This is a genomic window from Thermoanaerobaculia bacterium (genome assembly GCA_035260525.1).
In the GTDB taxonomy this organism is placed as follows: Bacteria; Acidobacteriota; Thermoanaerobaculia; order UBA5066; family DATFVB01; genus DATFVB01.
The window spans coordinates 1-54,800 of sequence record DATFVB010000042.1 but is presented as its reverse complement, the minus strand read 5'-3'; the positions used below and the strand labels follow the sequence as shown (position 1 = coordinate 54,800).

The 54,800-nt window shown below is 69.8% G+C and carries 49 protein-coding genes, 1 tRNA gene and 1 riboswitch; of the genes, 23 read left to right on the top strand and 27 right to left on the bottom strand.

What is annotated here, in order from left to right:
* From VKH46_02060 to VKH46_02040, 5 genes are all read left to right on the top strand, one after another.
* On the top strand, window positions 1–679 hold a 679-nt coding region (locus VKH46_02060), incomplete at its 5' end, for an aminotransferase class I/II-fold pyridoxal phosphate-dependent enzyme (protein ID HKB69597.1).
* A gap of 479 nt (window positions 680–1,158) precedes the next feature.
* Window positions 1,159–1,371, top strand: a riboswitch (cobalamin riboswitch).
* Window positions 1,372–1,391: 20 nt separating this feature from the next.
* Complete coding sequence (locus VKH46_02055) at window positions 1,392–3,260, top strand: TonB-dependent receptor (protein ID HKB69596.1); 1,869 nt, start codon at window positions 1,392–1,394, stop codon at window positions 3,258–3,260.
* A 29-nt stretch (window positions 3,261–3,289) separates the two neighbouring features.
* Window positions 3,290–3,853: a cob(I)yrinic acid a,c-diamide adenosyltransferase gene (locus VKH46_02050; GenBank protein ID HKB69595.1), complete on the top strand. Its 564-nt coding sequence runs from the start codon at window positions 3,290–3,292 to the stop codon at window positions 3,851–3,853.
* Window positions 3,854–3,917: 64 nt separating this feature from the next.
* Window positions 3,918–4,805, top strand: coding sequence for a hypothetical protein (locus tag VKH46_02045; GenBank protein HKB69594.1), 888 nt, complete (start codon window positions 3,918–3,920; stop codon window positions 4,803–4,805).
* Entirely contained in the window at window positions 4,805–4,993 is a 189-nt protein-coding gene (locus tag VKH46_02040) for a hypothetical protein (protein ID HKB69593.1), read from the top strand. Before VKH46_02045 ends, VKH46_02040 begins: the two co-directional genes overlap by 1 nt.
* Before the next feature lie 319 nt (window positions 4,994–5,312).
* Here VKH46_02040 and VKH46_02035 read toward each other — a convergent pair whose 3' ends face one another.
* From VKH46_02035 to rpsU, 12 genes are all read right to left on the bottom strand, one after another.
* Window positions 5,313–5,945, bottom strand: a complete 633-nt coding sequence (locus tag VKH46_02035) for a cyclodeaminase/cyclohydrolase family protein (GenBank protein ID HKB69592.1) — start codon at window positions 5,943–5,945, stop codon at window positions 5,313–5,315.
* Window positions 5,935–7,206: an imidazolonepropionase gene (gene hutI / locus VKH46_02030; protein ID HKB69591.1), complete on the bottom strand. Its 1,272-nt coding sequence runs from the start codon at window positions 7,204–7,206 to the stop codon at window positions 5,935–5,937. The genes VKH46_02035 and hutI overlap by 11 nt, the downstream gene beginning before the upstream one ends.
* Window positions 7,207–7,212: 6 nt before the next feature.
* Window positions 7,213–7,725, bottom strand: coding sequence for a DivIVA domain-containing protein (locus tag VKH46_02025; GenBank protein HKB69590.1), 513 nt, complete (start codon window positions 7,723–7,725; stop codon window positions 7,213–7,215).
* Window positions 7,726–7,735: 10 nt separating this feature from the next.
* Complete coding sequence (locus tag VKH46_02020) at window positions 7,736–8,041, bottom strand: YggT family protein (protein HKB69589.1); 306 nt, start codon at window positions 8,039–8,041, stop codon at window positions 7,736–7,738.
* Window positions 8,038–8,760 carry a YggS family pyridoxal phosphate-dependent enzyme gene (locus tag VKH46_02015; GenBank protein HKB69588.1) on the bottom strand — a complete coding sequence of 241 codons (723 nt, stop codon included), beginning with the start codon at window positions 8,758–8,760 and terminating at the stop codon, window positions 8,038–8,040. The genes VKH46_02020 and VKH46_02015 overlap by 4 nt, the downstream gene beginning before the upstream one ends.
* Window positions 8,757–9,167 carry a ribonuclease HI family protein gene (locus tag VKH46_02010; GenBank protein ID HKB69587.1) on the bottom strand — a complete coding sequence of 137 codons (411 nt, stop codon included), beginning with the start codon at window positions 9,165–9,167 and terminating at the stop codon, window positions 8,757–8,759. Before VKH46_02010 ends, VKH46_02015 begins: the two co-directional genes overlap by 4 nt.
* Window positions 9,168–9,284: 117 nt before the next feature.
* The gene (locus tag VKH46_02005; GenBank protein HKB69586.1) at window positions 9,285–10,007 is read right to left on the bottom strand and encodes a C4-type zinc ribbon domain-containing protein; all 723 of its coding nucleotides are present in this window, start codon (window positions 10,005–10,007) and stop codon (window positions 9,285–9,287) included.
* A 129-nt stretch (window positions 10,008–10,136) separates the two neighbouring features.
* A tRNA-Ile gene (locus tag VKH46_02000) sits at window positions 10,137–10,210 on the bottom strand.
* A gap of 322 nt (window positions 10,211–10,532) precedes the next feature.
* Complete coding sequence (gene rpoD / locus VKH46_01995) at window positions 10,533–12,191, bottom strand: RNA polymerase sigma factor RpoD (GenBank protein HKB69585.1); 1,659 nt, start codon at window positions 12,189–12,191, stop codon at window positions 10,533–10,535.
* The gene (dnaG, locus tag VKH46_01990) at window positions 12,191–13,966 is read right to left on the bottom strand and encodes a DNA primase (GenBank protein ID HKB69584.1); all 1,776 of its coding nucleotides are present in this window, start codon (window positions 13,964–13,966) and stop codon (window positions 12,191–12,193) included. The genes rpoD and dnaG overlap by 1 nt, the downstream gene beginning before the upstream one ends.
* 77 nt (window positions 13,967–14,043) lie before the next feature.
* Window positions 14,044–16,362, bottom strand: coding sequence for a Smr/MutS family protein (locus tag VKH46_01985; GenBank protein ID HKB69583.1), 2,319 nt, complete (start codon window positions 16,360–16,362; stop codon window positions 14,044–14,046).
* A 19-nt stretch (window positions 16,363–16,381) separates the two neighbouring features.
* Complete coding sequence (gene rpsU / locus VKH46_01980; protein ID HKB69582.1) at window positions 16,382–16,588, bottom strand: 30S ribosomal protein S21; 207 nt, start codon at window positions 16,586–16,588, stop codon at window positions 16,382–16,384.
* Window positions 16,589–16,737: 149 nt separating this feature from the next.
* On the opposite strand from rpsU, the gene VKH46_01975 reads away from it, so the two are divergent.
* Together VKH46_01975 and VKH46_01970 are read left to right on the top strand one after the other, a co-directional pair.
* Window positions 16,738–17,937, top strand: coding sequence for a hypothetical protein (locus tag VKH46_01975; GenBank protein HKB69581.1), 1,200 nt, complete (start codon window positions 16,738–16,740; stop codon window positions 17,935–17,937).
* Entirely contained in the window at window positions 17,934–20,090 is a 2,157-nt protein-coding gene (locus VKH46_01970; protein HKB69580.1) for a lytic transglycosylase domain-containing protein, read from the top strand. Before VKH46_01975 ends, VKH46_01970 begins: the two co-directional genes overlap by 4 nt.
* Before the next feature lie 222 nt (window positions 20,091–20,312).
* Here the strand turns inward: VKH46_01970 and VKH46_01965 are convergent, their stop codons facing one another.
* Window positions 20,313–21,485 carry a metallophosphoesterase family protein gene (locus tag VKH46_01965; GenBank protein ID HKB69579.1) on the bottom strand — a complete coding sequence of 391 codons (1,173 nt, stop codon included), beginning with the start codon at window positions 21,483–21,485 and terminating at the stop codon, window positions 20,313–20,315.
* Window positions 21,486–21,564: 79 nt separating this feature from the next.
* On the opposite strand from VKH46_01965, the gene VKH46_01960 reads away from it, so the two are divergent.
* From VKH46_01960 to VKH46_01950, 3 genes are all read left to right on the top strand, one after another.
* Window positions 21,565–22,701, top strand: coding sequence for a hypothetical protein (locus VKH46_01960; protein ID HKB69578.1), 1,137 nt, complete (start codon window positions 21,565–21,567; stop codon window positions 22,699–22,701).
* A 106-nt stretch (window positions 22,702–22,807) separates the two neighbouring features.
* Window positions 22,808–24,115 carry an MFS transporter gene (locus VKH46_01955; protein HKB69577.1) on the top strand — a complete coding sequence of 436 codons (1,308 nt, stop codon included), beginning with the start codon at window positions 22,808–22,810 and terminating at the stop codon, window positions 24,113–24,115.
* 104 nt (window positions 24,116–24,219) lie between these two features.
* Window positions 24,220–24,507, top strand: coding sequence for a hypothetical protein (locus VKH46_01950; GenBank protein HKB69576.1), 288 nt, complete (start codon window positions 24,220–24,222; stop codon window positions 24,505–24,507).
* 355 nt (window positions 24,508–24,862) lie between these two features.
* Here the strand turns inward: VKH46_01950 and VKH46_01945 are convergent, their stop codons facing one another.
* The 3 genes from VKH46_01945 to VKH46_01935 form a co-directional block, all read right to left on the bottom strand.
* On the bottom strand, window positions 24,863–25,297 hold the full coding sequence (locus VKH46_01945; GenBank protein ID HKB69575.1) for a hypothetical protein: 435 nt from the start codon (window positions 25,295–25,297) through the stop codon (window positions 24,863–24,865).
* A gap of 243 nt (window positions 25,298–25,540) precedes the next feature.
* Window positions 25,541–27,217: a right-handed parallel beta-helix repeat-containing protein gene (locus VKH46_01940; GenBank protein HKB69574.1), complete on the bottom strand. Its 1,677-nt coding sequence runs from the start codon at window positions 27,215–27,217 to the stop codon at window positions 25,541–25,543.
* A gap of 92 nt (window positions 27,218–27,309) precedes the next feature.
* Window positions 27,310–28,803 carry a right-handed parallel beta-helix repeat-containing protein gene (locus VKH46_01935; protein HKB69573.1) on the bottom strand — a complete coding sequence of 498 codons (1,494 nt, stop codon included), beginning with the start codon at window positions 28,801–28,803 and terminating at the stop codon, window positions 27,310–27,312.
* Between the two features lie 247 nt (window positions 28,804–29,050).
* Here VKH46_01935 and VKH46_01930 point away from each other — a divergent pair, with 247 nt between their 5' ends.
* The 3 genes from VKH46_01930 (at window position 29,051) to VKH46_01920 (ending at window position 33,451) form a co-directional block, all read left to right on the top strand.
* The gene (locus VKH46_01930) at window positions 29,051–29,473 is read left to right on the top strand and encodes a DUF3617 family protein (GenBank protein HKB69572.1); all 423 of its coding nucleotides are present in this window, start codon (window positions 29,051–29,053) and stop codon (window positions 29,471–29,473) included.
* Window positions 29,461–30,429 carry an ROK family protein gene (locus tag VKH46_01925; GenBank protein ID HKB69571.1) on the top strand — a complete coding sequence of 323 codons (969 nt, stop codon included), beginning with the start codon at window positions 29,461–29,463 and terminating at the stop codon, window positions 30,427–30,429. The genes VKH46_01930 and VKH46_01925 overlap by 13 nt, the downstream gene beginning before the upstream one ends.
* A 160-nt stretch (window positions 30,430–30,589) precedes the next feature.
* Window positions 30,590–33,451, top strand: a complete 2,862-nt coding sequence (locus tag VKH46_01920) for a TonB-dependent receptor (GenBank protein ID HKB69570.1) — start codon at window positions 30,590–30,592, stop codon at window positions 33,449–33,451.
* Window positions 33,452–34,824: 1,373 nt separating this feature from the next.
* Here VKH46_01920 and VKH46_01915 read toward each other — a convergent pair.
* The 7 genes from VKH46_01915 to VKH46_01885 are packed head-to-tail and all read right to left on the bottom strand — an operon-like array spanning window position 34,825 to window position 42,035.
* Window positions 34,825–35,763, bottom strand: a complete 939-nt coding sequence (locus VKH46_01915) for a ribose-phosphate pyrophosphokinase (GenBank protein ID HKB69569.1) — start codon at window positions 35,761–35,763, stop codon at window positions 34,825–34,827.
* A 15-nt stretch (window positions 35,764–35,778) separates the two neighbouring features.
* The gene (locus tag VKH46_01910; protein ID HKB69568.1) at window positions 35,779–36,450 is read right to left on the bottom strand and encodes a phosphoribosyltransferase family protein; all 672 of its coding nucleotides are present in this window, start codon (window positions 36,448–36,450) and stop codon (window positions 35,779–35,781) included.
* A 39-nt stretch (window positions 36,451–36,489) separates the two neighbouring features.
* The gene (locus VKH46_01905; protein HKB69567.1) at window positions 36,490–37,047 is read right to left on the bottom strand and encodes a hydrogenase maturation protease; all 558 of its coding nucleotides are present in this window, start codon (window positions 37,045–37,047) and stop codon (window positions 36,490–36,492) included.
* The gene (locus VKH46_01900) at window positions 37,044–38,744 is read right to left on the bottom strand and encodes a nickel-dependent hydrogenase large subunit (protein ID HKB69566.1); all 1,701 of its coding nucleotides are present in this window, start codon (window positions 38,742–38,744) and stop codon (window positions 37,044–37,046) included. Before VKH46_01900 ends, VKH46_01905 begins: the two co-directional genes overlap by 4 nt.
* Before the next feature lie 9 nt (window positions 38,745–38,753).
* Window positions 38,754–39,950 carry a Ni/Fe-hydrogenase cytochrome b subunit gene (gene hybB, locus VKH46_01895; GenBank protein HKB69565.1) on the bottom strand — a complete coding sequence of 399 codons (1,197 nt, stop codon included), beginning with the start codon at window positions 39,948–39,950 and terminating at the stop codon, window positions 38,754–38,756.
* Entirely contained in the window at window positions 39,947–40,906 is a 960-nt protein-coding gene (gene hybA, locus VKH46_01890) for a hydrogenase 2 operon protein HybA (GenBank protein ID HKB69564.1), read from the bottom strand. The genes hybB and hybA overlap by 4 nt, the downstream gene beginning before the upstream one ends.
* A 1-nt stretch (window position 40,907) precedes the next feature.
* On the bottom strand, window positions 40,908–42,035 hold the full coding sequence (locus tag VKH46_01885; GenBank protein HKB69563.1) for a hydrogenase small subunit: 1,128 nt from the start codon (window positions 42,033–42,035) through the stop codon (window positions 40,908–40,910).
* 229 nt (window positions 42,036–42,264) lie between these two features.
* Between VKH46_01885 and VKH46_01880 the strand changes: the two genes are divergently transcribed.
* The 10 genes from VKH46_01880 to VKH46_01835 all read left to right on the top strand — a co-directional run bounded on the left by VKH46_01880 (window position 42,265) and on the right by VKH46_01835 (window position 51,216).
* Window positions 42,265–42,624 carry a hydrogenase maturation nickel metallochaperone HypA gene (locus tag VKH46_01880; protein ID HKB69562.1) on the top strand — a complete coding sequence of 120 codons (360 nt, stop codon included), beginning with the start codon at window positions 42,265–42,267 and terminating at the stop codon, window positions 42,622–42,624.
* Entirely contained in the window at window positions 42,621–43,307 is a 687-nt protein-coding gene (hypB, locus tag VKH46_01875; GenBank protein ID HKB69561.1) for a hydrogenase nickel incorporation protein HypB, read from the top strand. Before VKH46_01880 ends, hypB begins: the two co-directional genes overlap by 4 nt.
* Window positions 43,304–43,747 carry a Rieske (2Fe-2S) protein gene (locus tag VKH46_01870; protein ID HKB69560.1) on the top strand — a complete coding sequence of 148 codons (444 nt, stop codon included), beginning with the start codon at window positions 43,304–43,306 and terminating at the stop codon, window positions 43,745–43,747. Before hypB ends, VKH46_01870 begins: the two co-directional genes overlap by 4 nt.
* Window positions 43,748–44,038: 291 nt before the next feature.
* Entirely contained in the window at window positions 44,039–46,483 is a 2,445-nt protein-coding gene (gene hypF / locus VKH46_01865; GenBank protein HKB69559.1) for a carbamoyltransferase HypF, read from the top strand.
* Window positions 46,483–46,770 (top strand): HypC/HybG/HupF family hydrogenase formation chaperone, encoded by a 288-nt coding sequence (locus VKH46_01860; protein ID HKB69558.1) that lies wholly within the window; start codon window positions 46,483–46,485, stop codon window positions 46,768–46,770. The genes hypF and VKH46_01860 overlap by 1 nt, the downstream gene beginning before the upstream one ends.
* A complete protein-coding gene (gene hypD / locus VKH46_01855) occupies window positions 46,763–47,950 on the top strand; it encodes a hydrogenase formation protein HypD (protein HKB69557.1) in 1,188 nt (395 codons plus the stop codon). Before VKH46_01860 ends, hypD begins: the two co-directional genes overlap by 8 nt.
* Window positions 47,947–49,014 (top strand): hydrogenase expression/formation protein HypE, encoded by a 1,068-nt coding sequence (gene hypE / locus VKH46_01850; GenBank protein HKB69556.1) that lies wholly within the window; start codon window positions 47,947–47,949, stop codon window positions 49,012–49,014. The genes hypD and hypE overlap by 4 nt, the downstream gene beginning before the upstream one ends.
* Window positions 49,008–49,748 carry a formyltransferase family protein gene (locus tag VKH46_01845; GenBank protein ID HKB69555.1) on the top strand — a complete coding sequence of 247 codons (741 nt, stop codon included), beginning with the start codon at window positions 49,008–49,010 and terminating at the stop codon, window positions 49,746–49,748. The genes hypE and VKH46_01845 overlap by 7 nt, the downstream gene beginning before the upstream one ends.
* Window positions 49,745–50,575, top strand: a complete 831-nt coding sequence (locus VKH46_01840) for an enoyl-CoA hydratase-related protein (GenBank protein ID HKB69554.1) — start codon at window positions 49,745–49,747, stop codon at window positions 50,573–50,575. Before VKH46_01845 ends, VKH46_01840 begins: the two co-directional genes overlap by 4 nt.
* Window positions 50,572–51,216 carry a hypothetical protein gene (locus tag VKH46_01835; protein ID HKB69553.1) on the top strand — a complete coding sequence of 215 codons (645 nt, stop codon included), beginning with the start codon at window positions 50,572–50,574 and terminating at the stop codon, window positions 51,214–51,216. Before VKH46_01840 ends, VKH46_01835 begins: the two co-directional genes overlap by 4 nt.
* 184 nt (window positions 51,217–51,400) lie before the next feature.
* Here the strand turns inward: VKH46_01835 and VKH46_01830 are convergent, their stop codons facing one another.
* The 4 genes from VKH46_01830 to VKH46_01815 all read right to left on the bottom strand — a co-directional run.
* Window positions 51,401–52,102, bottom strand: coding sequence for a LuxR C-terminal-related transcriptional regulator (locus VKH46_01830; GenBank protein ID HKB69552.1), 702 nt, complete (start codon window positions 52,100–52,102; stop codon window positions 51,401–51,403).
* Between the two features lie 188 nt (window positions 52,103–52,290).
* Complete coding sequence (locus VKH46_01825) at window positions 52,291–53,574, bottom strand: pyridoxal-dependent decarboxylase, exosortase A system-associated (GenBank protein ID HKB69551.1); 1,284 nt, start codon at window positions 53,572–53,574, stop codon at window positions 52,291–52,293.
* A complete protein-coding gene (locus VKH46_01820) occupies window positions 53,571–54,395 on the bottom strand; it encodes a 2,3,4,5-tetrahydropyridine-2,6-dicarboxylate N-succinyltransferase (GenBank protein ID HKB69550.1) in 825 nt (274 codons plus the stop codon). Before VKH46_01820 ends, VKH46_01825 begins: the two co-directional genes overlap by 4 nt.
* On the bottom strand, window positions 54,392–54,800 hold a 409-nt coding region (locus VKH46_01815), incomplete at its 5' end, for a hypothetical protein (GenBank protein ID HKB69549.1). The genes VKH46_01820 and VKH46_01815, both read right to left, overlap by 4 nt.

The window sequence follows — 54,800 nt, the reverse complement described above, 5'->3', positions numbered from 1 at the left end:
CGCCGTGATCCCCGCGGAAGGGCGGCGCGAGATCGCCGCCATCGCGGAGAGGCACGGCGCGGTGGTCGTCGAGGACGGCACGCTCGACGAGCTCGATTTCGGAACGCGTCCTCCCCCGCCGATCGCGGCGTTTTCCCGCGGAGGAAGGGTCCTGACGATCGGCTCGCTGTCGAAGCTCATCTGGGGAGGGCTGCGCGTGGGATGGCTCCGCGCTCCCGCGCCGCTCCTCGACGCCGCCGCGGAGATCAAGGTCATGAGCGACCTCGGCAACTCTCCCCTCTCGCAGACGCTCGGGGCGCGCCTGATGCGGCGGCTCCCGCAGATCCGCGAGCGCCGGCGCGCCGAGGTCGTCGAGCGGTTCGAGGTCCTCGCCGGAGAGCTCTCGCGAAGGCTTCCCGACTGGGAGTGGGAGCGCCCGCTCGGAGGTCTGTCGGTCTGGGTGCGCCTCCCGCGAGGCGATGCGGAGGAGTTCGGCGCGGTCGCCCGCCGCCACGGCGTGGCGATACTCCCCGGGTCGGTTTTTTCCCCGTCCAACGCGCACGCGGATCATCTCCGGATGCCGTTCTGTCTGGAACCGGCCGAGATCCGCGACGGCGTGAGGCGCCTTGCCCGCGCGTGGAGCGAGTACGTGCCCGCGGCGGCCCGGCGACAGGAGCGTCCCCTGCACGTCGTGGTCTGACATCGCGGGAGCTTGCTCCGGCCGGACGCGGGATTCGGCCCGTGCTCGAAGCACTCGAAGGAAACGGGCGTCCTCGTCGTGTTCGGCTGATCGGCGTCGCTTCCCCTCTCCCCGTTCGACGGGCGAGGTAAGGCGACTTTGTCATTCTGAGGAGCGAAGCGACGAAGAATCTACCCCACCAAGAGTAGATCCTTCGCGGAGTCTATCCTCGAGCGACCCGAGAGTAGATCCTTCCCGCCTTCGCCAAGGCTTCCTCCTTCGCTGAAGCTTCGGCGCGACGAGTCGGCGCGGCAGGCCGCTGCGCCCAGGATGACAGCCGCGAGCGAAGGACTCAAGATGACGAAGGGACAACTTTCGAAACAATGCCGGATTGCCGCTCCTGTTCGTGAACCCGATTCGCCGCCTCGCGAATCGCGGCGGGCGACTTGCCCCGGACGATTTGCTCTCCGCGCGACCGTGGCGTATGTTTCCTTCCCTCGCGATCTTTGAACGTTTTCGGTGCCTCCTCCCGGATTGCCGGGAAGGGGTGAAAAGGGAAGCGGGTGAAATACCCGCACGGCTCCCGCCACTGTGACCGGGGACGCCCGCGCAAGAAACCACTGAGCGCTGCCGATGCAAGTCGCGCGCTCGGGAAGGAGCGCCGGGCGGACGATCCGGAAGTCAGGAGACCTGCCGAAGCGCCACTTTCGTCGCGTCGAAACGGGAGGTTTCGATGAGCACGGGTTCTCCTTTCCTCGCCCGGTTCCTCTTTCCCATCGCGGCCGCCGCCGCGCTCGCCGCGCCGGCCGGCGCGCAGACCGTCCCGCCGGTTTCCGAGAACGTGGTCGTCTCCGCGTCGCTGGCCCCGGAGACCGAGCCGGCCGTGTCGTCGTCGGTCACCGTCATCACCCGGCAGCAGATCGAGCACAGCGGAAAGACCGACGTGCTCGATCTCCTCCGGCAGGTTCCCGGCGTCGACGTCGTGCAGAGCGGCGACGCCGGAAAGGTCGCGAGCGTGTTCCTCCGGGGAACGAACTCGACCCAGACGCTCGTGCTGATCGACGGCGTGCGCGTCAACAGCCCGTACTTCGCCGGATACGACTTCTCGGCCCTCTCGACGCAGGACGTCGAGAGAATCGAGATCGTCCGGGGGCCGTACTCCGCCCTCTACGGCTCGGACGCGATCGGCGGGGTGATCTCGATCCTGCGCCGAGCGCCCTCGGCCGAGCCGTCCGGCCGGGCGACCGCCGCGGCCGGGAACCGCGCGTTCCACGAGGAGACGCTCTTCGCGACGGCCGGGACCGGACCCGTGGCCCTTTCCGTCTCGGGCCGCGACGCGCACGACGGCGGCGAGCCGCAGGACGTCGCGGGAACCCGCGTCGACAACGACGGCTGGCGCGACCGGAACGGCTCGGCCGCCGTCGACTGGAACGCCGCGCCCGGGTTCCGCGCCGGGCTGCGGGTCGAGCGGATGTTCGCTCGCAGCGAGATTCCTTCCGACGCCGGGCAGCCCACGCCGCGGCGGTTCACGGATTTCGCGCAGACGACGTGGACGCTCCCGGTCCGCGCGGCGCTTTCGGAGCAGAACGCGCTGTCGGCCGCCCTCTACGACGTCGCGCTGCACCCGACTGCCGTCGATCCCGACGACACCTCGGGCTTCTTCCAGAGCGAGACGCGCGCGCGGACGCGCGGGGCGCGCGTCGTCGATTCGTGGAAGGCCTCGGACGGGAACACGCTCTCGGCCGTGGCCTCGTACGAGCGCTCGACGGTCGACTCGGGCGGCGCATTCGGCACGCTCATCGCGAACCGGAGGATTTCGACCTGGGGAGCCGGCGTCGACGACCAGATCGCCTTCTTCGGCGGCCGGCTCCACGTCGTGGCGGGGGTGCGATTCGACCGGCATTCCGCGTTCGGGTCGTCGACGAGCCCCCGCGTCTCGGCGGTCTGGAACGCCGGCCCCGCCGACGCGATCCGGGCCTCCTGGGGAACCGCGTTCCGGGCGCCTTCGATCGGCGAGCTCTATTACCCGTTCTTCGGGAACCCGGATCTTTCCCCCGAGCGCTCCCGGAGCTTCGAGATCGGATTCACGCATTCGGCCGGCCGCGCGCGATTCGACGTCGCGGCCTTCCGCAACGACATCCGCGACCTCATCCAGTACGACCCCGTCCGCCAGACGAACGGCAACGTCGGCCGGGCGCGCACGGAGGGGATCGAGGCGAGCGCGTCCGCGCCGATCGTCTCCTCGCTGCGCGGCGCCGTCTCGTACACGTTCCTCCGGGCGGTCGACGAGAACGGCGGGGCGCCGCTCGCCCGCCGCCCGCGGCACCGCGGGTCTCTCGACCTCGCGTGGAGCTCCGCACGCTGGAACGCGTCGGCGACGCTCCTCTTCACCGGGAGGCGCCCCGACGTCCAGGCGGTGTTCCCGTACGGCGCGACCGAGGACCCGTCCTATCTGCGGCTCGACCTTCACGCGGAATACCGCTTCGGCCACGTCGCTCCCTTCGTCAACGTCGAGAACGCGGCCGACCGCCGTTACGAGGAGGCGAGCGGGTTCCCGGCGCGGCGCCGGCGGCTCTCGGCGGGGCTCTCCGCGTCGTTCTGACCGGGCGAGCGAGGCGTTAGACTCCCCCCATGCCCCGGATCACGAAGGTCTACACGCGGACCGGCGACGACGGCACGACCTCGCTCGGCGGCGGCCAGCGCGTCCCGAAGGATTCGCCGCGAATCGACGCCTTCGGGACGGTCGACGAGGTCAACTCGCAGATCGGCGCGGCGATCGCCGCCGGTCTCGAGCCGGTGCTCGCACAACGTCTCTCGGCCGTTCAGAACGACCTCTTCCATCTCGGCTCCGACCTCTGCACGCTCGAACCGGACAAGGAGAAGCGGCCCGTTCCGGTGATCGGGCAGCGTCACGTCGACGCCCTCGAGCTCTGGATGGACGAGATGTCGGCGGAGCTTGCGCCGCTCGAGAACTTCGTCCTTCCCGGCGGGACTCCGGGCGCCGCGGCGCTGCACGTGGCCCGCGCGACCTGCCGGCGGGCGGAGCGGGAGACGATCCGGCTCGCGCGGCAGGAGGCGGTCGGGCCGCACGTCGTTCCGTACCTGAACCGCCTGTCCGACGCGCTCTTCGTGGCGGCGAGATTCGAGAACCGGCGCCGCGGGCGCCCGGACGTTCTCTGGAACAGCCGGGTGTAGAATCGCCCTCGAGCGTTCCCGGTTCTCGTCGGAAAAGAAGGACGCGCTCCAAGGAGCGGCAAAGATGACGCCTCGACGGATTCTCGGGATCTCCATCCTTCTCGGTGGACTGGCGGCGACGTGGGCCTGCGCCTCGAAATCGTTCACCTCGAAGAATCCGCCCCCGCCGTACGTGGCGCCGCCTCCGGCGGCCCAGCCCGCTCCGGCACCGGCTCCCGCCGCGGTGCAGCCGGCGGCGCAGGCCGTCGCTCCCGCTCCCGTCGAGCCGCCGGCGCCGGCGGGGGATTTCGGATCGGGGAGCGGCGCCTCCTCCGCCCCCAATCCGGCGGTCGCGCCCGTCGCTCCGGCGAGTCCGACGCTGTCGCCGGCCGCGAGCGAGATCCTGCGTCTCCGCGACGCGGGCTACTCCGAGGACTTCCTCCTCAACAAGGTGCGGCGGGCGAACCAGCCGTATCGGCTGACCGTCGACGATCTGATCGCGCTGCGGCGAGCCGGCTTGTCGGAGACGGTCATCGACGCGATGCTCCACGCCGGGTCGGCCGAGGCGGCCCCCGTCGCCGAAACGGTCCAGCCCGTCGCGCGGCATGCCGAGTTCGACGGCCTCGTGCGGCAGCGGCAAGGGTTCCTCGGGATCGGCAGCTCGAAGAAGAAGAAGATCGGGAAGTTCGTCGTCGACGGCGACCGGGTGAACTGGTACCAGATGGTCGACCCGGAGGACAACTTTTCGATCTCCGAACGAAACATCAAGGAGATGTGGTTGAACTGCGCGCCGCGCGCCGGTGAGAACCTCTGTCTCGAGCTCTGCTTCCGCAGCTTCTCGGGGCAGGAAGGTTGCTTCCGCGACGCCGGATGGGAAAACGGAGACAATCGCCAGATCCTGGCGATGTACGACTACTTCCAGAAGGCGTTCCCGACGACCTTCTTTACCAAACGGGAGAAAAAGACGTTCTGATGGAAAACCCCGAAGACCGCACCGAAGGGAAGATCGCCGACGAGATGCGCATGCTCGGCGATTCACTGTTCCAGCTCGGCAAGATCGCGTTCTCCAAAGGAAGGGCGTTCTCGATCGAGGCGCTGCGCCGCGCGCGCGCCGCCGTCGAGAAGGCCGCGGAAGAGCTGGAGAAGACCGGGAAAAAATAGCCCTCGGGTCTCCCTCACCCGCCCGCCTTCGCTCCTTCGGATCTCGGCGCGGCGGCCTCTCCCGCGGGGAGAGGCGAAACCCTCACCGTCGAGACAGAAGCTTCGCGAACGCGGGTGTCGGTTATGACAACGTCGAGGCGCGGTGAGCGAAAGGCCGACCCCGATACGATCCCGAATAGGCAAACGACCAGGCGCGGCCAGACGGGTTGGAAGACGCGCGCGGGCAGCCGGGCCGGCGGGCGCGGCGTACCGGGGCGTACGTTAAGCCCGCCGGCCGGCCGCCCGCGTCCCGTATAACGACGCGTATGGTCCGCGCCCGCTACTTGGAAAAGGTTTTGCGGACCAGAGCAATGACTTGCGCCCTCAGCCGCTCGACGTCGGCGGACAGCGTCGCCGTCTCTTTCTCCATCGTCTGGACGAAGGCCGGGTCCGGGATCGACCCGAGGTTGATTCCCACGTTCAGGAGCGCGCCCTCGGCCGCCGACGCCAGCAGCAGCGCCGCGACACCGGCGTCCGAAGCGGCGTTCGGGTTCCCCTTCTCGGCGACGAGCGGGACGCGGGACAGAAGTGTCGCCGCGCAGCGGGCGGTTTCCATCGGGACTTCCGCCGCGCGCTTCGCTGCGTCCTGCATCGCGCGCGCGCGCGCCGCTTTCTCGGCGTCGGTCTCCTTCGGGAGCTTTCGCGCGGCGACCATCGCGTCGAAGGACGCCGCGTCCTCGTTCATGAGCTCCTCGAGGCGCGTCCCCGCGCGCTCGGCCTCTTCCGCGATCGGGCGGAGCTCGCCGGCGACCGCGGCGAACTTCTCCTTCGCGACCGTGAGCGCGAGGACCATCGAGAGGAGCGACGCGCCCATCGCGCCGGCCGCGGCCGAGGCGGTGCCGCCGCCGGGAGTGGGAGCGTCGGAGGCGAGGGAGGACCGGAACTCGCGGAACGAGCGGCTCTCAAAATTCATGGACGCGACCTCCCACGATCGTGTGCGTGACCAGGGGCAGGCCCCAATGATAAACGAGGTGCCGGTAGTCGGGAGCGTCGATCAGGACGAGGTCGGCGCGCTTGCCCGCCTCGATCGAGCCCCGGTCCGGCGCCAGGCCGAGCGAGGCCGCGCCGTTCAACGTGATCGCGGTCAGCGTCTCCTCGATCGACATTCCGTAGTCGTGGCACGCGTGGCCGGCGACGGCCGGCAGCGATTCCGTGTTGCACGAGCCCGGATTGGCGTCCGTCGCGACGGCAACGGGAACTCCCGCGTCGACGAGCGCCCGCGCCGGCGCGCGGCGGGACTTGAGCCACCAGGCCGTGCCGGGCAGCAGCGTGGCGACGGTTCCGGCGGCGGCGAGCCCCGCGATCTCGTCTTCCCCGGCAAAGAGCAGGTGGTCCGCCGACGCCGCCCCGAGCTCCGCCGCGAGCCGCGCGCCCCCGGAGCGGGCGAGCTCGTCGGCATGCACCCGCAGCCCGAGGCCGAGGTCCCGCGCGCGCGAGAGGATCGCGCGGGACTCCGCGACGGTGAAGACGCCCTCCTCGCAGAAGACGTCGCAGAAGCGCGCGAGGCCCGCCGAGGCGGCGCGGGGAAGGATCGCTTCCGTGATCTCGCGCACCCATCCGGAGCGGTCTCGCCGGCGTTCGACCGGGATCTCGTGCGCCGCAAGCAGCGTGGGAACGATCCCGATGATGCCTTCCGCGGCCAGGTCCCGCAGGATCTCGAGCGACCGGATCTCCCCTTCGGCGTCGAGGGCGTACCCGGACTTGCATTCCGCCGTCGTCGTCCCCGACCGGCGCATCGCGACCAGACGCGAACGCGTCGCCGCGGTGAGCTCTTCTCGCGTCGCCCGGCGGGTCGCCTCGACCGTGGCGACGATCCCGCCGCCGGACGCCGCGATCGCCGCGTACGATTCCCCGGCGAGGCGACGCGCGAACTCCGCGGCCCGGTCGCCGGCCCAGACCGGATGCGTGTGCGCGTCGACGAACCCCGGAAGGAGCGTCTTCCCGGACCCGTCGATCTCGCGCTCGGGCCGGTCGAAGCGGCCGCGCAGATCCGAGTCCCGGCCCGCGAAGACGATCCGCCCCCCCTCGCAGCGGACCGCCGCGTGCTCGACGACGAGGATCTCGCGCTGCGCGCTGCCGCGGCGCGCCGAAGCGCCCGTCGCCGTCGCCAGGCAGGAGAGGTTCCGGATTTCGAGGGTGTCGCGAAGCTCCGCCGGCGGCGGGTCAGCCCGCATCATTCATCAGCCGGCAGTGGTGTCCTGCGACCGGACCAGGTAAGAGACGGTGGTCGACTTCTCCTCCTCTTCCTGGTCGAAGTCGAGGACCTGCTGGAACATGTCGAGCATCGACTTCAACTTCAGCCGGAAATTCGCCCGCTGGAGCTTCAGGTCCCGCATCGCCTTCTCGATCTTCGCGGATTGCTGCAGCGCCTCGGTCGTCAGCTGCTGGCCGGCGAGCTCCGCCTGCCGCACGACGTTCTCCGCCTCGCGCCGCGCCGTGTTCTTCATCTCCTCGGAGAGACGCTGCGCGGACAGGAGCGTCTCCTTCAGGATCTTCTCGCGGTCGCGGTGGTCGAAGTTCTCCTCCTCGAGATGCCGCACGCGCGTCTGGAGGTCGACGTTCTCACGCATCAGCTCCTGGAAATCCTCGGCAACCGACAGGAGGAAGGCTCGTACCCCTTCGGCGTCGTAGCCCCGGCGCTTGACGGTGAACTCGTGCTTCTGGATCTCGAGAGCGGTGATCTTGGGCGTCATGATGATCTCCTCAGATGGGCGAGTACGCGCCTCCGGTCATCAGGCTCAGCACGATCGCGCGGAGCAGCACCAGAAGCAGGATCGCGATGATGGGCGAGAAATCGATTCCGCCCGTCCAACGGGGCGGGAGGATCTTCCGGCACGGCTTCAACAGCCACTCGGTCGACTTGTAGAGGAACTGCACGACGGGGTTGCGCGGGTCGGGGGAGACCCAGGTCACGAGCGCCGCGGCGATCACGAGCCAGATCACGAGCTGGAAGAGCATCGACACGACCTGCACGAGGCCGATCGCCACTCCGGTCCCGAGGCCCCTCATACGATCTCCCTCGGTCCGAAGAGCGCGGTGCCGACGCGGACGACGGTGGCCCCTTCTTCGATCGCGACCTCGAAATCGTGGCTCATTCCCATCGACAGTCCGGGGAGCGGCGAGCCCGTCTCCTGCTCGAGGCGGTCCCGCATGCCGCGGAGCTCGCGAAAATACGGCCGCGACGCCTCCGGATCGTCGGAGAACGGCGGCACGGTCATCAGCCCGCGGAGCTCGATCGACGGAGCCGCGAGCGCCGCCCGGACGAGCGCGCCGCACTCGGCCGGCGGCACGCCCCCCTTGGAGACCTCGCCCCCCACGTTCACCTCCACGTAGATCGGGTAGCGGTTCGACGCCCCCGCCTCCCGCGAGAGGATCTCGAGCAGAGAAATGCGGTCAACCGATTGAATCTCCTCGAAATATCTTACCGCGGTTTTGGCCTTGTTCGTCTGAAGGCGGCCGATGAGACGCCAGGAAAGGTCCGGAAAATCGGGGCGGAGCGCCTCGATCTTCCTGACCCCCTCCTGCACCCGGTTCTCGCCGAAGACGGTCAGCCCCGCCTCGACCGCGCGCCGGACGGTCTCGAAAGGATGGGTCTTCGAGACCGCCACCAGCGTGACTTCCGACCGGTCGCGGTTGGCCGCCTCGCACGCGCGCGCGATCCGCTCCTCGACGTCGCGGACACGCCGGGAAAGCTCGGGCGAGGACGGAGGATCCGGGCCGGCGGTCACATCGCTTCCGAGGCGTCCGCGCCCATGTTCGCGAGTCGGTCGGCGTCCCGGTTCTTCTCGCGGCGTACGTGCGCGATCGAAAACTTCCGGAAGAGACGCGAGCGGCTCATGGCTTCGCGCGCCAGCGGTTTGAGGTTGTCGGCCTTGATCCGAAACCGGCCGTTGATCTGCTCGACCAGGAGAAGCGAATCGGAATAGATCGCGACCTCCGAGGCTCCCTGCCGCTCCGCCTCCCCGAGCGCGAGGAGCAGGGCGCGGTACTCGGCCTCGTTGTTCGTGGCCCGGCCGAGCGCCTCGAAGAGCTCGCGGGGCGCGCCGTTGTCCTCGCCGGGGGGAAAATACGCGCCCGCCCCCGCCGGGCCCGGGTTTCCGCGCGCGGCGCCGTCGATGTAAGCGACCAGTTTCATCGCGGGACGATGCTCCGTTGCAGCGATCGCCGGACCATCGGTCCGGCGTCGCACAACTCGCTCCCGGGAGAAACGGGATCGTCACGGTTCAAGATTCGCGACTCGTGCCGGCTTTTTTTACGACGACGCGGCCGCGGCGTCCTGATAGTAGAGGATGCGCTTGCAGGAATCGCAGGTGATCACTTCGCCCCCGAGGCGCAGCGCCTGGTAGAGCGCCGGCCGGAGCCGGACGTGGCAGGCCGAGCAGGACCCGGAGACGGCGCGGACGACCGCGTGGCCGCCCTTGCGGTCGCAGAGCCGGTAGAACTCGGCGAGTTTCTTCGGCGAGAATCGCTTCTCGATCTCGGCCGTCTGCACCCGGGCCTCCTCGAGCTCGCGATCGATCTGCCGCTGCGTCTCCCGCCACCCCGACAGCCGGTCCTCGTGCTCCGCGGTCTCCTCCGGCAGCTTCGCCTCGCGCTCGGCGAGCTCGGTGCGCGCGGCTTCGATCGTCTCCATGAAGCCGACGACCTCGTCTTCGACCTCGCGCAGCGCCCGCTTGACCTGGTCGATCTCGTTCAACATCGCGCCGTACTCGCGCGAGTTCTTCACGGCCATCAGCTGCACCTGGTACTTCTTCAGGCGGTCGGTCAGCTCCGCGAGCTTTCCTTCGGCCAAACGCCGCGACCGCTCCGCGTCCTCGATCGTGCTCTTCAGGTTCTCGATCGCCGAGAGCTTCTCCCGGTACTCCTGGTCGACGTCGGAGAGCTCGGGAGGGAGGGTGTCCCGCTGGCGGGCCTTGGATTTCTGGAGAAGGAAGAGCTCCTGCAGCTTGATCAGATTCTCGATTTCACCCGTCACGCCGACTCCGCGAGTGCATAAAAAAGGGGCGCACTCGTGGAGAGTCGCCCCGTTTTCCTGATTTCACCCTCTCGGGCGATGTCGCCGCTTCCTGCCTGATTCACGAATCCCTTTCCTCGCCGCCGGTCCTGGGTCCACCCGGATTCGAACCGGGGTCTGGCCGGTTATGAGCCGGTGGCTCTGGACCGCTGAGCTATGGACCCGTGCGGATCCTAGCCCAAGATCGTCAAATATAACACAGGGTCGCGTTGATGCGGACGGCTGCGCGCGCCGCATAACGCGACACGTCGCCGGCTTGAGGCGACGCCGTCGCCCAAGCCGGCGGCATGTTCGGCTCGATGACTCTCTACGGAGCTGTCTTGGGAACGGGAGAATCGCTTCGAAGAGGACGGCGTTGGAAGCGTCTCCGGCTTACAGCCGAGTTGAGCGGCGCGGAGCGTCCGCTCCAACTCGGCGCGAGAATTGAGCGACGGCAGTCGCTCCAATTCCCCCATTGAGAACCGGACCTCGAAGCGAGGAACCCTCTTACCGGATGGTCTCCAGAAACGGCCGCAATTTCTTGGATCGCGAGGGATGCCGGAGCTTCCGGAGCGCCTTCGACTCGATCTGCCGGATCCGCTCGCGCGTGACGTTGAACGAGCGGCCGACCTCCTCGAGCGTGTGCTCCGAGCCGTCGCCGACGCCGAACCGCATCTTGAGCACCTGCTCCTCGCGCGGCGTGAGCGACTTCAGGACCTTCCGCGTCTGGTCGCGCAGGTTCGACACGAGCACCGCCTCGATCGGGGAGATCGCCATGCGGTCCTCGATGAAATCGCCCAGGTGCGAGTCTTCCTCCTCGCCGATCGGGGTCTCGAGCGAGATCGGCTCCTGCGCGATCTTCATGATCTTCCGGACCTTGCCGACCGGCATGTCCATGCGCTTGGCGATCTCCTCGGCTTCCGGCTCGCGGCCGAGCTCCTGCACGAGCGAGCGCGACGTGCGCGTGAGCTTGTTGATCGTCTCGATCATGTGCACGGGAATGCGGATCGTGCGCGCCTGGTCCGCGATCGCGCGGGTGATCGCCTGCCGGATCCACCACGTCGCGTACGTCGAGAACTTGTAGCCGCGGCGGTACTCGAACTTCTCGACCGCCTTCATCAGGCCGATGTTCCCTTCCTGGATGAGGTCGAGGAACTGCAGGCCGCGATTCGTGTATTTCTTGGCGATCGAGACGACGAGCCGGAGGTTGGCGACGATCAGCTCGTGCTTGGCCTGGTCGGCCTCCTCCTCCCCCTCGCGGACGGCGCGGAGCGTGCGCTTGACGTCCTCGTGGGTCAGGCCGAACTTCTTCTCGATCTCCCGCAGGTTCTTCCGGTACTTCGCGATCCGCCGCTGGTAGAACTCCCGCCGCGTCGCGTTCTTCTCCTTCTTCACGGTCGTCGTGTCCTGGCGGATCATCTGCTCGGGCACGGAGAGCTGCCGGTCGATGTCGCGCAGGATGTTGAGGAGCCGGATCAGGATCATCGGCGTGAAGTCGATCGAGCGGACCCACTTGGCGATCTCCGAGACCTTCTTGTCCGAGGCCGCGAGGGTCTTCGCCTCGAGCTTCGAGGCCTTCTTGACGGTCCTCATGCGCGCGGCGAGTCGCTTCAGGTCCGAGTCGATGCCGTTGATCTTCCGGAAGGCCGCCAGGATCTCGTCGACCCGCTTGGAGAGCCGCCCTTCGGCGAGCTCGTCGCCCTCGAAGTCCTCTTCCTCCTCGACCACCGGCAGGTTGCGGTTGGCCATGCTCTCGGCGATCTTCAGGATCTCTTCGAGGATCTTCGGGTTGTTCGAGAGCGCGCGGTAGATCTTCGACTCCCCGACCTCGATGCGGCGGGCGATCTGGACCTCTCCCTCGCGGTCGAGGAGCTTGACGGTCCCCATCTCGCGCAGGTACATCCGCACCGGGTCGTTGGTCTTCTCCACACCCTCGGAGACTTCCTCTCCCTCGGCGGCGCTCGCCTTCCGGCGGCCCGCCTTGTCGGTGTCGGTGATGACTTCGATCCCGAGATCGCCCAGGCGCTGGTAGACCTCGTCGAGCTCATCCGGAGTCGTCGCCAGCTCGTCGGGAAGGGCCTGATGGATCTGCTCGTAGCTCAGATAGCCCTTCCCCTTGCCCTGCGCGAAAAGCGACCGAACTTCCGGGTATTTTTCCTCGATCATCAACAATTTTTCCTCCGTGCGCCGTCACGTCCGAGATCCGCGATTTGCTGTCTCAGGGCAGTCTTGGAACGAAATAGCCGGTCGATTTCTTCCTTGTCGCCCCTCGATTCGGCAGCCACGATCGCCTGCTGCACCACCGCGGCCTGCCGCTCGAGATACCCACGCGCCAAATAATTGACGTACTGAGAGATAGCTTCGATCCCGCCGGGCGGCTCCTCGTCGCAGGCGAGCTCGGAAAGGAGCGTCCGTTCGTCCCCGGTTTCAAGATGGGTCGCGACTCGGGGGAAATCAAGGGCCTCCCCCTCTTTTTTTTCCGACCCCACGGCGAGGAAGATCGCACGCAGCCGCGGATCCGAGAAGTACTCCGGATCGATCTCCAGAAACGCGGCGGCTTCCTCGCCGCCGTTGACGAGCAGGCTCAAGAGCCGCCTTTCCACCGCCGGAAGCGGCACTCGGGAAAACGATTCCGAGCCCGGTTTCGTTCCCTCGGAGGGCACCGGGCGCGCGGGCGCCCGCTTCCAGAGCACGTCGGCAGGTATTCCCGCCTCCTCGGAGACGCGGCGCACGTACTCGTAACGCAGGACCCGGTCGGGCACGCTTTCGAGGATGGAAAGGATCCCGTTGACGACCTCGCCGCGCGCCTCGGGCTCCGCGGGCGCCGATTCGAGGTCCGAGAGGAGCCACTCGAGGAAAGCCGGGGCCTGCTCGACGGCCTTCCGCACGGCCTCTCCTCCCGACTCGCGAAACAGGTCGAACGGATCGAGGCCCGCCGGCATCCGGGCGACCCGCACCTCGATCCCCTCCGACAACAGGATCGGAATCGCGCGGCGCGTCGCGTTCCGGCCGGCCGCATCGCCGTCGTAGCAGAGGACCGCGCGCGGCGCGAGCCGCCGCAGCTTCTCGGCCTGGGGCCTGCCGAAGGCCGTCCCCATGCTCGCGACGGTGTTCGCGCAGCCGGAGAGCCAGAGCGCGAGATGATCGAAATATCCCTCGACGAGGATGGTCCGATCCTCGCGGCGAATCGCGTCCCGCGCCGCGGGAAGGCCGTAGAGGAGCCGGTTCTTGGCGAAGATCGGCGTTTCCGGAGAGTTCAGGTACTTCGGCTCCTCGCCCGAGAGAGACCGGCCGCCGAATCCGACGACGTGGCCCCGTTCGTCGCGGATGGGAAAGACGAGGCGGTCGCGCTGGCGGTCGTACGGCCGCTTCCCTTCGGCGCCCGGCTGGAGAAGACCGGCCTCGATCAGGATGTCCGGCGTGAAGAAGGAGGAGAGCGACCGCGCCAGGAAGTCCCACCCCTCCGGCGCGAAGCCCAGGCCGAGCTCGCGCGCCGCGTCTTCCGGCACGCCCCGGCTCTCGAGATAGGCGAGCGCGCGGTTGGGCGCCTTCCCGAGGGCTTCGACGTAGGTCTTGTGCGCCTTCGCCACCGCTTCGCGGAGCTTCTCCGAGCGGTCGGATCCGTCGCGCCGCGTCCGCTTCGGGATCTCGATGCCGTACTTGCGCGCGAGGATCTCGGCCGCCTCTCGGAACTCGACCCTTTCCATCTGCCGGACGAACCCGAAGAGATCGCCCCCGGCGCCGCAGCCGAAGCAGTAGAAGAGGCCGCGGTCGCGGTTGACCGTGAAGGACGGCGTCTTCTCGCGGTGGAACGGGCACAGGCCCTTCCAGGAGTTGCCCGCTTTCTTCAGCGTCGTGTGCTCGCCGATCACGTCGACGATGTCGGCGGCGGCGCGAATGTCGGCGAGGACGCGATCGTTCAGGTCGAGCGCGTCGCTCATTTCAGTACCACCACCCTTCGGGTGCTCATTTCAGCACGTCTCTTCGGGCGCTCATTTCAGCGCGTCTCTTCGGGCGCTCATTTCAGCACCACGACCGTCGCGCCTTCGCCTCCCTCGTTGGCCTTGCCGGCGCGGTACGAGGCGACGGCGGGATGCTTGCGCAGGAAGTCGCGCAATCCCGCGCGGAGCCGGCCGGTGCCGTGTCCGTGGACGACGCGGAGCGTCTCCTCTCCCGACGAGATCGAATGGTCGATCGCGCGGTCGACTTCATCGATCGCCTCGTCGACCGTACGGCCAATCACGTGGATCTCGCGGGGCGCCGAGACCGGCTCCGGCACCGACACGGCGCTCCTGCCCGAAGGCTTGCGCGCAATCGCGGTGAGGTCGGCGAGCGGGACGGAGAGGCGCTTGCCTCCCGCCTCGATGCGCGCCTTGTCTCCCTCGATCGAAACGATCGTGCCGGTGGCGCTCCCGGCGCGGAGCCGCACGGCGTCGCCGGCGCGAAGCGTCCGGGCCGCCGACTCGACTTCTTCCTCCGCCTCGCGCACGGCCGGGTCCGCCCGCCGCTCCGACTCCACGCGCGCGAGGAGCTCGGCCGCCTTCGCCTGCGTCATCTTCTCGCTCCGAATCCTCTCGACCGCCTCCGCCGCGGCGGCGCGGAAATCCCGGCGCGCGCGGTCGAGGGAGTCGCGTCCCTCCGTCAGGATCTTGCGCCGGCGCGCCTCCACTTCGTCGCGCTCGGCCTGGAGCCGCTCCTCGCGCTCGCGGGCGCGGGCGAGCGACTCGGAAAGCTCCCGCTCGCGCTCGCGAAGCCGCGCGAGCGCCTCCTCGGCCTCCGATTCGAGCTTCTCGCGCCGCTGCCAGGCCTCGCCCAGGAGCGTCGAGGCGCGGTCGAGCGTCGCCGAAGGCAGCCCCTGGTCCCGGGCGGTCGCGAGCGCGCGGCTCCGGCCGAGGAACCCGGCGCGGAGCCGATACGTGGGCCGCCCCGTCTCTTCGTCGAACTCCATCGCCGCGATCTGCGCGTCCTCGCGCCCCGCGGCGAATTCCTTGACGCTCGTCAGATGCGTCGTCACGACCGCGCGCGTCCCCTGGGCCAGCAGGCTCTCGAGCGACGCGACGGCGATTGCGCCGCCTTCCTCCGGATCGGTCCCGCTCCCGAGCTCGTCCAAGAGCGCGAGCGAATCGGCGTCGGCGTCGCGGAGCACCTCGGCGAGCCGCCGCATCGCCGACGAAAAGGTCGACAGGTCCGAGAGAATTCCCTGCTCGTCGCCGATCAGCGTGAGGAAGGCGCGGAAGAACGGGAGCACGGCGCGGCGTGCCGGCAGGAGGAACCCGGCCTGCGCGAGCATCGAGAAGAGCCCGACCGTCTTCAGGACCACGGTCTTTCCGCCGGCGTTGGGCCCGGAGACGAGGAGCCACCGCTTTCCGGGCGCGAGCTCGACGTCGAGCGGCACGGCGTCGCGCGTCCCGGGCTCCTCGCCGAAGACCGTCCGGCGCGCGGCGGCGAGGCCCCGGTCCAGCAGCGGGTGGCGCGCTCCGGAGATCGCCCAGTCGCGCGGCGAGAACTCGGGCATCGTCGCTTCGCACGCGCGCGCGAACGCGCCGCGCGCCTCGATCGCGTCGAGCTCGGAAAGGAGCTCCGCCGCCGCGAGGAGGTCCTCGCCGCGGGAAAGCAGCGCGCGGCCGAACTCGCGGCGGATCCGCTCCTCCTCGCGCTTCAAATCCGACGAGAGGAGCGAGAGCGCGTTGTTCGCGTCGGTGATCTCGAACGGCTCGACGAACACCGTCTGGCCGGACCCGGAGCGGTCGTGCACGATCCCGCGGACCCGCCCCGCGGCGCTCGCCGAGACCGGCACGCAGTAGCGCTCCTCGCGCAGCACGACCGTCTCTCCCGCGGCGTCGGCGGCGTTTCGCGCGAGCCACTGCTTCGCGGTCTCGTACAGGCTCTGACGCTCCCGGCGCAGCCGCGTGCGGAGCGTCTGGAGCTTCGGCGAGGCGTGGTCGGAAAGCGTGCCGTCGGGCTCGAAGAGGCGGGCGGCGGTGCGCACCAGATCCCCGAAATCGGGAAGCGCGAAGATCCGCGCCGCGAGCCTCGGCAGATCCGAGAGATCGGCGTCGAGCCGGCGCGTCCGCTCGGCGGCGCGCGCCACCGAGAGGAGCGGGCGCAGCTCCGCGTCGAAACCGAGGCCTCCCGCGGCCGCGAGCGCGTCGAGGGGGGGCGCGGGGTCGTCGAGGCCGGCGAGCGGGAGGCGGCCGGCGCGCTCGCGGAGGACGACCGCCTGAGCGGTCTCCTCGAGCGCGCCGCGCGCTTCCTCCTCCTCCGGAAAAGGAAAAAGGCCGCGCACCTTCGCGCGGCCGATCTCGGTCTGGGCGAAGGAGGCGGCCAGGGTCACCACGGCCGTGAAGTCGAGGGGATCAGACGCCGGCGCGGCGCTCCTCCGAAAGCTTCCGGAGCATCTTCTTGCGGGCGGCAATCGCCTTGCGCTTGCGCTTGGCCGAAGGCTTCTCGTAGTGCTGACGTTTCTTCAGCTCGGAGAGGATGCCCGATTTCTCACACTTCCGCTTGAACCGGCGGAGAGCGTTCTCGAAGGACTCGTCTTCCTTGATGTGGATCACAGGCATTGGCCATCACCCCCTTCGCTGAAAGATGCGCCCCGCGGGCGGACTGTCAATGATACGGCAGGCCCCCGGCGCCGTCAACGAGCGGACGATAAGTCCTTTGATGCCTTGACTTTCTTGACAAATTCGCGATTCCGCGCAAATATCGCCGCATGTCCGCTGAAGAGATTCGCCAGAAGATCGAGAAGGAAGCCAAGCGCCGCCTGGAAGAGCACCTCGACCAGCTCCGGCTCGAGTTCGAGCGCATGCGCCTCGAGAGCCACCGCAAGTGGGAAGAGTTCCTGATGCGGCTCGACTTTCCCCTCCCCGAGCTCGTCCCCGCGGGAGTCATTCCCGAGCCCGCGCCTCCGGCGCCCCCCGAGGCGGCCGATCTCGGCGAGATGCGCGAGATCATGCGCGCCATCGACGCGGCCTCCAACCAGGTCGACGCGCTCAAGGCGTTCCTCGCCGGGTGCCGCCGGCGGAGCGACCGCGCCGTGCTCCTCGTGTCGCGCGGCGAGAGCCTCGCCGTGTGGAAAGCGGAAGGCTACTCCCCCGCCGAAGAGTCGGCTCTCCGAAACCTCGCCGTCTCCCCGTCCGCGAACCCGGCCCTCGCGTCGGCGATGGACGGCAATCCGGTCGTCCTGGCCGGCGGCTCGCCGATGTCGGACCTCCTCCATTCCCCCGGCGCGCGGCGCGCCCTCGTCTGCCCGATCGTCGTGCGCGAAAAGATCTCCGCGATCCTCTACGCCGACCAGAAGGACGCCTCGTCGCCGTTCGATCCCGACGCGCTCTCGCTCCTGGCGTTTCTGATCGGGGTCGCCGTCGATCGCCTCGCTTCGCGAAAGATCCGCCCCGCGCCGGCGCTCACGCCGTTCCGGAGCTTCGAGCCGGCCGAGGCCGAGCGCGCGCCGGAAGCGCGCGAAACCGAGCCCGAGCCGCCCGCCGCGATCGAGATCGAGGAAACGCCCGAGGCCGCGGAGCCGGAGCCCGAGCCGGCACCCGAGCCGCCGCCGCCGGCCCGCGGCATCGATTTCGAGTCGAGCCACGCGTACCGTCCCCCTCCGGGCGTCGCGCCGGCGGGGCCCCGCATCCTTCGCGGGCCGCTCGCGGCCGTCGAGGAGGACCCGCACGAGCACGCCCGGAAGATCGCGCGGCTCCTCGTCTCCGACATCCGGCTCTACAACGAGGCGGCGATCGAGGAAGGGAAGAGGCACAACGACATCTACGCGCGCCTCAGGGACGACATCGATCGCGCGCGGCAGACGTACAACGAGCGCGTGCCGGAGTCGGTCCGGTCCACGACGAACTATTTCCACGAGGAGCTCATCCGCTCTCTCGCCGACGGCAGTTCCGACGCTCTCGGTTCTTGATCCGAAGGGCGCTCTTCTTCGCCGCCCTCCTCGCCGCGCTCCCGCTTCGGGCTGACTTCGCGGAGCCCCCTTCACCTGACGCCGACGAGACGTTCGCCCGCGCCGCCGAAGCGCTCGAACGCGGCGACGCCGGCGCCGCCCGCACGGGTTTCGACGAGCTCCTCCGCAACTATCCCCTCCCCGCGTGGAAGGCGCGCGTCGACCTGTTCCGCGCGCATCGCGCGCTCGACACGGGCGACGCCTCGGCGGTCGCCGCGCTCTCGGCCGTCGATGCGCGCGCGATCGGAATGCAGGGGTATCGCGACGCCTTCCTCGGCGCGGCGCTCGAGCGCGCGGGGCGCACGCGCGAGGCGCGCGACGCGTACCTGCGCGCCGCCCGCGAAGAGAGCGCGAGGGCCGATCGGGTCCCCTCCGCTCTGGCGGCGGCGCGCCTCTCCCGCGGCCGCGCCGAAAAGCGCGAGACGCTCGCGGCCCTCGAAAGCGCCGCCGGAGCGGCGGCGGCGGACCAGCGCCGCGACCTCGTCGACGCGCGGGCCCGTCTCGCCGGCGAGCTCGGCGACGACGACGCCCTGGCGCGCGCCGCCTCGGATCTGATCGAGGGCGATCCCGCGCTCCTCTTCGACCGCAAGCTGCCGCGCCCGCTCCTGCGCGAAGGCCGGCGCATCGTCGCGAACCTGTCCGACGCTCGGAAGCTCGACACGGCCGAGCGGCTCGCGGCGGAGGGGCAGACGACGGGGGCTCTCGAGACGGCGGCCGAGATCGCGCCCGGCGCGCTCGACGCCTCCCGACAGCGGCGGCTCCGCCTGCTGCGTGCCCGCGCCCTGGAAAAGCTCGGAAAGCTCGACGCGTCCGACCGCGAGGCGCGGCTCGTCGGGACCGGCGGCAGGGAAGGGAGCGCGGCGGCGCTCGTGACGGCCGAGAACGGGCTTCGCCGCGCGCTCTCGCGCCGCGGCCGCTCGCGCCGGAAGCTCCAGATCCGGGACCTGCCGCCGGACGTCGCCCGCCGCCTCGCCTCGGGTTTTCACGAAGCGACCTCGGGCGACGCGGCCGCCGAGACGAAGATGCGCGGCTTCCGCTTCGAGGTCGTGCTCTGGGCGGCCGCCGGCGACGCGCCGTCGGCGCTCGACGCCGCGCGCCGGATGACGGCGATCGACGCGGGCGCGACGTGGGGATTCGAGGCGCTCTGGGCGCCGGTCTGGGAGAAGATCGAGGCGAAGGACTACTCCGGGGCGCTCGACGGAGTCCTCGCGCTCGCCTCCGTCTATCACGAGGTGTCCGCGTCGCGCCGGCTCCAGTACTGGAGCGCTCGGTGCTACGAGCGGCTCGGAAAGGCCGACGCCGCGGACGAGCTCGGGCGCGAACTCCCCTGCGCCGACCCGGCCGACCTCTATGCGAAGTTCGCGGAGGCGTGGAAGGCCGGCTGCTCAGACACCCCCGCCTCCGAGCCGCCGGAGCTCTCGGGCGAGTTCGCTTCCGTCGACGAGCTCCTGCGCCTCCGTCTCTTCCCGCAGGCCCGGCGCGAAGCGGAGCGCCTTCCCGAATCGCGCGGACGCCGGCTCCGGCTCGCGGTCGCGGCGTTCGCGCTCGGCGACTTCGCCTCGGCGAGCGCCTCCGTGAAGGCGGCGTTTCCCCGGATCGGGACCGCGCTCGAGGGCGAGGTCCCGGAGCAGTGGCGGCGGCTCTACTACCCGCTCCCGGCCGGAGGCCTGGTCGAGTCCGCCGCGAAGGAGTTCGGCGTCGACCCGAGCCTCTTCCGCGCGCTCGTGCGGCAGGAGAGCACGTTCAACGCCCGGGCTCGATCGAAGGCGGGCGCGGCGGGCCTGACGCAGCTGATGCCGGGCACCGCCCGGCTCCTCTCGCGGAAGGTGCTCAAGAAGCGGTTTCGCCGCGCGTTCCTGTACGACCCGGCGATCAACGTGCGGCTCGGCGCTTCCTACCTGCGCCAGCTCCTCCAGGACTTCGGCAACGACCGTCTGATGGCGCTCGCCGCGTACAACGCCGGGCCCGGCCGGATCCGTGGCTTCCTGCGCGACCACCCGGGCCTCTCCGCCGACGAGCGGCTGGAGTCGCTTCCGGCGGCCGAGACCCGCGACTACGTCCGCCGGGTCTTCCTCTTCTCGGAGTCGTATCGGGAGCTGTACCCGGAAAAGTAGTCGCGAGACGGAAAGACAACCGTCGCGAGTCCTTCCGTCCCGCGTTGCGCGTCGACTCAGAATCGCGAGTCGGTTCGTCGCCGGTCACCAGTTCGAAAGACAACGACCGAGGAACCGAGGGCAGATCCTTCGCTTCGCTCAGGATGACAGGAGGCACGGTGTACTCGCCGTTAGCGCTCGGACTCGTGACGCGCGACTGTACGACTGACGCGGACTCACCGCTCAGCGCGTGCGGCCGATCGTGACGCGAACGGAGGTCCCGCGCGGAGACGTGAGCGCGACGCGCGCGCGCCGCCGGCCGTTTACGACGGCGCATCCTTCGACAAAGGCGGGCACGGGGACCGCCGTCCCGTCGCTCTTCTTCAGACGGGCCGCGGCGGCGAGCCGCCGGCACGAGCCGAGGGGTCCCGGGGCGTCGATCCACGCGCCGCGCAGAGGAACGTCCGCATCGGTGCCGTTGACGATCCAGGTCGTCCGCGCGCCGGCGAGATCGCGTCCGGTCTCGACGTAGAGCCGGCCCGGCTCGACGAGGTCCCAGCGCAGGTCGTTTCCGGCCAGGCGCACGACGACGTAGTGCGAGAAGCCTCCGCGGTCCGGCGGCGCGTAGAGCGGCGCGCCCGCGCCGCCCGCGATGAAGTAGTCGATTCCGTCGTGCGCTTCATGGGAGTAGAGATGGGCATGGCCGGAGAAGACCGCGCGCACGGGATACCGGCGCAAGAGCGCGACGAGATCCGCCCTGTTGCCGATCTCCGGCTTCTCGGAGCCGGGATCGATCAGCGGGGGCGCGAAAAACACCGAGTGTGTGAAGACGAAGATGGCCCGCGCGTTCTTGTTCGCCGCGAGGTCCCGCTCGAGCCACGCTCGCTGGGCGGGGTCGAGACGATCCTCCGAGCAGACCTGCGCGGTGTCGAGGGCGATGAAATGCACGTCCCCCGCGTCGAACGATCCGTAGAGGTTCCCGAAACGGCGCGCGTACGCCTCCTCCGACGCGCGGTCTCCGCACGGGTCGCCGTGGAGATGATGGATCTCGTGGTTGCCCGGGGCGTTGAACACGGGCGCGCCGCTCTCGCGCGCCGCCGCCGCGAACCGGTCGTACTCGATCGCGAGCTCGCGCGCGGTGTCGTGATAGCCGTACACCGTATCCCCGGTCCAGAGGACGAAATTCGGGCCGATGAGACCGATCTCCGAGAAGATCGTGCGAATCACGCGCGGCAACAACGCGTCCCGGCCGGTCGACCGATTGTCGCCGCCGACGACGAAGAGGAGATCGGCGCCCGCGGAGATCGGCGCGAGCTTCCCTCCTACCGGCGCGATCGGACGATCCGTCGCCCCGCGGACGGGCGCGCCCGACAGGAAAGCGGCGGCGGCCGCCGCGAGGACCCACGCTCCGTTCATCCCGGACGCGATCTTTACACGGCGCCGCGCCCGCTTCCAGACCGCCGGACGGCGAAGCCTCGCGCCTTAGAATGGAGGCGTGAAGCGCGGGCGCGAATCGCTCTCGGGGGAAGCGCGGAAGATCGAGGGGGAGATCGCGGACCTCGCCCGCCGGATGCACCGGCGCATGTTCGGCGCGGAAGCGCCGTTTCCCGAAGCGCTCCGGGTCTCGGTCGAGGTCTCGATCCCGCCCCGCCGGTCCGACGGCTCCGAGGCCGCGCCGGCGCTGCTGGCGGGAATCGGGGCGGCGCTCCAGCGGACGGGGTCGCGCGCGGACCCGGTCGTTGCCGGACGCGTCTTCTGCTACCGCTGCGACCGCGCCGATTGCGAGCACTCCGCGCCGCCGCGTCCGCAGTCGGTCTTCTCGGGGTTCTCGCCGACCGGACAGCCGCAGTGGACCGATCTCGCGCAGGCGCTCCTCGAGGCGCGCCACGAGCGCGTGGACGAGCTCTTCTCGAGCTCCGCGCCGCTCGCGCTCGTCCAGCCGGGGCGGGATCTCAAGGCGCGGCTCCTGCATCCGTTCGGAAAGTCCTCGAAGACGTACGACGTGCTCGGACAGATCGTCGCGGGGCACTTCGGCGCGCCCGGCGGGGCGCCCCTTTCGGCGATCACCGTCCAGGCGGTCGAGAGCCGCTCGCCGGAAGGGAGGACCCGTCTGTCGCTCAACCGCATCGGCGCGGAAGCGTCCGCGTTTCTCGACGCGCACCCGGAGCACGGCTTCGCGGTCGCCCTCCAGTCGGCCCGCGGGCGGCTCGGCCAGATCGAGGACGATCTCGCGCAGGATGCCGTGTCTCCCGCGCGGCGGTCGGAGCTCATGCGCAGGATACCGGGGATCCTGCAGGATCTCCGCCGCGTCCTCGAGCGGTCCGGCCGGCAGAGCGGACGCCGGACGAAGCACGCGGTCGAACGCCGCCGCGAGAACCGCCCGACGCACGCCGCCATCCAGGACGCCTGGAGCGCGGCCGACGCGGATCTCCTCGCCGACGAGACGCGCGGGACGTTGATCGTGCTCGGCCCGCGCGGCCGCGCGCACGCGTTCACGCCGGAAGGGCGGCACGTCACGAGCCTCATCCTCGACCGCGAGGCCCTCTCGCGGCGGATCGCGCGGCGCCGGTGGAGGCCGGCGACTCCAGAGGAAATCCAGACGCTCCGCACCGCCCTGCCGGCGAGGCAATGAGGCGCGCCCGACTCTGGCTCAATTTCCCAGTACCAAGCACCGAACTCCAGCAAAACCTTAAACTCCAAACTCCAATGACCGAGATGAGCCCGATTTACCGCCGCGCATGAGCGCGGCTCGCCGCCCCTACCACTCGCTCGAGCACCGCGACTTCCGGCTGCTCGGTCTCGCCACGCTCATCTCGATCGTCGGCACCCAGATGCAGAACGTCGGGATCGACTGGCACATCTATCTCCTCACGCACTCCCCGCTCGCGCTCGGCCTCGTCGGGCTCGTCCGCGTCGTGCCGATCATCGCCCTCTCGCTCTGGGGAGGCGTCGTCGCCGACCGCCATGACCGGAAGCGGGTGATGTTCGCCGCGCAGAGCGTCATGGCGGCCGCCGCGCTCCTCCTCGCGATCGCGACGCTGATGCATCGCGAGACGCTGTGGCTGATCTACGTGCTCACCGCGGTCGCGTCGGCCGCCACCGCGTTCGACAACCCGGCGCGGCAGGCGCTGATCCCGCGGCTCGTCCCCGCCGGCGACCTGCCGGGAGCGCTCTCGCTCAACCTGACTTTCTTCCACGTCGCGATGATCGCCGGCCCCGCGGCCTCGGGAGTCGTCATCGCGGCGACGAGCCGCTGGGCGCGCGGCGGGACGCGCGGCCTTTCGCTCATCTATTTCGGCAACGCCGTGTCGTTCGGAGCGGTCCTCGTCGCCCTGCTCTTCATCCGCGCGTCGGGGCGCGTCGCCGCGACGGCCGCGGCGCCGCCCCGCATGCGGCAGGCGCTCGCCGACGGGCTCCGGTTCGTCTTCCGGACGCCGATCATGGTCTCGACGATGGCGCTCGATTTCTTCGCGACCCTCTTCTCGGGAGCGATGTCGCTCCTGCCGATCGTCTCGGATCAGATCCTCCACGTCGGCCCCGCCGGATACGGATGGCTTCGCTCCGCGCCCGCGATCGGCGCCCTCGTCGGCTCGCTGTACACGGCGCTGCACTCGCTGCCGAGCCGTCAGGGGCCGATCTTCCTGAAGGCCGTCGCCGCCTACGGCGCCGCCACGATCGTCTACGGGCTGTCTCGCAATTACGCCCTCACCTTCGCGGCGCTCGCCGCCGCCGGGCTCGCCGACCTGGTCTCGACGGTGATCCGGCAGACGCTGCGGCAGGTCATCACTCCCGACGACCTGCGGGGGCGGATGACCTCCGTCAACATGATCTTCTTCATGGGCGGGCCGCAGCTCGGGGAAGCGGAAGCGGGATTCGTGGCCTCCCTCTTCCGCTCGACCGCGTTGGGCGCCGCGTTCTCGATCGTGAGCGGCGGGATCGCGACGATCGTGGTCGCCGGCGTCGTGGCGCTCGCGGCGCCGATCGTCCGGGAATACGACCTCGAACGACATTTGCCCGCGATCGAGCCGGCCGGGGAGGGGCGCTAAGTCAGCGCTTCGCCGCGATCAGCCGTGCCGCGGCTTCTCTGGCCCGTCGCTTGCTTGAACCTCCGCTTCGACATCGACGCACTTTCCGGAAAGGAGACGAAAAGATGGAAGACCTCAACAAGTCCGCGGGCGAGAACGTTCCTTCGCCGGGTCCGATCGACGCGGGCGTCCGGCGCGCCGGCGGAGACGGGGAGATCGAAGGCTCGTCGATCTGGGAGGAGCTTCGGGCGAGAAGAGCGAAGGCCTCGCGTCGAATCGGCGAAGGATGGGAACGCGCTTCCGAGAGCGCGAAGGATTACACGGACGAGCATTCGGTCGGCGTGGCGCTCGGATCGCTCGGGGTCGGGATCGCGCTCGGAGTATTGATGGGAGTGCTGATCGGCAGGGACTGAAGCGGCCGGGAACCGCGCGGGCGGCATGCCGCCGGAAAAAGAACGAGCCGGGTTGGGCATTTCCGCTCCGCTCGGCGCACCGCCTGCCTCATCGTCCAAGGTGGACGGAAGCTCAACTCTCAAGACTCGGGGCGCGGCGAGCTCACGCGGATGCTTGTCGGCGGTCTCGGACGTCTCGGCTGCGGGCCCCTTCGCATCGCGGAGAGCTCTTGCCGAAGTAACCGAGGCAAGAGCTCTCCGCGATGCGGGGGCGGGAGCGTCGGCGAGGGGGTGACGGGTTCGCGGCCGAGTCGCTCGTTCGACGAGCCGTGAACCCGTCACGCGCTCCCGGTCCCCGAGCCAGCTCCCGCGACGGTTACCAGCCGGGAACCGGAATCGGGATCGGCACCCGCCGAATCACGAAATGGGGAAACGGGAACGCGATGAAGATGCGCCGCGTCCGATATCGCGGATACGGAGAGTAGCCGTCGTAGGCGTACGGCGGGTAATAGTCGTTGTAGGCATTCGGCGCGTAGCCGTAGCCGTACGAACGGTACGGCCGATATTCCCGGCGCCGGTAATTGTCCCGATACCGATTTCCGCCGTACCCGCGGCGACCGCCGTCGCGGTACCGGTCTCCGCGGCGATCTCCGCCCCGGTATCCGTTTCGATCGTTGCCCCGGTATCCCTCGTGCCGGGCGACGGTCGCGAAGGGATGCGAGGCTACCTGAGCCTCAGCCGGCCGGGATCCGAACGCGAGAAGCGCTCCGGTCACGACGGCGGCGAGAGCGAGTTTCCTTCTTCCTTCCATGACGAACCTCCGCGGGGGGAGATCGCAACGCGGATGCCACTCGCGACAGGTCCGAATGAGCGCGGAAGGCAATGAAAATAAGCAGCTTACGAATTCCGATTCGAAGGGACGGAATGCCGGCCTGTCCCGCCTACGAGCAACTCGACCTCGGAGGATGACATCCGCCCGACCCTCGCGCCGGCACGCGAGATGCACCCTCGGCCTCCCGTGAGAAGACTCCTCGTGCTTGCCGCCGTCGCGATTTCAATCGCGTGCGCGCGCACCGACGCGCGCCTCTCGAAGAGTGTCGAGAGGAAACTCGCCGCCGAAAGCATTCCGAAGGGAACGGTCACGGTCGGGTCGCGCGACCGGGTCGTCACGATCTCGGGCACGCTCGCGACCCCCGCGGCGAAGGACCAGGCGCTGCGAGCCGCGCGCGAGACGCCGGGAGTCCGTTCCGTGGTCGACGAGCTGCGGGTCGCGACGGGCCCGGGCGCGACGCCGGGAGCGGTGAGCACGACGGCGCCGACCTCGCTGACGGGCGACATGCCCGGCGGAGGACGGAGTCCCGCCGCCACGGCGCCGACCACCGCGGGAAGCACCGACGTCCCTCCGCCCCGCTGACGGCCCGCCCGGCTCCCCCGTTCGCATCACGACGAAGACGTTGAACGCCGGACCGGTCGGAGCGGGAGCCTTCCACCCCGCCGGTGAGGCGGCCGGAAAAGCCCGCATCGGGAGGACGACCGCACCGCCGTCGAAGACGCCGGCCGCGATCGGCGCGCCGTAGAAGTTCTGCGCGTTGCGGACCTCGTAGCGCTCGCCCTTCGCGAGGACGGAGGCGAGATTCGCGGCGACGGACGCCTTTCGCCCGGCGTTGAAGACGGTCACGATCGCGCGCCCTTTCTCGTACCGGTCGGGACGGACGAAGACGCCGTCCGTCGGCGTCTTCGTCCAGCGATTGCCCGGATACCGGCGGGGGTCGAGGTTCGCGAGATTCGCAAAGACGGTGTTGCCCGAGAAATCGACGACGCCGTTCTTCGGGTTCATCCGCACTTCGCCGTTGACGACGTGGTTGTCTTTCACGACGGCGCCGTCCACGCCCGCGCCGTACGGGTCGTATCCGAGGTTGATCTGCGTCCCGCGTCCGAAGCCCGAGAACCAGAGGAGGTTCCCGATGATCCGCGTGTTCTTCGCCACGCGTCCGCCGCCGACCAGGACGTTGTTGGCCGGGTCTCCCACCGGAGCTCCGTTCTCGAAGATCGTGTTCCCCTCGATGTCGAGGTTGTCGAGCCCCGCGGCGGCGCTCCCGTACGCCTGGATCCCGTTGTCGAAGTTCTCGAAGATGACGTTGTCCCGGATCGTCTTCGTCCCGGAGACGTTCTGGACGTAGATGCCGTGCCCGTGACCCCGGTCCGGCGCGGTCCACCCGTTGTAGTAGACGAGGCAGCCGGAGATCTCGAGATCCACGGCATCCTTTTCGAGCAGGACCGAGGCGAGGTCGTGGGCGACGAGGTCGATGAGCTTCAGCCCTTCGCCGGTCTCGCCGCTCGCGTCGGTCGCGAGAATCCCCCGCGGCACGTCGGTCGGATATGGGCCGTCCTGGCGCGAAACGCGCGCCGGCGCGGAGCTCGTCACCTCGAAGCCGCGGTACCAGGCGTTAACTCCCGACACGCGAAGCGTGCCGTCGATCGTCGCGCGGCCGCCCTCCTCTCCGCGGACGACGATCGGCGCGCCCCGGCGGCCGCGGAGCTTCGACCGGAACTCTCCGCGGTAGGTCCCGGGAACCAGGGTGATCGTGTCGCCCGGGCGCACGGCGCGCGGCTCCCCGAGCGCGGTCGCGAGATCCCACGGCCGCGCGCGGCTGCCGTCCCCGGAAGCGCTCCCGTTCGGGGCGGCGAAGAATTCGGAAGCCGGCGCCGCCGCGGCGGACGCGAGCGCCACGGCCGCGGCGAGCGCGCGAAGAGCGATGGTTTTCAGCGCCCGCCTCGGACTGCAATCGACGTGCCCCGCGGCCGGCGCCGTCCTCCGTCGCGCTAAGCGGGCCCTCGCTCGTCGGCCGGGCCCGACGGCGACAGGACCGGTCCGCTCGGCGCGGCTGTCGGCGCGGGGGGAGGAGCGGGCGACGGGTCGGGCGACGGCGTCGGGGGAGCGGGCGCGCTTCCCGGAGCGGGAGCGGACCCGACCGGAAGCAGGATGAACACGTTGAATTCCTCCGACGGAGAAGGCGCCGGCCAGCCGACGGGCGCCGCGACCGTCAGCCCGTGCATCGGGACCGCGATCGGCCTGCCGTCGTAGGTTCCGGAAGCCACGGGAGCGCCGTAGAAGTCGCGGGCGTTCCGAAGCTCCCATGCCTGCCCCGCCGCCAGGACGCCGGAGACGTCCGCGGGGACGAACGGCGCGCCGGAGCCGGCGTAGGCGACGATCGTCGCGCGCCCCGGCTCGTAGGCGTTCGGCCGGACGAAGGCGACCGTCGAGCCGGGGTGCGACCAGAGGTACTTGTTCTGCGGGAACTCAGCGGCGTCCCAGCCGAAAATCGAGGAGTAGATCGTGTTGCCGGTCATCACCGTCCCGGAGTTCGCGGCGTTCTGCTTGATGACACCGTTGACCAGGTGGTTTCCGGTGACGACGGCGCCGGACGAGCCGCGGCCGAAGTCCGCGTAGCCGAGGTCGATGTCGTTGCCGTTGCCCCACTGCGAGAAATACACGAAGTTGTCGGTCACGACCGGCCGGTGCGCGACGACGCCGCCGCCGATCGTGATGTCGTCGGCCGGGGAATTCACGATCTCGCCGTTGCCGAAGATCGTGTTGCCGTCGATCGTGATGTCGTCGAGGTAAGAGTTCTCGGTCCCGTAGACCTGGATCCCGTTGCAGAAGTTCTGGAAGATGACGTTGTCGCGGATCACCTTCGTCCCTTCGCGGTTCTGGACGTAGAGACCGTGCCCGTGCCCGCGGTCGGGCGCGTTCCACCCGTTGTCGGAAATGAGCGAGCCGTAGAACTCGACGTTCGTCGCCTCCTTCCAGAGGCCGACGTCCTGGACGTCGTGGATGACCAGGTTGATGAACTTCAGTCCGTCGCCGGTGCGGGACGACTGCTCCGTCTGGACGTTGCCGCGGCCGATGTCGGTCGGATTCGAGCCGGTCTGCGCGGAGACGCGGTTCGGATCGGAGCTCGTGATCTCGAACCCCCAGTACCAGGCGTACGAGCCGGCGATCGTGAAGATCGATTTCCAGCCGGAGTCGCCTCCGTCGATCGTCGCGCGTTCCCCGGGATACTGCCGGACGACGATCGGCGCGTCGGCGGTGCCGTTCAGATTCGCCGTGTACGTGCCGCGATAGGTTCCGCCCCGCAGCCAGATCGTGTCTCCGGGATGGACCGAAGACGGCTGCGCGAGCGCGGTCGCGAGGTCCCACGGATGATCGGCGTCGCCCGTAGCGCCGGGCGAGCCGTTCGGCGAGACGTAGAAGTCCGAGGCACCTGCCGCGACGGCGGCGGCGAGCGTCAGCAGAACGAGACCGAAAGTTTTCATGTCGGGGTTTCCTATGGGTTGATGAGGTGAGGGTTTTGCCGGCATCGGGCCGGCGGGATGACGAGGGAAAGGTTCGGAAACGGCGAATGATCTCGGACGAGTGGCTTGTCAAAGAGCTCCGATGATGTTTGGCGCGGGGTGGCTGCTGAGAGGCCGAGATGGTACTGCGCCGGCAGCGGGTCAGAAAGATGTTTTCTGCGAAATTAAATTTCACGCCAGGAAGCGCCGGATATACTGACCGCCCCGGATGACAGTTTCGGTCTTTCTCTTCGCCGCCACGCTCGCCGCCAAGGGGAATTCGCGGTTCCCCGCGGCCCCCGGACAGTGGGAGTTCACGACGACCTTCGCGATGGGGGGCCTCCCGGTCGCGCCTCCGCCGCGGATCGTCGAGCGCTGCGTGGACGGCGCGCCGGATCCCCCCGCTCTCCTCGCCGAAATCGGCGCTCCCGCGGACGACTGCAGGATCGACGGGTGGACGGCCGAGGGCCGCACCGTCCGGTGGAGCGGCGAGTGCGCGGGACGCTACCGCGGTTCCGGAGCCGGCCGGCTCGCGTTCGACGGCGATCGCGGCGAAGGAGAGTTCACGATCCAGGTCGAAGACGGGCGGGGAGCGAAGCACCCGGTCCGCTACCGGATCCAGGCGCGGCGGGATGGCGCGTGCCCGCCGTGAAGCGGTGCTGGGTCGGGGTCGACCTCGGGGGGACGAAGATCCTCGCCGGCGTCTTTTCCTCTTCCGGCCGATGGCTCGGCCGCCGCAAGCGCGCGACGCCGTTTGCGGCCGGAGGAAGAGCGCTCGTCGGCGCCATCGCGGAAGCGATCGACGGCGCCGTCGCCGACGCCGGCGTCCCGAGATCGTCGATCGCGGCGATCGGCCTCGGCAGTCCCGGCCCGCTCGACCCGGAGCGCGGCATGATCCTTCGGTCGCCTCATCTGGCGGTCCGAAGGCTCCCGATCGGGCCGGCAATCGCGAAGGCGTATTCCCGCCCCGTCGTCCTCGACAACGACGTTCACATGGCGCTGCGCGGCGAGTGGCGGATGGGCGCGGGAAAAGGGCTCCGAAACCTCGTCGGACTGTGGATCGGAACCGGCGTGGGCGGGTGCGTGATTTCCGGAGGGCGGGTGCTCACGGGAATCAACCGGAACGCCGGGGAGCTCGGCCACATGATCATCGACGCGCGACGGGCGCGGGCCGGAACCGACCGCGGGTCGCTCGAATGGGAGGCGTCCAAGAGCGGCATGACGCGGTGGCTGAAGAAGGAGATCCGCAAGGGCCGCACGACCGCGCTCGGCCGCCACGCCTTCCGGTCCGGACGCCTGCACAGCCGCGCCCTCGGCGACGCCTACCGCGAAGGAGACCGGCTCGCCGTCGAGGCGGTCGAACGATCGGCTCGGTACGTCGGGATCGCGATCGCCAATCTCTTCGACGCGCTCGCTCCCGAGGTCTTCATCCTGGGAGGGGGAGTCGTCGAGGACATCGGCGCCCCTTACGTTCGCCTCGCGCGGCAGGCCGCCCTGGCCCATGCGTTCTCGACCGAGCTCGCGAAGCCCCGCGTCGTCGCCTCGATTCTGAAGGACGCCGCCGGCGCGCTCGGCGCGGCGCTGGCGGCGAGGGAAGCCGCCCGATAAGCCGCCGAACGTGGACGCGGCGATCTGCTCGGGTCAGATGCTCGCATCTTTGATGCTCGGATTCTTCGAACAGGCTTCGGCGCGAGGGCTCGCAATGACGACCTCTCCAACAAATATGGGAGTGGTTCGACCGCCGACTTTCTAAAACAATGACGCGGAAATGAAATTCGGCCTCTCCCGCAGCGCCGGCGCAATCGCCGCCGCCGCGCTGATTCTGGCGCCGGCGGCGGTCTTCGGCCAGGGCGCGAACGCGACTCTGACCGGCCGCGTCAGCGACGAGAACGGCGCGGGGCTCCCCGGCGTCGCCGTGGCGGCGACGTCGCCCTCCACCGGCTTCTCCCGCGGCGACACGACGGGCCGGGGCGGGGCGTTCACGATCGCCTCGGTCCCCGCCGGCACGTACACCGTCACGTATGAGGTTTCCGGTTTCAAGACGATCGAACAGAAGAACGTCGAGCTGAACGTCGCCTCCACGCGGACGCTGGACGTCACGATGCAGGCCTCGCCGGGGGCCGAGATGATCATCGTTTCGACCGGGATCCCGCTCGTGCGGCCGGAGGCCGCGATCGGCGCCGTGGTTTCCCGGGAAGAGCTCCGGACCCTCCCTCTGGACGGGCGGCAATTCGCCGCCTTCGGCGCGCTGGCCCCCGGGACGCAGCTCTCGGTCAACGCCGACCCCACTCGGCCCGACCAGCTGACGATCTCCCTCGACGGCGGGAGCGGCCGCAACGTCAACGACGTCGTCGACGGCGGCGACAACACCGACGACACGATCGGCGGCCAGCTCCAGAACTATCCGCTCGAGGCCGTCCAGGAGTTTCACATCCAGACCCAGCAGTACAAGGCGGAATACGGCCGGTCGTCCGGCGGCGTGCTGAACGTCGCGACGAAGTCGGGGACGAACGACTTCCACGGCGGCGCGTTCGAGTACTTCCGCGACAAGAGCCTGAACTCGGAGACGGAGACCGAGAAGCAGTCGGGCAGCGGCAAGCCGGCCTACCGCCGCAACCAGTACGGCGCCTCTGTCGGCGGCCCGATCGTCAGGGACAAGGCGCATTTCTTCCTCACCGCCGAGCGGACCGAACGGAAGACGAACTATTCGGTCGACACGGAGGGCGCGCTTCCCCAGTTCGACGGCGTCGTGACGGAGCTCCCCTTCCGCGACGAGCTCGTCGCCGCCAAGGGAAGCGTCGACATCTCGGCCGACCAGTATCTCCAGGTGCGGTTCGGCTACCAGAAGAACACGAGCCAGTACGGAGCGAGCCCCCTGTTTTCGCCGGAATCGCTCGGCACCGTCGTCAACAAGTACACGTCGATCCTCGGCAGCCACCAGCTGCAGATCGGCCAGAGCGCGTTGAACGAGCTCCTGTTCCAGTACTCGAAGTTCGACAACGGCATCACGCCCGACTCGAGCCACCCGACGATCGATTTCCCGAACGGCGCCGTCGCGGGCCAGAACCCGAACACCCCGCAGCACACCGGCCAGACGAAGTACCAGTACAAGGAGGACTTCTCCTATTCGACCAACATCGGCCGGAGCAGCCACGACTTCAAGGCCGGGATCAACTACATCCACGAGCCGCGCCTCGGCGGCGACTTCTCGGCCGGGGTCGACTCGCCCCAGTACTTCATGTCGACCAATGACATCAACGGTCCCGTGGACGAAATCGTGCAGTATGCGGGCTTCAACGGCCAGAAGACGCCGGTCAACGAGTTCTCCGCGTACCTGCAGGACGACTGGCGGCCGAGCGCGCGGCTCACCGTCAATGTCGGCGTCCGGTACGACCTGTGGCTCGGCTATGACTTGAACGAGACCGGCAATCCGATCTACCAGACTCTCCATGCGCAGGCGACGTACAACGACGCGTCGTATTACGACGACTTCCGGAGCTTCGGCGGGAAGCTCGAGAACGACAAGAAGAACTGGGGCCCCCGGTTCGGCTTCTCGTACGATCTGACCGGCCAGTCGAAGACGTTCGTGCACGGCGGCTGGGGCATCTACTACGACTTCCCGTATACGAATGCGACGATCCTCTTCCCGTCGTCGGCCATTCAGTCCAATTACGGCGTCGTCTACGACGTCGTTCCTCCGCCCGATTTCCGGGTCGGTGATCCCCTGCCGCCGAATCCCGGCGGCGGAGGCCCGGCCGCGCCGAACGAAGTGGCTCTTCCCAGCGTGACGAAGACGCCGTTCACCCGGCAGGTCTCGCTCGGCATCTCTCACCAGGTGGCCGACTGGCTGGGCGTGAGCCTCGATCTCTCGAACATCCAGTATCGGGACATCCCGTACCGGTTCCGCGGCAACCCGAGGGTCGACGGCGGCGACCGCCGGTTCCCCGATTTCGGCAGCTTCCGGATCTGGATCGGCGGCGGGAAGGCCGATTACAACGGCGCGAACCTTTCCTTCAACGCGCGGCTCTCCGACAAGCTCCGTCTGCAGGGCTTCTACACGCTCTCCCGGATCACGGGCAACGTCCTGCGCGGCGCGGACGAGTTCCGCCTGACCGCGACCGACTACCAGCCCGATCTCGGCGGCGGCCGGCGCGACGTTTCGATCAACCCGCTCGATCCGCAATGCCGCGGCGCCTGCTACGGACCGCTCGACACCGACGCCCGGCACAAGGTGACGTTCGCCGCGACCTATTCGGCGCCGTGGGGGATCAACGTCTCCGGCGTCTTCCGGTATCGCTCGGCGACACCGGTGATGATCTTCACGGGAACCGACCCGAACAACGACGGCTATCCGCTCGACCTCCCGGCCGGCGTCTCCCACGTCAACGCCGGGCGCGGCGATTCCTTCGAGCAGACGGACCTGTCGTTCTCCAAGGAATTCGACCTGACGCACGGCATCGGGATCGAGGTCGTCGCCCAGGTCTTCAACGTCTTCAACGCGAAGAACCCCGCGGCGTACCGCGGAAACGTCGACGTTCCCGACGCGGATCTCCAGCCGGCCGCTTTCGCCGGCGACCCCGCGCAGGGCGAGCAGCGGTTGCTTCAGCTCGGGGCGCGTCTCCACTTCTAGGATTTCGGAATCTCGCAGCGCTCCGGGGCGAAAGCCCCGGAGGCCTCCTCTTCTTCTTCAGGCGGTCCGATCCGGCGCGACGATTTCAGGATCCGGAGGGTTCTCGGCCCTGGCCGGCCGCCACGCCTCGTCCCCCGCTTCCGGCCCGCGCTGCCTGCCAGGCCGCTTCGGCCTCTCGTCGCTCCGAGTGCCATTCGGGAAGCTTGGCTCTGGCGATGGCGACGGCTTCTCCGAGAAGGGGCTCGGCCTCCGCGGGTCGCCCGAGATCCAGGAGGGCCGAGCCGAGTGCGGTCAGCGTGGGGATCAGGACGGGGTGCGCCGGCGGGAGCGCCTTTCGCTGGATCGCGGGGCCCGGCGCAGAACGAACTCGGCCGAGCGCGGACCCTCCAATACTCGCTTTGTCCGAGCGATATCGACGAGGACGACCGCGATTTCCGAATGGTTCTCGTCGATGAACATCCTTCGCCAGATTTCGAGCGACCGCTCGAGCAACGGCAGAGCCTCCTGCGGCCGTCCTTCGGCCAGGAGAAAGCGTCCCTCGTATTGGAGGGGCGGGGCGATCCTCCTGTGCGAGGGACCCAGAGTCCGTTCGATCGTCTCGATCGAACGGCGGACGAGCTCTCGCGCACGAGCCCGGTCGCCCATGGCGAAGCGGAGCTCCCCAGCTCGCCGAGAGTGAATGCGACGCCGCTGTTGTCCTTGCCGAAAGCGTTCTCTTCGATCGCGAGGGCCTGTTCGAAGAGGGGAAGAGCCCGGGCGAACTCCTCCCGGTCCCGCAGGACACTCGCCAGGTTGAGCAGCGTCACGTCCACCTGAACGTCGACCTTTCCCTCCGCCCGGACTCCGATGGCGAGGGCGCGCTCGAGAAGACCTTGCTCGCGTTCATAGTTGCCGAGGGAATGCTCGACGTCCGCCAGGTTCGTGAGCCCGGCCGTCTCGCCCAGGCCGGTCCCCGGCGCCTGGTTGAAAATCCGCTCGGCGACGAAAATCTCGCCCGAGGCTCGGCCTGACCAACGCTCTCGGCGCCGCGCGGTCCTACAAGGACTTCGAGGTCGTCCGCGAAAACCCGCTCTTCGTTCCCGACGGCCCGGACGACCGCCATTTCGCCTCCTACGCCCCCGAGATCCAGCGGCGCCTCGTTGCGACCGGGATTTACAACGCCGACGACACGGTCAACCTCGAGACGGCGAAGCGGATGGGGTGGGACCGGAGCTGGGCCGACGCCGGCGACCCGGCGCCCGATCGCTGATGTGGAGACGAGCCCCTGCTCGAGGGCTTCAGCTCGCGGCGCGCTCCCACTTCCAGGTTTTCTGTGGGGATTCCTGCGCCCGGGGCCTTTTTTTGCGCGCCGTTCCGCCGTTACCCGGCGCTCGTCAGGCGCGGCCGACGAGCTCGGCGAGGGAGCGGTCCTCGTGGAGGCCGCCGATCGCCTTCGCGAGGAGCGGCGCAATCGTCACGACTTCGAGCCGCGGAACCGACGCGGCCCGGGGAAGCGTATCCGCGACGATCAATCTCGCGCCGGCAGCCGCCGCGAGCCGCTCCGGCGCTCCCGCGACGAACAGCCCGTGCGTGGCCACGACCGCCGCGACGGAGGCCGCGCCCGCCGTTTCGAGCGCCCGCGCGGCCGCTTCGATCGTGGCGCCGGTCGAGATCATGTCGTCCACGATCACCGCCTGGCGCCCCGCCACGTCGCCGGTGACCCCGCGGGCGGCGACTTCGCGCCCGCTCAGACGCGTCTTGTGCACGATCGCGGCGGGGGCGTTCAGCAGCCGCGCATAGCGGTCGGCGAGCTTCGCCGCGCCGAGATCGGGGGCGACGACGACGAGCCGGGAGGCCGAGGCCCACGCCTGGAGAGGGTCGGCGAGGAGAGCCACCGCGGTGAGATGCTCGAGAGGAATGGAAAAGAATCCCTCGAGCGCCGCGCTGTGGAGGTCGACCGCGACGATCCGGTCGAAGCCGCTCTCGCACACGAGATCGGCGATCAACCGCGCGCTCACCGGCTCCCGGCCCGCCGCCCTCCGGTCCTGCCGCGCGTAGCCGAAGTACGGGACGACCGCGGTCAGGCGCGCGGCGCCGGAGCGCCGGCAAGCATCGGCGAGAAGCAGCAGCTCGAACAGGTTCGCTTCGACCGGCGGACCGGTGGACTGGAGCAGATAGACGTCCTTTCCGCGGACGCTGTCGGTGATCCGGACATGGCACTCGCCGTCGGGGAATCGCTCGAGCTCCCGGTTCCCGAGCGGCGCGCCGAGCAGCCGGGCGACGTCTTCGGCCAGAGGAAGGTCGCTCGTTCCGGCGATCAGGGCGAGGTCCATCGGGGAGGGCTCCGCCTATTTCGCCGCGGCGCGGTGCGCCGCGAACTCGTCGAGGATCCGTTCGACTTCCGCATCCTCCGTCGCGGCGAAATCGCGGTAGAAATACCCGACGGCGGCGAACGGCTCCGGAGTATTGGGACAGACCACCTCGTCGGCTTCATTCCGCAGCGCCGCGCACGTCTCCGCCGCCCCGACCGGAGCCGCGATGACGAGCTTCGCCGGACCCGCCTTGCGGACCGAGCGCGCCGCCGCGCGCATCGTCGCGCCCGTGGCGAGCCCGTCGTCCACGAGCAGAACGACCCGTCCGCGGAGGTCGAGGGGGACGCGCCCGCGCCGGAAACGCGCTTCGCGCCGGCGCGCCTCCGCGATCTGCTCGCGTCGAACGCCCGCCAGATACGCGTCGGAGACCCGCAGATCCGCGACGAGCTCCGCGTTGACGAACTCGCCGCCGTTGGCCGTGACGGCTCCGATCGCGAGCTCTTCCTGTCCGGGCGCGCCGAGCTTCCGGGCCACCACGACGTCGAGCTCGGCACCGAGGGCACGGGCGACCTCCGCGGCGACCGGCACGCCGCCGCGGGGAATTCCGAGGACGAGGACGTCTTCTCCGCGGTAGCGGGAAAGATGCCGAACGAGCGATCGGCCGGCGTCCTTTCGATCCTCGAAGGGAATGCCGTCAGAGCCGTTCATCGACTCTCCTTTCGCGCCGGGGGCGGAATCGGCGCCGGATCAGACGCCGGCGGAGGACCTCTCCCGGGACGGCCGCTCCCACCACGGGTGCGTTGCGGCGCCGGCGCGCCGAAGCGGACGAAGACCCAGCCAGGCCAGGCGCCCCGCGATCTCCTCGGACGCGACGGGCACCGCGGCGCGGAGAGCCGGGGTGAGCCCGATCCCGGTGGCGACCGTGCCGGCGACGACGCCGACGAGCGTCACCTGCCGCGGCGCGCATCCCGCGAAATCGAGCGAGAACAGCGCCTCGGCGAGGCCGGGATCGTGCGGCGAGACGCGCGCCTGAGGGCCGCGCGACAGGAGCTGGCCCCGCGAGTAGACCTTGAGCGTCCCGGGAGGCTCGTCTCCCTTGACCGTGTCGACGAGGATCACGGCCTCGGCATCGGCGAGATAGGGCGTGAGATCGAGCCCCGGCGTCCCCACGTCGACGACGGAAACGCCTTCCGGAAACTCCCACCGGGCGAGCAGGTCCTCGATCACCCAGGGACCCAGGGCATCGTCGCCCATCAGGACATTGCCGAGGCCGAGGACGCGAACCGGTGCGAGGCTCCCGGTCACAGCGCTTTCACGCGCGCGATCTCGTTCCCCTTCGGATCGAACGTATGGACCGCGCACGCGAGGCACGGATCGAAGGAATGGATCGTCCGAAGCACCTCGAGCGGGAGCTCGGCGTTGGCGACCGGGTTCCCGACGAGCGAGGCCTCGTACGGTCCCGGCTGATTCTGCGCATCGCGCGGGCCGGCGTTCCACGTCGAGGGGACGACGGCCTGGTAGTTGGCGATCTTCCCGTCCTGGATGACGATCCAGTGCGAGAGCGTGCCGCGGGGCGCCTCGTGAAAGCCGAAGCCGCGCTGCTCCCCCTTCGGGAAGACCGGCGGGTTGAAGATCGTCGTGTCGCCCTTGCCGATGTTGGCGGCGAGGAGTCCCCAGTGCTTCTTGGCGGTTTCGGAGATGACGCACGTGCGGATCATCCGGGCGGCGTGCCGGCCGAGCGTCGAGTGGAGCACCGCGGGCGTGAGCTTCGTCTTCGCGACCGCGCCGGCCGTCTCGAGCGTCTTGTCCGCCCAGCGCTTCGTCGGCTCGTGGCCGATCGCGTAGCCCACGAGGACCTGAGCCAGCGGCCCGACCTGCATCACTTTCCCCTGGAAACGCGGCGACTTGACCCACGAGTATTTCTTCGCATCGTCGTAGGTCGTGTACTTCGGCTCGGTCGTCTCCTCGTAGGGATGCTTCGACCAGTCGCCGTCGTACCAGGAGTGCGCGATCGATTCGCTGACGTTCTCCTTGAAGTACGGATCCTCGAACGACTTGATCTCGCGCACGTGCGCGAGGTCGCCGTTGAAGATCGTCCCGCCGGGAAGGTCGAACTTCGTTCCCTTCGTGTCGAGCGGGAGGTCGGGGACGGCGAGGTAATTCGTGACGCCGGCGCCGTAGCCCAGCCACTCCGGATACATCCCGGCGACCGCGCAGACGTCCACGAAATACACCTGCTCGATGAACTTCGAGATGTCGTCGAGGATGTCCTTGGCCATGAACAGCTTGTTCATGTTGAGCGCGGAGTCGCTGTCGAGGTTGATCGCGTTGGCGACGCCCCCCACGGCGAGGTTCTGGATGTTCGGGGTCTTGCCCCCGAGCAGCGCGACGATCTGGTTGACCTTGCGCTGGTACTCGAGCGCCTGGAGGTAGTGCGCGACCGCGAGGAGGTTCACTTCCGGCGGGAGCTTCATCGCGGGGTGGCCCCAGTAGCCGTTCGTGAAGATGCCGAGCTGGCCGGCCTCGACGAACCCCTTGACCTTGTCCTGCACGGCTTTCATCTGCTGCTTGCTGTTGCCCGGCCACGGCGAGAGGGATTCGGCCAGGGCCGAGGTCTTCGCCGGGTCGGCCTTCAGCGCCGAGACGACGTCCACCCAGTCGAGCGCGGAGAGATGGTAGAAGTGGACGATGTGATCGTGCATCGCGTGGGCCATCACGATCAGGTTCCGGATGTACTGGGCGTTCAACGGCACTTCCATCCCGAGCGCGTTCTCGACCGTGCGCACCGACGCGATCGCGTGGACGGTCGTGCACACGCCGCAGAAGCGCTGCGTGAACATCCAGGCGTCGCGCGGGTCGCGCCCCTGGAGGATCGTCTCGATTCCGCGGAACATCTGCCCCGAGGACCAGGCTTTCTGAACCTTTCCCCCGTCGACCTCGCAGTCGATGCGGAGGTGACCCTCGATGCGAGTGACCGGATCCACCACGATTCGTTGCGACATTGCTGACCTCTATCCCTGAACGGCGGGCCGCGGCGCGCCGCTCAAAATCGGAAAACGCTTCACGATCACGATGTAGGCGAGAACCTCGAACGCGACGATCCCGACCGTCGTGAGCGTCTCGAGAACGCTCGGGAAGTACGCGTATTGGACCCCCGGATGGAAGGCCAGCAGGAACGTGTCGAACCGGTAGAGGCCCCCCGCCGTCATCATGAGCATCGCGGCGCGGAAGAGGTTGCCCGGGTCGAGCCGCTGCGTCTCGCGGCGCAGCATGAAGACCGGCGCGAGGAAGAAGATCGTCTCGAGCCAGAAGAGGAGGGCGTGACGGTCGGGAGTGAAGACGAGGCCGAGCCGCCCGCGCAGCGCCAGGTCGAGGACGCGGAGAACCGTGAACACGAGGAGGATCGGGATCATCGCCTTCGCGAGCCCGGCGAGCATCCGCGATTCGCGCGGCCGGTGGAACGCGCGGGACGAGAGCGTAGACTCGAAGACGACGGCCGCGAATCCCATCCCGACGCAGGAGATCAGGAACAGGAGCGGCAGGAGCGGCGTGGACCAGAGCGCATGGAGCTTCTTCCCCGTGAGCAGCATCAGGCTCCCGAGCGACGACTGGTGCATCGTCGGCAGGAGCAGCCCGAGCGCGATGATCCACGGCATCGCCTTCTTGAGCGGCGGAAGGATCGCCTTCGACGCGCGCTGCAGGAAGCTCGGCGGGCCCTCCTCGAATTTCTCGAGGAAGGCGGGCGAGACCTCGATCCAGCAGACGAGGACGTACGCCATCACGCAGAGTGCAACCTCGAAGAGCACCGAGTGGAGGTTCCAGTGCCGGAACCAGAGCGGCACGCGGTAGAGGAGCCAGCCCCGCCCCACGTCGACGAAGATCGAGAGGCCCGCCATGCTGTAGCCGAGCGCGCTCGTGAGCAGCGCCGGCCGGATCATCGGGTGGTACTGCCCGCGGTTGACGATGTAGATCAGGATTGCCAGCGCGTAGCCGCCGCAGGCGAGCGCCGTGCCGGTGACGACGTCGAACGCGATCCAGATCCCCCACGGGTAGCCATTGGAGAGCGCGGTCGAGGCGCCGAGGCCGACCGCGAAGCGGTAGACGACCGCGAGGGCTCCGATCGCGGCGAAGATCGCCATGAGCTTGACCGTCGGAGTGAGAAGGGGGCCGCCGACGGGCTCCGGCCGGGAAACGGTTCCGGCGCTCATGCGTCACCTCGCGGAGTCTTGTCCGACTCCCCGCCGCCCGCGCGCCGGTTCCGGAAGACCGCGAGGCCGAGGAGCCCGTAGAGGGCGACCGGGCCGATGAAGCCCTTGTAGAGGCCCTGCTGGATCGACTGCTGCGTCTCGGGGACCGGCTGCGTCCCGAGGTCCGGAAGCCCGAGCTTCTCGAGCGGGACGTGCGAGAGGTACAGCACCTGCGTCCCTCCCGCGTCGACCTCGCCGAACACCCGCGGAGAATCGCCTTCGTGGTAGCCCTTGTAGCGGTCGGGGTGCGCCGCGATCCGGCGCTTCGCCTCGGCGAGCAGCTCGTCGCGACGCCCGGAGATCACCGCGGCGCGGGGGCAGACCTCGGCGCAGGCGGCGCCTTCACCCTTCGGGAAACGGGTGAACCCGTCGGCGCCGCGGACGGGCGCGCTCTTGGCGCGGTGGGCGCACATCTCGCACTTGACCATCAGCGGTGCGAGCGACGTCCATTCGAACTTCGGGACGTTGAAGGGACAGGCCATCTGGCAGTAGCGGCAGCCGGAGCAGAGCTCGGGCTTGTACGTGACCATCCCGTACTCGCGCTTGCCGAGCGCGCCGATCATGCAGGCATTGACGCACGCGGGGTCGACGCAATGCATGCACTGCGCCTTGAAATACGAGCGCTCGAATCCGTCCTCGCTCTTGTAGAGCTTGATGACGTTCTTCGTCTGGCCGTTCAGATCGCTCGGGGCGTCCCACAGCGGCGAATAGGTCGTGTCCGGTTTCTTTCCGTTGGCCTCGCGGCAGGCGACGACGCACGTCTTGCATCCGATGCAGAGCGTCGTGTCGTAGAGGAGGCCCATCGCGTCGGCGGGAAGAGCGGGACGCACGCGCGCCTCGGAGACCCCCTCCGTGGCGGCGACGGCCGCGCCCGCCGCGGCGAGGCCCTTGAACAGGGATCGTCGATCGACGGACATCTCAGGCCTCCTTTCCGGGGCCCTTCTCCTCGGGGGGCGCCTCGCCGAGCCGGCGGGAAGCCATGAGCCCCGCGCCGACGAGCGCGCCGCCGATCACGCCGGCGACGCCGGTCGCGACCGGGCTCACTCGCCCTTCCTTCGCATGGATCGGCGGATACGTGTCGGGCGGCGTCGGCCGCTCGATGTCGACCGTCGTATGCATCGGCACGCGGAACGCGAGCGTCTGCTCCGTGCACCCGTAGCAGGGATGGCCGATGCCGATCGGCCAAGCGTCGGCGACTTCGCCGAAATGGAGCACCGAACAGTTGGCGTGCGTCTCGGGGCCTTTGCAGCCGAGCTTGTACAGGCACCAGCCCTGCCGGTGGCCGTTGTCGCCGTATTGTTCGGCGAAGCGTCCGGCGTCGAAGTGAGCGCGGCGGGGGCAGTGCTCGTGGATCGTGCGGGCGTAGGCGAACTTCGGGCGCCCTTTCGCGTCGAGCTCCGGGAGGGTCCCGAACGTCGCGAACTGGAGCACCGTTCCGAGGAGGTTGTACGGGTTGGCCGGGCAGCCGGGGATCGTGACGACCGTCTTCCCCTTCAGGATCTCGGGCGCGCCCGTCGCGCCGGTCGGGTTCGGGTCCGCCGACGGGATGCCGCCCCACGACGCGCACGAGCCGATCGCGATGATCGCGCCCGCTTTGGCGGAGACCTCGCGAACGATATCGAGCGCGGTGCGTCCGCCGATCTGGCAGTAGATCCCGTTTTCCTTGACCGGAATCGCGCCCTCGATGACGACGACGTACTTGCCCGCGTTGTCCTTCATCGCCTTGCGCAGCGCGGCCTCGGCCTGGTGGCCCGCCGCGGCGAACAGCGTCTCGTGATAGTCGAGCGAGACGAGATCCAGGATCAGGTCCGCGACCGCCGGGTGCGAGGTGCGCAGGAGCGACTCGGTGCATCCCGTGCATTCCTGGAAGTGCAGCCAGATCACGGAGGGTTTCAGCTTCTTCGCCTGGATCGCTTTGGCGACCTTCGCCGCCGCCGCGTAGGGCATCCCGACGGCCGCCAGGGCCATCGTGCACACGCGGATGAAATCGCGGCGGTCCACGCGGGCCTTCCGCTCGGTCCTGAGCTCCACGTCCGTCGACGACATACCGACCTCCTGCGAGCGGATCGTTCGAAAGTTCCGCTTCGTTTGCTGTCGTTGAACGATGGTCCCGTGCGCGCTTTGCTCCAAAATGCAAATTCATCATTTCCAATCGGCGCAAACGAAGCATTCGGATCACGGACGCAATGCGCTCGAACGAAGCATTTGCATCACGCCGGTGAGACGGCGGGCTCGCATACTTCTCCGGAATGCGGCGCGCGGGGGGAAAGAGCTGATGCACGAGACCGGCCTCGCCATCGAGGCCCACAAGATCGCCCGCGCCGCGGCGGACGCCCGGCGAGGCGGCGCAATCGAATCGGTCACGCTCGTCGTCGGAGAGCTCTCGGCGGTCGAGCCGGAGCTCCTCGCGTTCGCGTGGGAGGCGGTCGTCTCCGGAACCCCGGACGCCGGCGCGCGCCTCGTCGTCGAGTGGCGGCGGGCGTCGCAGCATTGCGCCGCGTGCGGCGACATCGCCGAGCGCGCCGCCGGGAGCTGGCTGCGCCTCTGCCCGCGCTGCGGCGGTCCGCTCGCGGTGACGGGAGGCGACGAGCTCGACGTGCGGAGCGTCGTGTTTTGCGAAGGAGGAGACGCATGACCGAGATCGACGTCCGCCAGAAGGTGCTCGCCGCCAACGCGGCGGCCGCCGCGGGACTGCGCAGCGCGTTCCGCGATACCGGCACGCTCGTCGTCAACCTGATCTCCTCTCCCGGGTCGGGCAAGACGACGCTTCTCGAGGCGACGGCGGGCGCGCTCCGCGGCCGCTTCCGCCTCGGAGCGCTCGACGGCGACATCGCGACGGAACGCGATGCGGAGCGTCTGCGCCGGCAGGGCATCCCCGCCCGGCAGATCCTGACGGGCGGCGCCTGCCACCTCGACGCGCGCCAGATCGAGAAGGCGCTCTCGGACGAAGACGGGCGGCTTTCGGCGCTCGACATCCTCTTCATCGAGAACGTCGGGAACCTGATCTGCCCGACGTCCTACGACCTCGGCGAGGACTTCAAGGTCGCGCTCCTTTCCGTCGCCGAGGGAGACGACAAGCCGTTCAAGTACCCCGCGATCTTCGCGCGCGCGGCGGTCACGGTCGTCACGAAGGCCGACCTCCTCGCGCACGTCGATTTCGACCTCGACGCCGTCCGCAGCCAGGTAGCCGCATTGAATCCCTCCGGGAAGCTCCTCGTCACGTCCTCGCGGACGGGCGCGGGCCTGGAAGCGTGGTACGCGCTCCTGGCCAACGCGCTCGCCGACAAGCGCGCCGCGCAAGTTCTCGCTTTGCGATGAAGGACGGCGGCCGCGCCGCCCGGGGCACACCCATCGACCGCCCGGGAGGCCTGGGCCGCCGCGAGGTCCTCGGCGCGGCGGCCGCCCTGATCGCGGCCGGGCTCCTCCCGGCCGGATGCACGCGGGGCGCGGCGGCGCTGCTCGAGTCCGGGCAAGTGTCGGTCCCGTCGGGCGATCTCGCCGGCGGGCGGCGCGTCACGATCACGGTCCGGAACAACCCGGTCGAGGTCTTCCGCGACGCGAGCGGCGTGACCGCGCGGCTCCTGCGCTGCACACACTCGGGATGCGTCGTGAAGTGGAAGCCGGAATCGCGGACGTACTCATGCCCCTGCCACGACGGCCATTTCGACGAGGACGGGAAGGTTCTGGCCGGGCCGCCCCCCGGTCCGCTTCGCGGGGTGCCGGTCAGGGTTCAACCCGATCGCATCATCGTCGGCTGACGGCCGGCGCGGACCATAGGGGTCGTTATACAGGTCCGTGCGACCCGCCCGCGGTCTTAACGTACGTTCTCAGTACGCCTCGCCCGCGGGCGGGTCGCACGGACCCGTCTTCCAACCCCTCTGGCCGCGCCTGATCGCTTGGGCAACTGAAACTCGCAAACCTCCATTGCGCATGCTTCGGGCCATGCCCAGCCGGTCTCGAAATGCTCGCGTTTTGCGTGAGCGATTTGCGCAGATTGATGCATTCACACCTCCCCGCCGGAGGCCCCCGCCGCCTACCGTGAGACCACCGTGAGCGAGTCCGGAATTCGCATCGAGATCCGGGGAACCGTCCAGGGCGTCGGCTTCCGTCCCTGGGTCTGGAGGCTCGCCCGGGAGAACGGCATCGCGGGGCGCGTCTCCAACGATTCGCGCGGCGTGACGATCGACGCCTTCGGAGGCGAGTCGGCGCTCGAGAGCTTCCTGCGCGGGCTGCGCGTCGCGCCGCCCCCGGCCGCCGAGATCCGCGAGCTCGAATCGCGGCCGATCCCGGTCGAGACGGTCCGGGACTTCGTCATCGTCGCGAGCCGCGCGACGGAAGGGCTCCGCGTCTCGATTCCGCCGGACCTCGCGACCTGCAACGACTGCCTCCGGGAGATCTTCGATCCGGGCAACCGCCGCTTTCGGTATGCGTTCACGAACTGCACCCACTGCGGGCCGCGCTTCACGATCGCGCGCGAAGTTCCCTACGACCGGCCCGCCACGACGATGGCCGCGTTCCCGATGTGCCCGGACTGCCGGCGCGAATACGAGGACCCCGCGGACCGCCGCTTTCACGCGCAGCCCAACGCCTGTCCCGCCTGCGGGCCGAAGCTCCGGCTCGTCTCTCACGACGGAGGCCGCGTTCGCGGGACGGACCCGATCGACGGCGCGGTCTCGATCCTGCGCGCCGGCGGCACCGTCGCCGTCAAAGGCCTCGGAGGGTTCCACCTCGCATGCGACGCGCGGTCCTCCGAAGCGGTCGAGCGCCTGCGCCGCCGCAAACGCCGCGAGGAGAAGCCGTTCGCGGTGATGGTGCGGACGCTTGCCGACGCCGAGTCGCTCGCGGTCCTCTCCGACGAAGAACGGGCGCTCCTTTCCTCGGTCGAGCGGCCGATCGTCCTCGTCGAGCGGCGCGCGGGCGCGCGGCTCGCGCCCGAGGTCTCGCCCGACAATCCGCTCGTCGGCCTGATCCTCGCGTACACGCCGCTCCACCATCTGCTCCTCGACGCCGCCGCCACCCCGCTCGTGATGACGTCGGGAAACCTGTCGGAGGAGCCGATCGCGTGCGGAAACGAGGAGGCGCTCGCGCGTCTCTCGCGCATCGCCGACGCGTTCCTCCTCCACGACCGCGACATCGCCTCCCGATGCGACGACTCGGTCGCGCGCATCGTCGGCGGCGGCCCCGTGCTGCTGCGCCGGTCGCGCGGATGGGTCCCGCGCGCGGTTCCCGTTTCCGTCCCCTTCCCCGAGCCGGTGCTCGCCTGCGGCGGGCACCTCAAGAACACGTTCTGCATCGGCCTCGGCGAATCGGCGTATCTGGGCCCTCACATCGGCGACCTCGAGAACCTGGAGACGCTCGCCGCGTTCGAGGAGGCGATCGCTCGCATGGAGCGATTCCTTCGCGTCGAGCCGGCGATCGTCGCGCACGACCTTCATCCGGAATACGTCTCGACGGCGTACGCGCGGGAGCGGAAGGGGCGAAAGATCGCCGTCCAGCACCACCACGCGCACGTCGCGAGCGCGATGGCCGAGCACGGCCTCGATCGCGCGATCGGAATCGCGTACGACGGAACGGGCTACGGGACCGACGGAACCGCCTGGGGCGGCGAGCTGCTCGTCGCGACCCCCGCCGGCTACGACCGCGTCGCGACGTGGCGCCCCGTCGCGCTCGCCGGGGGCGAGGCGGCGATCCGCGAGCCCTGGCGGGTCGCGCTCGCGCTGCTCGAGGACGCCTTCCCGGAGGGCGCGCCGATCGACCGTCTTCCGCTCTTCCAGCGCCTCGGCTCGCGCTCGGTCGACACGGTCCGGAAGATGCTCGGCGCGAAGATCCACACGCCGCTCGCGCGGGGCGTCGGAAGGTATTTCGACGGGTTCGGCGCGCTCTTCCTGGCCCGTCCGGCCGCGCGGCACGAGGGACAGGTCGCGCTCGCGTGGAACTTCGCCGCCGACCCGGCCGAGAGACGCGCTTATCCGTTCGCCATCGCCCGCGCCTCGACGCCGTGGGAGCTCGACTTCCGACCGGCCGTCCGTGCGGCGGTCGCGGAATTCCTCGCGGGCGCGGATGCTTCGGCGATCTCCGGACGCTTCCACGAGACGGTCGCCTCCGCGACCGCGGCGCTCGTTCGTCACGCCGTCGAGATCGCGAAGGACCTTCCGGTCGTCGCGACCGGAGGATGCTTCCAGAACGCGCTGCTCGCCGAGCGAGTCGCCGAGCACGTCGGCCGCCTCGGGCTCCGCGTCCTTCTCCAGCGCCGCGTGCCGCCGGGCGACGGCGGTCTCGCGCTCGGCCAGGCCGTCGTGGCGGCGGCCCAGTGCGCGAAAGGCGCGGCCGCCGCAAGCGGCGCAAGAACAGTCGCCGCGCCAAGCGGCGCAAGAACAGTCGCCGCCGCAAGCGGCGCAAGAACACTCGCCGCGGCAAGCAGCGCAAGAACAGCCACCGCGCCAAGCAGCGCGAATGGAGATGCTCTCCAGCTCGTTCCCTCGGGAGGTGAATGATGTGCCTCGGAGTTCCCGGCAAAGTGATCTCGGTCGACGGGGCGTTTGCGATCGTCGACTTCTGGGGCGTCCGGCGCCAGGTCTCGCTCGACATCGTCGACGAGCCGGTCCAGCCGGGCGACTACATCCTGAACCACGTCGGCTTCGCGATCCGCCGGATCCCGCAGGAGGACATCGGCCAGACGCTGTCGCTCTACGAGAATCTCCTGAAGGAAGCGGGGGCGGACGACCTGATGGCCGCGGACGTGCGCGGCGAGATCGCCGGAACGGGAAGCGGCAATGGCTGATCCCGCAGGCGCTCCCTCGGCGGGCCCCCCCCGGTCGTCCGAGGACGCGCGGCTCGACGCCGCGATCCGCCAGCTCAAGTTCCGCGACCCGGCGACGGCGCGGAAGCTCTCGGAGACGATCGCGCGCGTCACGAAGGAGATCGGCCGCTCCCCCGTGTCCGTCATGCACGTCTGCGGCAGCCACGAGCAGGCGATCGCGAAGTTCGGTCTCCGCGCGACGTTCCCGAGGGACTTGAACGTCATCATGGGGCCGGGATGCCCCGTCTGCATCACGGACATGCCGGAAGTCGACGAAGGCGTCGCGCTCGCGCGGCAGGGAGTGCTCATCGCCTCCTACGGCGACATGCTGAAGGTGCGCGGGACGGTCCAGTCCTTGAACGACGCGCAGGCCGACGGCGCCGACGTCGCGGTCGTCTACAGCGCGAGCCAGGCGGTGGATCTCGCCCGCTCGACCGACCGCGAGGTCGTCTTCTTCGCGACCGGCTTCGAGACGACGGCCGTCGCGACCGCCGCCGTCATCCGCGGCAACCCGCCGAAGAACTTCTCCGTGCTCTCGGCGCACAAGTACATCCCGCCGGTCATGGAGATCGTCGCCGAGATGCCGGAAAACCGCGTCGAGGGATTCCTCGCGGCGGGGCACGCGGCGACGATCACCGGCTGGGGGATCTTCGAGGCCTTCGCGGAGAAGCACCGGCTTCCGGTCGTCGTCGCCGGGTTCGAGCCGCTGGACATCCTCGCCGGCCTCGCGCGCCTGGTCGAGCTCGTCCGCGACCGCGAGCCGAAGGTCGTCAACATGTTCCCGCGCTGCGTCACGAAGGAAGGGAACCGGCGCGCGCAGGAGGAGCTCTGGAGCGTGTTCCGCCCCGTCGGCGGGCGGTGGCGCGGCATCGCGCACGTCCCGAACGGGAACCTGCGCCTGCGCGACGAATGGGCGCACCTGGACGCCCGACGGCGCTTCACGATCGACCTCTCCTCGCTCTGGGACTACGCGCCGCCGACGCTCGCGGCCGACTGCATCTGCGGCAACATCATGTCGGGGATCGCTTCGCCCGTTAACTGCAAGCTCTTCGGGAAGGAGTGCGTGCCCGACACGCCCGTCGGCGCGTGCATGGTGTCTTCCGAAGGCACCTGCAAGATCTGGCACCAGTACGGCGGTCATCCCGACCTGGGGACGCTATGAAGAACGCGAGCCTCGGCGGCTCGACGAAAACCGGGCTGGCATTGCTCGACGACCGCGTCACGCTCAAGCAGGGCGCCGGCGGCCGCGCGATGCGGGCGCTGATCGAGGACGTGTTCCTCGAAGGCGCCCCGCGGCTCTCGGACAAGGACGTCGGGCCGCTCGCGATGGACGACGGGGCCGCCCTCTGGATCGGCGACCGGTGGGTCGTCGTGACGACCGACTCGCACGTCGTGCATCCGATCTTCTTCCCCGGCGGAGACATCGGGAAGCTCTCGATCTCGGGGACGGTCAACGACCTCGCGATGATGGGAGCCACGGAGGTGCTCGCGCTGACCTGCGGCGCGATCATCGAGGAAGGGTTTCCGCGGACCGACCTCGATCGCATCCGCGCTTCGATGGCCGAAACCTGCCGGGAGTCGGGCGCGCCGATCGTCACCGGCGACACGAAGGTGATGGGCCGCGGCGAGATTGACGGGATCGTCCTGAACACGACCGGGGTGGCCGTCACCACCCGGATCGTCCGCGACTGCGGCCTGCGCCCCGGCGACCGGATCGTCGTGACCGGAGCGATCGGCGACCACGGCCTCGCGATCATGGCCGCCCGCCACCAGCTCGGTCTGGAAGGCGACCTCTTCTCCGACGTCGCGCCGATCAACGGCCTGATCCGTGCGGCCCTGGATGCCTGCGGCGCGGGAATCGTCGCGATGAAGGATCCCACCCGCGGCGGGCTCTCCTCGGCCCTTCACGAGATGGCCGGCAAGAGCCGCGTCGGGATTCTCCTCGAGGAGACGAAAGTCCCCGTCCACGACGCCGTCCGCGCCGCCGGCGACCTGCTCGGGATCGACCCGTTGAACGTCGCCAACGAGGGAAAGGCCGTGATCGGCGTCGCCCCCGAGGCCGCCGGCGCGCTCCTCGAAGCCCTGCGCGCGCATCCTCTCGGGCGCGAGGCCGCGATCGTCGGGACCTGTCTCGCCGAACGGCCCGGCTCGATCATCCTCGACACCGGTTTCGGAAGGCGCCTCCTCGCCGAGCCCGAGGGGGAGCCGCTCCCGCGCATATGCTGACCTTCCTTCGTCCGCTGCGCGTCGCCGTGCTCTCGTCGCACCGCTGCCCCGGCGCGCAGGACCTCCTCTTCGATCCGGCGCTCGGACGCCGATGGGAGCTCGCCTGCGCGTTCTCGAGCGAGCCGGATTTCGAGACGCGCCCGCTCTTCCTCGCGGCGGACGTTCCCTTCGTGTCGTACCCGATCCGCGACTTCTACCGGCGGCGCAACGCGCCTCTCTCGGATCTGTCGGTGCGGCGGGAGTACGACGCCGCGGTGGCCGCCCTCCTGAAGATGTGGGAACCGGACCTCCTCCTCTTCTCGTCGTACCTGTACGTCGCGACCCCGGCGCTCCTCGACTCGGCGCCCGTCGGCGCGATCAACGTCCACGGGAGCGACCTGTGCCTGCTCGGCGCCGACGGCCGGCCGAAATACCCGGGCCTGCGCGCGGTCGCCGACGCGATCCTCTCGGGCGAGCGCGAAACGCGCGCTACCGCCCACTGGATGACCGAGGAGGTCGACGGCGGACCGGTGATCCTCCGATCGCCGGCGTATCCCGTCGCGCCGTTCGTGGCCGACCTGCTCGCGGCCGGAAACCGCCGGGCCGTCAAGGCGTACGCCTGCGCCCATCAGGAGTGGATGCTGGCCGACGCCTGGGGAGACCTCGCGCGCCAGGCGATCCGCCTCGCCGCGGCCGGGCGGCGGGCGCCGGACGCGGAGCCCGTCGTCGCCGTGCTCTCCGCGGAGGGCGCATGACGGCGATCCGGCTCGACCGCTCCGCCAGCGTCGCCGTCATCACGATCGACCGGCGGGACCGGTTCAACTCGCTCGACGTCGAGACCGCGCAGGAGTTCCGCCGCGCCGGACTCCAGTGCGCGCGCGACCCGGAGGTCCGGGCCGTGATCCTGCGCGGCGAGGGCGGCGTCTTCTGCAGCGGGGCGGACTTGAAATACATCCGCGCGGGAGGCGATTCGAAGGACCTCGGATACCTCCAGGACGGCCGGCCGCAGCGCGGCGGCTACGGGGCCGTCTTCCAGCAGATCCTCGAATACATCCACAGCGCGATTTCCGAGATCAAGCGCGCCCCGAAGGCCTTCGTAGCCGCCGTCGACGGTGTCGCGGCCGCCGGAGGGTTCGGGATCGCGATGGCGTGCGATCTCGTCTTCGCCTCCGAGCGCGCGAGCTTCGAGTGGGCCTACGGCAAGACCGGACTCACGGGCGCCGAAAGCTCGACGTTCTTCCTGCCCCGGCTCCTCGGCCTGCGCCGCGCGATGGAGCTCGTTCTGATGAACCCCCGGCTCGACGCGAAAACGGCCCTCGAATGGCAGCTCGTCAACGCGGTCTTCCCGACCGACGGGTTCGACGACCGCGTCCTCGAGATCGCCCGGCGGATCGCCGCCGGGCCCGCCGAGGCGCTCGGAATCGCGAAGAACCTCGTCAACCAGGCCGCGGGCGTCGACCGCCTCGACTTCCATCTCGACCGCGAGATCGAGGCGCTCGCGCGGATCGCCGACGGCGCCGACTTCCGCGAGGGACTCGACGCCTTCTTCGAGAAGCGCGCGCCGGAGTTCGGACTGAAATGAGCGGCGCGATCTTCCCGGCGCTCGCCGTCGCCGCCGTCACCGTCGGCAGCCTGCACACGGCCGCGCCCGATCACTGGGTCCCCTTCGCCGCGCTCGCCCGGACGCGCGGGTGGTCCGCCCGGCGCACGGCGCGCGTCACGCTCGCGTGCGGGTTCGGCCACGTGACGGTCTCGGCGCTCCTCGGCCTCGCCGGGGTCTTCCTCGGCACGCAGGTCCTCGCCTCGTTCGGGCGGCGCCTCGGCGCCGTCGCGCCGCTCCTCCTGATCGTCTTCGGCGTCGCGTACGCGCTCTGGGGCATGCGCCGCGCGATTCCGCCGCGCGTGCACGGGCATCCCCACGCGCACTACGACCACGTGCACGACCGCGCGAGCGCCTGGACGCTGTTTCTCCTCTTCTCCGCGGATCCGTGCTTCGCCGTCGCGCCGCTCGTCCTCGCGGCGGCCCCTCTCGGCTGGCCTCGCATCCTCGCCATCGTCGCGCTCTACGAGGCGGCGACACTCGCGACGATGCTCGCCTTCGTCCTTCCGGCGCGCGCGGGCGCGCGCGTCCTCCACGCGCCGTGGCTCGACCGCTGGGGCGACGCCGCCGCCGGCGGCCTGATCGCCGCCGTCGGACTCGCGGTCCTCGGCCTCGGCTGGTAGTCCTCCTCCGCTCTCCGAGCTACGGAGGACAAGGCCCGCCTTTGCTCTTCGAGCTTCGGCGCGGTTTCCCCGCCCGCCGTCGATCGGTCGCGAAGCGACTCTCTTCTCGTCACCGCGAGGCCACTCGTCCTCGTCGTCATTGCGAGGTCGCGGCCTGCCGCGCCGTAGCCTTGACGCAGGCCGGCTACAGCAGCTGGTGCCGGTACGCGAAGACGACCGCGGCGAGCTTCGAGTGGACGTCGAGCTTCAGGAGAATCCGCTGGGTGTGGTTCCGGACGGTCACGGGCGCGATGCGGAGCTTCTCGGCGACGCGCGCGGTCGAGAGACCCTCGGCGAAGCCGAGGACGATCTCTTTCTCGCGGGCAGTCAGCATCACGGGCGCCGCGGCTCGCATCGGCCAGCGCGCCGGGGGCGCGCTCGCCGCGAGCGACGCGAGCTCGGCGTCGGTCGCCGAGAGCTCCGAGCCCTTTTCCGCGACGACGTGGATGACCACGGAGAGCTCCGCGCGGACGGAGGGCACGACGAAGGTCCGGAACCGGATCGCGCGTTCCCGGCCCGCGGCGTCGAGGAGCGTCAGCGTGAACGGGCGCACCGGGTCGTCGTCGTTTCGCGCCTGCGGCAATATCGGGCAGTTTCGAGCGCAGTACCGGTTTCCGTTCTCGTCGCGCCCGGCGATGATGTCGAAACAGTGCTTGCCGAGCACCTTCGGCGCGGCGTGCCCGAGCAGCGTCTCGCAGGAACGGTTCCAGTAGACGATCCGCTCCATCGAGTCGATTCCGAATGCGGCCTGCCGGCTCTTCGAGAGAAGGTCGATCGTCTCGCGCGGAGACGTTCGCCGCCGCGAAGGAGGGTCGAGTGTGCGGCTGGGGCCGGTTCGCGCGTCCATCGTGTTCGCTCCCTGGACCGGATTCGAGAACGCGGGAGCCTTGCGAGCAGAATCATCTCACGCGAAGGCGTGCGCTTGCCAGCCGGATCGCTTCGGCATCCGAGCTCCGCGCCGCGATCGAGCCTTGCCGGGGCTGGGGCGTCCCGTGACCGGGAGCCGCCGGGCCCGATCGCGCCGGAGGCCGCCGATCAGGATCGCCGGAAGAGGATGCGCGGAGTCTCCTGCGCCGCGAGCAGCTCGGCGACCGTCGGCGGGGTTCGAAGAGGCGCGTCGAGGCCTCCCCGCACGCCGATCTCGGCGGGCCAGCGGTGCGACAGGAAGAGCGGCATCGACTCCGTGTAGCCGTAGGCCCCCGCCTGCGAGAACGCGACGAGATCGCCGGGCTCGGGCATCGGAAGAGGAACCCGGCCGGCGAAAACGTCGAGGCTGGTGCAGAGGGGCCCGCCGATCGTGGTCGGGTGCGCGCGGCCCGGCCGGCGCGCCCGCGCCGGAATCAGGCGCACGGGCTGTGGCCCGACCAGAGCCGGCCGCAGCAGGTGATGGATGCCGCCGTCCACGAGCGCGTGGACCGTCGATGACGGCCCCGCCTCCCGCTTCACGTCCAGGACGCGGCAGACGTAAACGCCCGCCGGGCCCGCAAGGTACCGCCCCGGCTCGAACAGGAATCGCGTCTGCGCGAAGCGCTCTTCGCCTTCGATCTCGGAGCACACGCGGTCGAGGCCGCGCTCGAGGCGTTCGCGATCGAGCGGCTTCTCGTCGGGCTGGTACGGGATCCCGAAACCGCCCCCGAGGTCGATCAGATCGAGCGGCACGTCCCATCGCCGCGCGAGGCCGAGAGCGAGATCGAGGACGCGCCGGACGTTGCCGACGAAGGCGCGCGCGTCGAGCACGTTCGACGCCTGGAACACGTGGAAGCCCGAGATCGCGAGGCGGGGCCAGCGCGATCTTCGCGCCAGCACATCGCCCGCGAGCGAGACGCTCATCCCGAACTTGCCGGCGCCCGGGCCGCCGATGATCCGGATGCGCTCGGTCCGCCTCCACCGGGGATTCAACCGGAGCTGCACGCGCATCCGCGATTTCGACGCCTGCGCGATCGCCTGGAGCCGGTCGAGCTCTGCCGGGCCCTCGACGTTGACGGCCAGGATGCCCGCGCGCACGGCGGCGGCGAGGTCCCGATCGCTCTTGGCGGGCCCCGACATGACGAGCCGTTCGGGCGGGAAACCCGCCGCCAGGGCGGCCGCGATCTCCCCCGCCGACGCCACGTCGGCGCCCAGGCCCCGGCGCGCGAACGCCGCGAGCACCGCGAGCGAAGGGTTCGCCTTGACGGCGTAGAAGATCTCGAACCGGCGCGGCAAGGCGTCCCGGAGCGCCCGCGCCTGCCGGTCGAACCCGTCGAAGTCGTAGGCGAAGTACGGCGTGCCGTACCGCTTCGCGAGCCGGGAGAGCCGCCGGTCGCCGAGCGCGGTCTTCATCGGCGGAGCGCGGCCTCGAGCGTCGTCTTCGCGTCGGTCTTCGCATCGCGGATCTTGACGATGACGGGCGCCGCGAGCGACAGGCCGTGTTCCCGCGCGAAATCTCCCGGAGCGGGCCGCGACCCCATCACGACGACGGCGCCTTCGGGGATCACGAGCGGAACGCCGTTCGAAGGGTCGGAGCGCAGAATCTCGCCCCGCGTCAAGTCGTAGACGGGCGTCGATGAAGTGAGGATGACGCCCGCGGCGAGCACCGCGCGCCGCTTCACGACGACCCCCTCGTAGATCCCGCAGTTGCCCCCGACGAAGACGTCGTCCTCGACGATCACGGGCAGCGCTCCGATCGGCTCGAGCACGCCGCCGATCTGCGCGGCCGCCGAGAGATGCACGCGCTTGCCGACCTGCGCGCACGACCCCACGAGCGCGTGGCTGTCGACGAGAGAGTCTTCGTCCACGAACGCGCCGACGTTGACGTACGCGGGCGGCATCACGACGACCCCCTTCCCGAGGTGCGCCCCCCTTCGGATCGCGGTTCCACCGGGCACGACGCGAACGCTCGCCGGAAGATCACGCCGCGGCAGCAGGAGATCGCGGTCCCGAAAGAGGAACGGGCCCGCCGAGACTTCGGTCTCCGCGGACGCGGCGAAGCAGGCGAGCACGCCGCGCTTGACCTCGCGGTCGACCCGCCAGCCCGTCGGCGAGCTCGGGTCGCGCACGGCCGCGCGGAGCGCTCCCGACTCCAGCGCGTCGAGGAACTCCTCGTTCCTTGCGCCGGTCACCGTCGCGTTCGCGGCGCCCGGCGACGTCTCCGTCGCGCTCATCGCGCGGCCTCTGTGCGCGCGGCGTCGTGCGCCACGACTGTGCGCGCGGCGTTTGGCGCCACGACTGTCCGCGCGGCATCCTGCGCCACCTCTGTTCGCACGGCGTCCTGCGCCGTGGCTATTCGCGCGGCGTCCTGTGCCGCGACTGTGCGCGCGGCGTCCTGCGCCGCGACTGTGCGCGCGGCGTTTGGCGCCACCTCTGTTCGCGCGGCGTCCTGCGCCGCGACTGTCCGCACGGCGTTCTGCGCCGTGGCTATTCGCGCGGCGTCCTGCGCCGCGGCCATCGGGGAGGCTTCGATGCCCGCCTCCGCCATCGCCGCCTCCATCGACGCGTGGAACGACGTTGCGAGATCCGTGAGCGGCGACCGCAGCCGGTTCTCGATCCGCCCCATCCGCGCGACGGCC

Excerpts from the sequence above, each read along its gene's own strand:
- VKH46_01945 (HKB69575.1), bottom strand. The coding sequence starts at position 25,297 with ATGGAAGGAAGAAGGAAACTCGCTCTCGCCGCCGTCGTGACCGGAGCG.
- VKH46_01900 (HKB69566.1), bottom strand. The coding sequence starts at position 38,744 with ATGTCGCAACGAATCGTGGTGGATCCGGTCACTCGCATCGAGGGTCAC.
- VKH46_02040 (HKB69593.1), top strand. The coding sequence starts at position 4,805 with ATGGAAAACCCCGAAGACCGCACCGAAGGGAAGATCGCCGACGAGATG.
- VKH46_01920 (HKB69570.1), top strand. The coding sequence starts at position 30,590 with ATGAAATTCGGCCTCTCCCGCAGCGCCGGCGCAATCGCCGCCGCCGCG.
- VKH46_01910 (HKB69568.1), bottom strand. The coding sequence starts at position 36,450 with ATGAACGGCTCTGACGGCATTCCCTTCGAGGATCGAAAGGACGCCGGC.
- VKH46_01955 (HKB69577.1), top strand. The coding sequence starts at position 22,808 with ATGAGCGCGGCTCGCCGCCCCTACCACTCGCTCGAGCACCGCGACTTC.
- VKH46_02035 (HKB69592.1), bottom strand. The coding sequence starts at position 5,945 with ATGAATTTTGAGAGCCGCTCGTTCCGCGAGTTCCGGTCCTCCCTCGCC.
- hypD (HKB69557.1), top strand. The coding sequence starts at position 46,763 with ATGGCTGATCCCGCAGGCGCTCCCTCGGCGGGCCCCCCCCGGTCGTCC.
- VKH46_02020 (HKB69589.1), bottom strand. The coding sequence starts at position 8,041 with ATGAGGGGCCTCGGGACCGGAGTGGCGATCGGCCTCGTGCAGGTCGTG.
- VKH46_01935 (HKB69573.1), bottom strand. The coding sequence starts at position 28,803 with ATGAAAACTTTCGGTCTCGTTCTGCTGACGCTCGCCGCCGCCGTCGCG.
- VKH46_01975 (HKB69581.1), top strand. The coding sequence starts at position 16,738 with ATGTCCGCTGAAGAGATTCGCCAGAAGATCGAGAAGGAAGCCAAGCGC.
- VKH46_01830 (HKB69552.1), bottom strand. The coding sequence starts at position 52,102 with ATGGACGCGCGAACCGGCCCCAGCCGCACACTCGACCCTCCTTCGCGG.
- VKH46_02025 (HKB69590.1), bottom strand. The coding sequence starts at position 7,725 with ATGACGCCCAAGATCACCGCTCTCGAGATCCAGAAGCACGAGTTCACC.
- rpoD (HKB69585.1), bottom strand. The coding sequence starts at position 12,191 with ATGATCGAGGAAAAATACCCGGAAGTTCGGTCGCTTTTCGCGCAGGGC.
- VKH46_02055 (HKB69596.1), top strand. The coding sequence starts at position 1,392 with ATGAGCACGGGTTCTCCTTTCCTCGCCCGGTTCCTCTTTCCCATCGCG.
- VKH46_02050 (HKB69595.1), top strand. The coding sequence starts at position 3,290 with ATGCCCCGGATCACGAAGGTCTACACGCGGACCGGCGACGACGGCACG.
- hutI (HKB69591.1), bottom strand. The coding sequence starts at position 7,206 with ATGCGGGCTGACCCGCCGCCGGCGGAGCTTCGCGACACCCTCGAAATC.
- hypE (HKB69556.1), top strand. The coding sequence starts at position 47,947 with ATGAAGAACGCGAGCCTCGGCGGCTCGACGAAAACCGGGCTGGCATTG.
- VKH46_01880 (HKB69562.1), top strand. The coding sequence starts at position 42,265 with ATGCACGAGACCGGCCTCGCCATCGAGGCCCACAAGATCGCCCGCGCC.
- VKH46_01915 (HKB69569.1), bottom strand. The coding sequence starts at position 35,763 with ATGGACCTCGCCCTGATCGCCGGAACGAGCGACCTTCCTCTGGCCGAA.
- VKH46_01840 (HKB69554.1), top strand. The coding sequence starts at position 49,745 with ATGACGGCGATCCGGCTCGACCGCTCCGCCAGCGTCGCCGTCATCACG.
- hybB (HKB69565.1), bottom strand. The coding sequence starts at position 39,950 with ATGAGCGCCGGAACCGTTTCCCGGCCGGAGCCCGTCGGCGGCCCCCTT.
- VKH46_01930 (HKB69572.1), top strand. The coding sequence starts at position 29,051 with ATGACAGTTTCGGTCTTTCTCTTCGCCGCCACGCTCGCCGCCAAGGGG.
- VKH46_02010 (HKB69587.1), bottom strand. The coding sequence starts at position 9,167 with ATGAAACTGGTCGCTTACATCGACGGCGCCGCGCGCGGAAACCCGGGC.
- hybA (HKB69564.1), bottom strand. The coding sequence starts at position 40,906 with ATGTCCGTCGATCGACGATCCCTGTTCAAGGGCCTCGCCGCGGCGGGC.
- rpsU (HKB69582.1), bottom strand. The coding sequence starts at position 16,588 with ATGCCTGTGATCCACATCAAGGAAGACGAGTCCTTCGAGAACGCTCTC.
- VKH46_01820 (HKB69550.1), bottom strand. The coding sequence starts at position 54,395 with ATGAGCGCGACGGAGACGTCGCCGGGCGCCGCGAACGCGACGGTGACC.
- VKH46_01860 (HKB69558.1), top strand. The coding sequence starts at position 46,483 with ATGTGCCTCGGAGTTCCCGGCAAAGTGATCTCGGTCGACGGGGCGTTT.
- VKH46_01835 (HKB69553.1), top strand. The coding sequence starts at position 50,572 with ATGAGCGGCGCGATCTTCCCGGCGCTCGCCGTCGCCGCCGTCACCGTC.
- VKH46_01950 (HKB69576.1), top strand. The coding sequence starts at position 24,220 with ATGGAAGACCTCAACAAGTCCGCGGGCGAGAACGTTCCTTCGCCGGGT.
- VKH46_01885 (HKB69563.1), bottom strand. The coding sequence starts at position 42,035 with ATGTCGTCGACGGACGTGGAGCTCAGGACCGAGCGGAAGGCCCGCGTG.
- VKH46_02045 (HKB69594.1), top strand. The coding sequence starts at position 3,918 with ATGACGCCTCGACGGATTCTCGGGATCTCCATCCTTCTCGGTGGACTG.
- VKH46_01845 (HKB69555.1), top strand. The coding sequence starts at position 49,008 with ATGCTGACCTTCCTTCGTCCGCTGCGCGTCGCCGTGCTCTCGTCGCAC.
- hypB (HKB69561.1), top strand. The coding sequence starts at position 42,621 with ATGACCGAGATCGACGTCCGCCAGAAGGTGCTCGCCGCCAACGCGGCG.
- dnaG (HKB69584.1), bottom strand. The coding sequence starts at position 13,966 with ATGAGCGACGCGCTCGACCTGAACGATCGCGTCCTCGCCGACATTCGC.
- VKH46_01965 (HKB69579.1), bottom strand. The coding sequence starts at position 21,485 with ATGAACGGAGCGTGGGTCCTCGCGGCGGCCGCCGCCGCTTTCCTGTCG.
- VKH46_01825 (HKB69551.1), bottom strand. The coding sequence starts at position 53,574 with ATGAAGACCGCGCTCGGCGACCGGCGGCTCTCCCGGCTCGCGAAGCGG.
- VKH46_01870 (HKB69560.1), top strand. The coding sequence starts at position 43,304 with ATGAAGGACGGCGGCCGCGCCGCCCGGGGCACACCCATCGACCGCCCG.